The organism is Pseudarthrobacter enclensis (genome assembly GCF_030811655.1).
In the GTDB taxonomy this organism is placed as follows: Bacteria; Actinomycetota; Actinomycetes; order Actinomycetales; family Micrococcaceae; genus Arthrobacter; species Arthrobacter enclensis_A.
The window spans coordinates 1-57,671 of the sequence record NZ_JAUSRE010000022.1; the positions used below are offsets into that span (position 1 = coordinate 1).

51 protein-coding genes and 2 pseudogenes (1 of these 53 running past the window's edge) are annotated in these 57,671 nt (G+C 63.4%); 28 read left to right on the forward strand and 25 right to left on the reverse strand.

Annotated elements, in window-relative coordinates:
• Positions 1 to 1,003: 1,003 nt before the first annotated feature.
• Together J2X98_RS17815 and J2X98_RS17820 are read right to left on the reverse strand one after the other, a co-directional pair.
• Positions 1,004 to 2,329: an ISL3-like element ISPfr2 family transposase gene (locus J2X98_RS17815; protein ID WP_306971366.1), complete on the reverse strand. Its 1,326-nt coding sequence runs from the start codon at positions 2,327 to 2,329 to the stop codon at positions 1,004 to 1,006.
• 107 nt (positions 2,330 to 2,436) lie between these two features.
• Positions 2,437 to 2,748 carry a putative quinol monooxygenase gene (locus J2X98_RS17820; RefSeq protein ID WP_033107114.1) on the reverse strand — a complete coding sequence of 104 codons (312 nt, stop codon included), beginning with the start codon at positions 2,746 to 2,748 and terminating at the stop codon, positions 2,437 to 2,439.
• A gap of 107 nt (positions 2,749 to 2,855) precedes the next feature.
• Here J2X98_RS17820 and J2X98_RS17825 point away from each other — a divergent pair, with 107 nt between their 5' ends.
• The 7 genes from J2X98_RS17825 (at position 2,856) to J2X98_RS17855 (ending at position 10,159) form a co-directional block, all read left to right on the forward strand.
• On the forward strand, positions 2,856 to 3,797 hold the full coding sequence (locus tag J2X98_RS17825; RefSeq protein WP_087136509.1) for a GlxA family transcriptional regulator: 942 nt from the start codon (positions 2,856 to 2,858) through the stop codon (positions 3,795 to 3,797).
• A gap of 1,082 nt (positions 3,798 to 4,879) precedes the next feature.
• On the forward strand, positions 4,880 to 5,311 hold the full coding sequence (locus tag J2X98_RS17830) for a hypothetical protein (protein WP_306971365.1): 432 nt from the start codon (positions 4,880 to 4,882) through the stop codon (positions 5,309 to 5,311).
• A 70-nt stretch (positions 5,312 to 5,381) separates the two neighbouring features.
• A complete protein-coding gene (locus tag J2X98_RS17835) occupies positions 5,382 to 5,732 on the forward strand; it encodes a DUF3846 domain-containing protein (protein WP_306971364.1) in 351 nt (116 codons plus the stop codon).
• Positions 5,733 to 6,335: 603 nt separating this feature from the next.
• On the forward strand, positions 6,336 to 7,358 hold the full coding sequence (locus tag J2X98_RS17840; protein ID WP_306971363.1) for a DUF4192 domain-containing protein: 1,023 nt from the start codon (positions 6,336 to 6,338) through the stop codon (positions 7,356 to 7,358).
• A gap of 179 nt (positions 7,359 to 7,537) precedes the next feature.
• Positions 7,538 to 7,687 carry a hypothetical protein gene (locus J2X98_RS17845; protein ID WP_181039493.1) on the forward strand — a complete coding sequence of 50 codons (150 nt, stop codon included), beginning with the start codon at positions 7,538 to 7,540 and terminating at the stop codon, positions 7,685 to 7,687.
• Positions 7,688 to 8,251: 564 nt separating this feature from the next.
• Complete coding sequence (locus J2X98_RS17850; RefSeq protein ID WP_306971362.1) at positions 8,252 to 9,595, forward strand: ParB/RepB/Spo0J family partition protein; 1,344 nt, start codon at positions 8,252 to 8,254, stop codon at positions 9,593 to 9,595.
• Between the two features lie 306 nt (positions 9,596 to 9,901).
• Positions 9,902 to 10,159, forward strand: a complete 258-nt coding sequence (locus J2X98_RS17855) for a chemotaxis protein (RefSeq protein ID WP_306971361.1) — start codon at positions 9,902 to 9,904, stop codon at positions 10,157 to 10,159.
• A 555-nt stretch (positions 10,160 to 10,714) separates the two neighbouring features.
• Here the strand turns inward: J2X98_RS17855 and J2X98_RS17860 are convergent.
• Positions 10,715 to 11,125 (reverse strand): hypothetical protein, encoded by a 411-nt coding sequence (locus J2X98_RS17860; protein ID WP_306971360.1) that lies wholly within the window; start codon positions 11,123 to 11,125, stop codon positions 10,715 to 10,717.
• A gap of 475 nt (positions 11,126 to 11,600) precedes the next feature.
• Between J2X98_RS17860 and mobF the strand changes: the two genes are divergently transcribed.
• Both mobF and J2X98_RS17870 read left to right on the forward strand, forming a co-directional pair.
• The gene (gene mobF, locus J2X98_RS17865) at positions 11,601 to 16,193 is read left to right on the forward strand and encodes a MobF family relaxase (protein ID WP_306971359.1); all 4,593 of its coding nucleotides are present in this window, start codon (positions 11,601 to 11,603) and stop codon (positions 16,191 to 16,193) included.
• Between the two features lie 64 nt (positions 16,194 to 16,257).
• Positions 16,258 to 16,767, forward strand: coding sequence for a hypothetical protein (locus tag J2X98_RS17870; RefSeq protein ID WP_306971358.1), 510 nt, complete (start codon positions 16,258 to 16,260; stop codon positions 16,765 to 16,767).
• A gap of 22 nt (positions 16,768 to 16,789) precedes the next feature.
• Here J2X98_RS17870 and J2X98_RS17875 read toward each other — a convergent pair whose 3' ends face one another.
• The 10 genes from J2X98_RS17875 to J2X98_RS17920 form a co-directional block, all read right to left on the reverse strand.
• Positions 16,790 to 17,374 (reverse strand): DUF4913 domain-containing protein, encoded by a 585-nt coding sequence (locus J2X98_RS17875; protein WP_306971357.1) that lies wholly within the window; start codon positions 17,372 to 17,374, stop codon positions 16,790 to 16,792.
• Positions 17,371 to 19,077 (reverse strand): type IV secretory system conjugative DNA transfer family protein, encoded by a 1,707-nt coding sequence (locus J2X98_RS17880; RefSeq protein ID WP_306971356.1) that lies wholly within the window; start codon positions 19,075 to 19,077, stop codon positions 17,371 to 17,373. Before J2X98_RS17880 ends, J2X98_RS17875 begins: the two co-directional genes overlap by 4 nt.
• A complete protein-coding gene (locus J2X98_RS17885) occupies positions 19,074 to 20,660 on the reverse strand; it encodes an ATP/GTP-binding protein (RefSeq protein WP_306971355.1) in 1,587 nt (528 codons plus the stop codon). The genes J2X98_RS17880 and J2X98_RS17885 overlap by 4 nt, the downstream gene beginning before the upstream one ends.
• On the reverse strand, positions 20,657 to 22,222 hold the full coding sequence (locus J2X98_RS17890) for a hypothetical protein (RefSeq protein WP_306971354.1): 1,566 nt from the start codon (positions 22,220 to 22,222) through the stop codon (positions 20,657 to 20,659). Before J2X98_RS17890 ends, J2X98_RS17885 begins: the two co-directional genes overlap by 4 nt.
• Positions 22,223 to 22,253: 31 nt before the next feature.
• The gene (locus tag J2X98_RS17895; RefSeq protein ID WP_306971353.1) at positions 22,254 to 24,146 is read right to left on the reverse strand and encodes a hypothetical protein; all 1,893 of its coding nucleotides are present in this window, start codon (positions 24,144 to 24,146) and stop codon (positions 22,254 to 22,256) included.
• Between the two features lie 13 nt (positions 24,147 to 24,159).
• Entirely contained in the window at positions 24,160 to 24,951 is a 792-nt protein-coding gene (locus J2X98_RS17900; RefSeq protein WP_306971352.1) for a hypothetical protein, read from the reverse strand.
• A 59-nt stretch (positions 24,952 to 25,010) separates the two neighbouring features.
• Positions 25,011 to 25,346: a hypothetical protein gene (locus tag J2X98_RS17905; protein WP_306971351.1), complete on the reverse strand. Its 336-nt coding sequence runs from the start codon at positions 25,344 to 25,346 to the stop codon at positions 25,011 to 25,013.
• A 12-nt stretch (positions 25,347 to 25,358) separates the two neighbouring features.
• Positions 25,359 to 26,552: a MinD/ParA family ATP-binding protein gene (locus J2X98_RS17910; protein ID WP_306971350.1), complete on the reverse strand. Its 1,194-nt coding sequence runs from the start codon at positions 26,550 to 26,552 to the stop codon at positions 25,359 to 25,361.
• A 178-nt stretch (positions 26,553 to 26,730) separates the two neighbouring features.
• On the reverse strand, positions 26,731 to 27,264 hold the full coding sequence (locus J2X98_RS17915; RefSeq protein WP_306971349.1) for a hypothetical protein: 534 nt from the start codon (positions 27,262 to 27,264) through the stop codon (positions 26,731 to 26,733).
• A complete protein-coding gene (locus J2X98_RS17920; RefSeq protein WP_306971348.1) occupies positions 27,264 to 28,391 on the reverse strand; it encodes a M23 family metallopeptidase in 1,128 nt (375 codons plus the stop codon). Before J2X98_RS17920 ends, J2X98_RS17915 begins: the two co-directional genes overlap by 1 nt.
• Positions 28,392 to 28,667: 276 nt before the next feature.
• On the opposite strand from J2X98_RS17920, the gene J2X98_RS17925 reads away from it, so the two are divergent.
• From J2X98_RS17925 to istB, 9 genes are all read left to right on the forward strand, one after another.
• A complete protein-coding gene (locus J2X98_RS17925) occupies positions 28,668 to 29,405 on the forward strand; it encodes a hypothetical protein (protein WP_306971347.1) in 738 nt (245 codons plus the stop codon).
• A gap of 197 nt (positions 29,406 to 29,602) precedes the next feature.
• Positions 29,603 to 30,166: a hypothetical protein gene (locus J2X98_RS17930; protein ID WP_306971346.1), complete on the forward strand. Its 564-nt coding sequence runs from the start codon at positions 29,603 to 29,605 to the stop codon at positions 30,164 to 30,166.
• Between the two features lie 422 nt (positions 30,167 to 30,588).
• Complete coding sequence (locus J2X98_RS17935) at positions 30,589 to 30,891, forward strand: hypothetical protein (protein WP_253033878.1); 303 nt, start codon at positions 30,589 to 30,591, stop codon at positions 30,889 to 30,891.
• Positions 30,892 to 31,162: 271 nt separating this feature from the next.
• On the forward strand, positions 31,163 to 32,872 hold the full coding sequence (locus J2X98_RS17940) for a hypothetical protein (RefSeq protein ID WP_306971344.1): 1,710 nt from the start codon (positions 31,163 to 31,165) through the stop codon (positions 32,870 to 32,872).
• A 259-nt stretch (positions 32,873 to 33,131) separates the two neighbouring features.
• Positions 33,132 to 34,046, forward strand: a complete 915-nt coding sequence (locus tag J2X98_RS17945; RefSeq protein ID WP_306971343.1) for a ParA family protein — start codon at positions 33,132 to 33,134, stop codon at positions 34,044 to 34,046.
• On the forward strand, positions 34,043 to 34,417 hold the full coding sequence (locus J2X98_RS17950) for a ParB family protein (protein WP_306971342.1): 375 nt from the start codon (positions 34,043 to 34,045) through the stop codon (positions 34,415 to 34,417). Before J2X98_RS17945 ends, J2X98_RS17950 begins: the two co-directional genes overlap by 4 nt.
• Positions 34,417 to 34,803: a hypothetical protein gene (locus J2X98_RS17955; RefSeq protein WP_307310909.1), complete on the forward strand. Its 387-nt coding sequence runs from the start codon at positions 34,417 to 34,419 to the stop codon at positions 34,801 to 34,803. The genes J2X98_RS17950 and J2X98_RS17955 overlap by 1 nt, the downstream gene beginning before the upstream one ends.
• A gap of 74 nt (positions 34,804 to 34,877) precedes the next feature.
• Positions 34,878 to 36,407: an IS21 family transposase gene (istA, locus tag J2X98_RS17960; protein ID WP_237428196.1), complete on the forward strand. Its 1,530-nt coding sequence runs from the start codon at positions 34,878 to 34,880 to the stop codon at positions 36,405 to 36,407.
• The gene (istB, locus tag J2X98_RS17965) at positions 36,404 to 37,192 is read left to right on the forward strand and encodes an IS21-like element helper ATPase IstB (protein WP_237428195.1); all 789 of its coding nucleotides are present in this window, start codon (positions 36,404 to 36,406) and stop codon (positions 37,190 to 37,192) included. The genes istA and istB overlap by 4 nt, the downstream gene beginning before the upstream one ends.
• Before the next feature lie 361 nt (positions 37,193 to 37,553).
• On the opposite strand, the gene J2X98_RS17970 is transcribed toward istB, so the two are convergent.
• Genes J2X98_RS17970 through J2X98_RS17980 form a run of 3 tightly spaced genes read right to left on the reverse strand, consistent with a single transcriptional unit; the run spans position 37,554 to position 40,503 of the window.
• A complete protein-coding gene (locus J2X98_RS17970) occupies positions 37,554 to 38,465 on the reverse strand; it encodes an AAA family ATPase (protein WP_306971312.1) in 912 nt (303 codons plus the stop codon).
• Positions 38,452 to 39,915 carry a Mu transposase C-terminal domain-containing protein gene (locus J2X98_RS17975; protein WP_306971311.1) on the reverse strand — a complete coding sequence of 488 codons (1,464 nt, stop codon included), beginning with the start codon at positions 39,913 to 39,915 and terminating at the stop codon, positions 38,452 to 38,454. Before J2X98_RS17975 ends, J2X98_RS17970 begins: the two co-directional genes overlap by 14 nt.
• A gap of 15 nt (positions 39,916 to 39,930) precedes the next feature.
• Complete coding sequence (locus J2X98_RS17980) at positions 39,931 to 40,503, reverse strand: recombinase family protein (RefSeq protein ID WP_306971310.1); 573 nt, start codon at positions 40,501 to 40,503, stop codon at positions 39,931 to 39,933.
• Between the two features lie 183 nt (positions 40,504 to 40,686).
• On the opposite strand from J2X98_RS17980, the gene J2X98_RS17985 reads away from it, so the two are divergent.
• The 6 genes from J2X98_RS17985 (at position 40,687) to J2X98_RS18010 (ending at position 44,536) form a co-directional block, all read left to right on the forward strand.
• Positions 40,687 to 41,322, forward strand: a complete 636-nt coding sequence (locus J2X98_RS17985) for a GNAT family N-acetyltransferase (protein ID WP_306971309.1) — start codon at positions 40,687 to 40,689, stop codon at positions 41,320 to 41,322.
• Between the two features lie 176 nt (positions 41,323 to 41,498).
• Positions 41,499 to 42,062, forward strand: coding sequence for a recombinase family protein (locus J2X98_RS17990; protein WP_306971313.1), 564 nt, complete (start codon positions 41,499 to 41,501; stop codon positions 42,060 to 42,062).
• 572 nt (positions 42,063 to 42,634) lie between these two features.
• Positions 42,635 to 43,690, forward strand: a complete 1,056-nt coding sequence (locus J2X98_RS17995; RefSeq protein ID WP_306971308.1) for a DUF4192 domain-containing protein — start codon at positions 42,635 to 42,637, stop codon at positions 43,688 to 43,690.
• Positions 43,691 to 43,910: 220 nt separating this feature from the next.
• Entirely contained in the window at positions 43,911 to 44,102 is a 192-nt protein-coding gene (locus J2X98_RS18000) for a hypothetical protein (RefSeq protein ID WP_306971307.1), read from the forward strand.
• A 3-nt stretch (positions 44,103 to 44,105) separates the two neighbouring features.
• Positions 44,106 to 44,261, forward strand: a complete 156-nt coding sequence (locus J2X98_RS18005; RefSeq protein ID WP_306971306.1) for a hypothetical protein — start codon at positions 44,106 to 44,108, stop codon at positions 44,259 to 44,261.
• On the forward strand, positions 44,258 to 44,536 hold the full coding sequence (locus tag J2X98_RS18010; RefSeq protein WP_306971305.1) for a hypothetical protein: 279 nt from the start codon (positions 44,258 to 44,260) through the stop codon (positions 44,534 to 44,536). Before J2X98_RS18005 ends, J2X98_RS18010 begins: the two co-directional genes overlap by 4 nt.
• 259 nt (positions 44,537 to 44,795) lie before the next feature.
• Here J2X98_RS18010 and J2X98_RS18015 read toward each other — a convergent pair whose 3' ends face one another.
• Together J2X98_RS18015 and J2X98_RS18020 are read right to left on the reverse strand one after the other, a co-directional pair.
• On the reverse strand, positions 44,796 to 45,203 hold the full coding sequence (locus tag J2X98_RS18015) for a recombinase family protein (protein ID WP_306971304.1): 408 nt from the start codon (positions 45,201 to 45,203) through the stop codon (positions 44,796 to 44,798).
• Between the two features lie 241 nt (positions 45,204 to 45,444).
• Positions 45,445 to 46,638, reverse strand: a complete 1,194-nt coding sequence (locus J2X98_RS18020; protein WP_026821179.1) for an alcohol dehydrogenase catalytic domain-containing protein — start codon at positions 46,636 to 46,638, stop codon at positions 45,445 to 45,447.
• A 148-nt stretch (positions 46,639 to 46,786) separates the two neighbouring features.
• On the opposite strand from J2X98_RS18020, the pseudogene J2X98_RS18025 reads away from it, so the two are divergent.
• Positions 46,787 to 47,682, forward strand: a pseudogene (locus tag J2X98_RS18025) (IS5 family transposase).
• Positions 47,683 to 47,815: 133 nt separating this feature from the next.
• Positions 47,816 to 48,106, forward strand: a complete 291-nt coding sequence (locus J2X98_RS18030) for a hypothetical protein (protein ID WP_306971303.1) — start codon at positions 47,816 to 47,818, stop codon at positions 48,104 to 48,106.
• Positions 48,107 to 48,188: 82 nt separating this feature from the next.
• Here the strand turns inward: J2X98_RS18030 and J2X98_RS18035 are convergent, their stop codons facing one another.
• The gene (locus J2X98_RS18035; RefSeq protein WP_306971302.1) at positions 48,189 to 48,608 is read right to left on the reverse strand and encodes a DUF6262 family protein; all 420 of its coding nucleotides are present in this window, start codon (positions 48,606 to 48,608) and stop codon (positions 48,189 to 48,191) included.
• Positions 48,598 to 50,298: a tyrosine-type recombinase/integrase gene (locus J2X98_RS18040; RefSeq protein ID WP_306971301.1), complete on the reverse strand. Its 1,701-nt coding sequence runs from the start codon at positions 50,296 to 50,298 to the stop codon at positions 48,598 to 48,600. The genes J2X98_RS18035 and J2X98_RS18040 overlap by 11 nt, the downstream gene beginning before the upstream one ends.
• Positions 50,299 to 51,202: 904 nt before the next feature.
• On the opposite strand from J2X98_RS18040, the gene J2X98_RS18045 reads away from it, so the two are divergent.
• Positions 51,203 to 52,555 (forward strand): ATP-binding protein, encoded by a 1,353-nt coding sequence (locus tag J2X98_RS18045; RefSeq protein ID WP_306971300.1) that lies wholly within the window; start codon positions 51,203 to 51,205, stop codon positions 52,553 to 52,555.
• Positions 52,556 to 53,114: 559 nt separating this feature from the next.
• On the opposite strand, the pseudogene J2X98_RS18050 reads toward J2X98_RS18045, so the two are convergent.
• The 5 genes and pseudogenes from J2X98_RS18050 to hxlB form a co-directional block, all read right to left on the reverse strand.
• A pseudogene (locus tag J2X98_RS18050) lies at positions 53,115 to 54,197 on the reverse strand (inositol-3-phosphate synthase); the annotation flags it as partial.
• Entirely contained in the window at positions 54,187 to 54,816 is a 630-nt protein-coding gene (locus J2X98_RS18055; RefSeq protein WP_306971299.1) for an MBL fold metallo-hydrolase, read from the reverse strand. The gene J2X98_RS18055 and the pseudogene J2X98_RS18050, both read right to left, overlap by 11 nt.
• Positions 54,817 to 55,902 carry an S-(hydroxymethyl)mycothiol dehydrogenase gene (locus J2X98_RS18060; protein ID WP_188687384.1) on the reverse strand — a complete coding sequence of 362 codons (1,086 nt, stop codon included), beginning with the start codon at positions 55,900 to 55,902 and terminating at the stop codon, positions 54,817 to 54,819.
• Positions 55,903 to 56,052: 150 nt separating this feature from the next.
• Positions 56,053 to 56,688 carry a 3-hexulose-6-phosphate synthase gene (gene hxlA / locus J2X98_RS18065; protein ID WP_306971298.1) on the reverse strand — a complete coding sequence of 212 codons (636 nt, stop codon included), beginning with the start codon at positions 56,686 to 56,688 and terminating at the stop codon, positions 56,053 to 56,055.
• A 55-nt stretch (positions 56,689 to 56,743) separates the two neighbouring features.
• Complete coding sequence (gene hxlB / locus J2X98_RS18070; protein WP_306971297.1) at positions 56,744 to 57,343, reverse strand: 6-phospho-3-hexuloisomerase; 600 nt, start codon at positions 57,341 to 57,343, stop codon at positions 56,744 to 56,746.
• Between the two features lie 205 nt (positions 57,344 to 57,548).
• Between hxlB and J2X98_RS18075 the strand changes: the two genes are divergently transcribed.
• A protein-coding gene (locus J2X98_RS18075) for a helix-turn-helix transcriptional regulator (RefSeq protein ID WP_306971296.1) crosses the window boundary here: on the forward strand, positions 57,549 to 57,671 show its 5' end (the start). Its footprint extends 1,146 nt past the window's final position; 123 of the gene's 1,269 nt are visible here — the first part of the coding sequence; the start codon lies at positions 57,549 to 57,551; the stop codon falls past the right edge of the window.

Sequence of the window (57,671 nt, forward strand, 5' to 3'; positions counted from 1 at the left end):
CTCTTCGGGAAAGGCTTTGGGCATGAGGAACATCCTTCCACCCGCAAGGATCAAATCCTCACAGGCAAAGTGTCAATCAAACCTTCAGCAGTCCCCTTGGCTCCGGCCAGGACCTGAGGCCCCTTCCCCACGAAGACCTAGAATCGGTGGCGAAGTCCTTCGTCAGCGTGCCCGAGGAAGATGACTAAGCAGACTACATCTCCCCAGACTCCCGTTGTGGCTACTTACCGACCGACTGACCTCGCTCGCAAGCTTGGATATATCGACGAGTCCCGACCTGGCAGCTTCGTGCGCGCCTATCTGCGCAAGAAGTACCCGGATCACCCGCCTTACCAGCCCTGGGTCCTTGATGAGGAAGAGGCGGCTGACGTGCTCGCGCACGTTCCGCGAAGAACGTGACGGCCAACAGCAATTTAGCGCGGTGGGACGACCATGCGGTGTCTGACAGATGGGCCAGCGCGACTTCTGCCGGCGGGGCGAGCCCAGCAGGTAGCCCGGCTACGTGGTCCATGGCTCTCTTTTACGACGCTACGCAGGGCAGGGACTAGTTGTCAGTGATGGCGTCCAGTAGCCACTGGTCCCGAGAGGGATCACGGCGCAGCTCGAATGTCCCTTTAACACCCGGTTCGCGATCAGCTCATCCCCGTCGCTGATCCCGGCGCCTGTCATCGTAGTCCTGCGCCCGCCCGGTCCTACTGGTCGGTTCGGTACCGGGGTGTTGTGTCTTCATCTCGTACGCGGCGCAGCAAGCTGCCATACTGCGCACGGCCGCGGGGTCTTTTTGCCAGGGCTTTCCGTTACGGGTGCAGGCGTGAACGCTGTTCGCCCCGGTGCTTTTTGCCGCTTCGTTGAATTCTGCCCAGGCCTCCTGCAGGTCCGCGAGCTGCGCGGGGGTTAGCGGCTCTTCCGGCGCCGGCTCGCTCACCACGCCCGGAGCAGTAACCGCTCCGGGCCCTCTCTGGCGTCTGCCGAACAAGCTCCTTAGACCCACGCCTAAACCGGCTCATCCCAATCGGGGGTGTAGGAGTTGGGGTCTGAAGCCGCCGGTCTCGAGCAGGCTTCGGGCGATGTAGTTGGTCAGGTTGCGGAACCCGAGTGCGGAGCCGCGCAGGTGTTCGAGCCGTCCGTTGAGCGCCTCGGTCGGCCCGTCGCTGGTGCCGGGTCGTTCGAAGTAGGCGAGCACGTCAGCGGCTCGCTTCTTCAGGGTCCGGCCCAGGGTGGTGAGCTCGGTGAGCACCTTGGGGACGCCGGCGCTGAGGTCGGTGATCAGCTTCTCCATGAGCTCGCGGCCACGTTGCCGGTCCTCGTGCCGATAGGCGGCGATCATCCGCTGGTAGACACCCCAGGTCGCCTCGACCTCGACGTGAGCGTCATCAACGAACAGCGCGCGTAGCCTGTCGCTCTGCTTGTCGGTGAGCAGGTCCGAGCCGGTGTGCAGCGTGCGCCGCGACTTGTAGAGCGGATCGTCCCTGAACCCACGGTGCCCGTGGATCGCGAGTTGGACCCGGCGCCGGCACCTGTCGAGGGCGTCACCGGCCAGGCGCACGACGTGGAAGGGATCCATCACCGTGACCGCGTCCGGGATCTCCTCCGCAGCGGCGGTCTTGAACCCGGTGAAGCCGTCCATCGCGACCACCTCGACCGCGTCACGGAAGGCGTCGTCGCGGTCGGCGAGCCAGGTCTTGAACGCCGCCTTCGACCGGCCCTCGACCATGTCCAGCAGCCTTGCTGGGCCGGCGCCATCGCGGACCGGGGTGAGGTCGATGATCACGGTGACGTACTTGTCGCCACGCCTGGTGTGGCGCCAGACGTGCTCATCGACGCCAATCACCTTCACGCCCTCGAACCGCGTGGGGTCGTTGATCAGCAGCCGCTTGCCTTCGGCCAGGACCGCGTTGTTGGCGGTGTCCCACGCGACCCCGAGTCCCTCGGCGACACGGGCGACGGTGAGGTGTGCGACCACGATCCCTTCCAGCGCCCACCGCAGCCCGGTGCGCGAGAGCTTCGCGCGTGGCTCCGCCGCGGCGCTGGTGTCTTGGCGCCACACGTGTCCGCAGTCTGCACAGCGGTAGCGGCGCACTACAACTTCCAGCACGGTCGGTCGCCAGCCCAGCGGCTCGTGGGCCAACCGCCGGATCACGGTGTCACGAGCGGCGCCTTCGCTGCCGCACCGTCGGCACCACTGATCTGGTTCCACCACGCGGCACGCGAGGACCGCACGATCCGGTTCAAGTCGTTGCCCGATCACGCTCAGACCGAGGCCGTCGAGTCGAGCGAAGGCGGTCAGGTCAGGGCGGCCGAAGCCGGGCGGCGGGGTAGCGTCGGGCACGTCGAGGTCTTTCCGATGGATGGCGTAGGAACCTCCATCGTCGGGAGACCTCGACGTCTATCTGCGGACCGACTCGGCGGGGCGCGATCGTCTCGTGCGTTGGCGGACTACGGGAGCTTGGACGCGAGGACGTCGGCCGCCAGGATCTCGGGTGCTGCGCCGAGGAGGTGCTGGTTGGCCATCAGGGCTGCGACGATGGCGCCGTTGGCGTGGGCGTCGCGAGCGGCTTCGTCGGGGAATGCATCGAAGATCCAGAAGGTGTCGGCGTGGGTCCTGACCGCGAACCAGACAATCGTTCCTACTTCTTCGTTGGCGAGTGCGACAGCGCCGGCGAGCAGATCGGCGACCGCGTCGTGCTGTCCATCGGCCGCGACGATCTTGGCGACGAAGGCATACGGAAGTGATGCGGGTGTGGACATGAGGGACTCTCCTTGACGTCGGGGTTCTTCGTGGGACGAGTCCAGCGTATGACGAGCGAGGGCCGGTGGGAAGTGGCGTATACGGCAGTATTGCTATTGTTTACGTCATGCGTATCGGACTGATCGCGATCGACGGCTGCTTCGGTTCGGCTATCGCGTCGATCATCGACATCGTGCGGGTGGCCGACGGAGCCCGCGGCGACGTCGACCCGCGGATCGACCCGATCGAACTCGCCATCCTCGGACCGAAACGGCGAGTGACCACGACGGCATCGATGACCCTGTCGGTGGACCACCCGCTGCCGGAGTCCGGAGAGTTCGACGTGGTCGTCGTCCCTGCGCTTGGAACCCTCACGGCCGCCGCGACCCACGACGCCCTCCAGAGCCGAGATGCTCGTTCGGTCATCGCCTCACTCGGGCGCCTCGACGACGCGACCACCCGGATCGCCGCGGCGTGCACCGGCGTGTTCGCCGTCGCCGAGACAGGACGGATGCATCATCGGCGGGCGACGACCAGCTGGTTCCTGGGGCCGGAGTTCCGGAAGCGCTATCCGACCGTCGCCCTCGATCTCGACACCATGGTCGTGGTCGACGGGAACCTCGTCACCGCCGGCGCCGCCTTCGCCCACATCGACCTCGCGCTCTCACTCGTGCGATCGATCAGCCCCGACCTGGCCCAACATGTCGCCAAGCTCCTCATCATCGACGAGCGCCCGTCGCAGGCGGCCTTCGTCGCCTACGAACATCTCCGGCACGAGGACCCGATCGTCGTCGAGTTCGAACGCTTCGTGCGCGCCCGCCTGGACGAACCGTTCAACGTCGCCTTCGTCGCGCAGTCGCTCGGCACCAGCCGGCGCACCCTCGAACGACGAGTCCGTGCGGCGCTCAACCTCACTCCGCTCGGCTTCGTCCAACGGCTTCGCACCGAACGAGCTCGACACCTCTCAGCAACCACGGACCTCACCTCCGCCGAGATCGCGCTACGGGTCGGCTACGCAAACGCCGAGACTCTGCGCTCCCTCCTGCGCAGGGAGCGACGCCGTTCCTGACCTATCGCCATGCCTGTAGCCGGTGCCCTAGCGCTCGACTGGAACCACCTCTCAGCACGTCGCGTCGACGCTCCTGCGTCGCCCCTGGACTACCCACTCGACACGCCCGCAGCACAGCCCATGTGACGTGCCCCGGCTTCCCGGACGGTCGGGGTTGGGTGGCTGTGATGTCGCTGCGTTCTCGTCGAGAGGGTCAGCAGACCCGATCAGGGTCGACTGGGATGAGCCGCGAAGGCGGTCAGGTCAAGGCGGCCGAAGCCGGCCGGCGGGGTAGCGTCGGGCACGTCGAGGTCTTTCGGATGGATGGCGTAGGAACCTCCATCGTCGGGAGACCTCGACGTCTATCTGCGGACCGACGCGCCCGGCCGACCTACACCCTCATCTGGGAAGAGCCCCTAAACCCCCTACTTGATGGAATGAATGGCCCGCCAGGGCGGGGCGCATTGGGGGAACGGCCTGCCCTGGCGGGACCTTTCCACCGTACCAACACCGGCGAATCGCCTTTGACCAAGACAGAGGGCCCGCATTCCAAGGAATGCGGGCCCTCTGCTGGTAAACATCCTGCTGCTTACGTCTTCGAGCATGACACATCGACTGGCGGACTAGGAGATTTTGGGTCCTCCGTCATCGGCCGACTGGGGGAACGTCCGATAACGGAGGACATTCTCACTTTAAGCCTGCCAGGACTGGCTCGCCCTGGTTGCGGTGCAACCAGTTGAACGGACGTCCGCTGGCGCGGCCGGCTGTTGGGTGCTGCCGGTCCGTCGCAGAGCTCCGGCCCGTCATCACCTGTTGTTTACAAGCGTTTTTTGTTGCTGTCCTGCGGATTCTAGGCGTCCGCTCCACCCCGGCTAGCCCCTCCTTCGTCGGGGCCTGCAGGCCAGGAAATGTCCTTCCGGCGCTCGTTCCTCGCTTATTTCCTCTAGGAATTTCCCGTCCTTTGCCCTGCGGGTAGACAGGGCTCCGTCGGCCACCGAGCAAGCAAGCTTGCCAGCAACCAAAAAACAACTTGGGGGAGAGGGGCAGCTGGCCCGGTTACGTGGTCCCCTCACCACCCCATTCCTCAGCAAAGGAGCAACACCATGAACGCAATCACTATCAAGACGGTGACCACCGAGGACACCGGCGAGAGCATCGAGGGCGTGACCGTGTTGGGCGATTACCACTCGAACACCGGTTACGACTGGATGGAACTGATCGGCGAACACGGCTGGGCTGTGATCCCCAGTTGGGGGTGTGACGGCTGGGACTTGGGCCAGTGGCCCTATGTCATGGTCGCCGGTACCCGCACGGCCGATGCCATCGGCAACCTGTTCGGCATGGCCACCTACTGCGAGGGCGACGTGAAGACGACGTTCTACCGGACTAAAGCGAAGTTCTGGGACGCGGTCAGTGAGCAGGCATTTTTCCACTGGAAAAACGGGCAGGCCCACGGCCCGGACGACCTGCCCGAGGCCGCCGCAGAGCTTCCGAGCCGGTACCGGATCCCCTCCATGTACCAGAACGTGGCCTGACCAGCATCACAGGTGCCCTGCCCGCCCGGGCGGGGCACCACCCCCAACTTACTTACGAAAAAGACCGTTCATGACCAACTGTAAAGCCCTTATCATTCCCGCCGACCAGTCACAGCCCGCCCGCGTGGAGTCCATCAGCGCGGACCTGGAGACCTTGCAGTACCTGGTGAGGGGAAACATCGAAGCAGTGAGCGGCGATGACTGGCACTTCTACCTCAACGAGGAAGGAAAATTCCTCGGCCTTGAACCGAACGTCCGCGCGGGGGCCATGGTCCTCCAGCTCACGGGAGACGTCCAGGACGTCTACTGCGGGGATGTGGTGTTTCTGGGCGAAACCCCGGACGGGGACGAGGCCGACGTCCCCGAGCGCGTCAGGTTCCTTGCGGCCCTGATCATCGGAACCGCCCAGCCCGCCGCCTAGGAAACAGGGGGAGGAGCGGGCCGGGGCAGTTCCCCGGCCCGCCCCAAGCGCGGGCGGGCCACCGCCTCAGCGGTACCCGGCACAGGTGATCATCACCTGGCGGCGTCCCGCCATTTCTGCACCACTGACACACCACCGCGGCGCCGGTGCCGTGCCGCACCGCGGACAGGACCCAGGGGACCCCGGCGGGTGTTCGGGCAGGCTCGCAGGGCTCGCCCTGGTTGCGGTGCAACCAGTTGAACGGACGTCCGCTGGCGCGGCCGGCTGTTGGGTGCTGCCGGTCCGTCGCAGAGCTCCGGCCCGTCATCACCTGTTGTTTACAAGCGTTTTTTGTTGCTGTCCTGCGGATTCTAGGCGTCCGCTCCACCCCGGCTAGCCCCTCCTTCGTCGGGGCCTGCAGGCCAGGAAATGTCCTTCCGGCGCTCGTTCCTCGCTTATTTCCTCTAGGAATTTCCCGTCCTTTGCCCTGCGGGTAGACAGGGCTCCGTCGGCCACCGAGCAAGCAAGCTTGCCAGCAACCAAAAAACAACTTGGGGGAGAGGGGCAGCTGGCCCGGTTACGTGGTCCCCTCACCACCCCATTCCTCAGCAAAGGAGCAACACCATGACTGATTCAGTACGCGCCTCCGGCCCCGCCGACGTTCTTAGCTTCGTCCCGCACGCCCTGGGTTCGGTGCCCCGGGAATCGTTCGTTTTGATCACCCTCCACGGCACCCGGCTGGGCGCTACCTTGCGCATTGATACGCCGCTGGCACCCACCCCGGCCATGTTCGCCCGGACCGTGGCCGATTACCTCGCAGCGGACACCGCCGCTACCTCGGTGCTGCTGGCCGTTTACACGGACGTGACCGGCGCCCCGGAACTGCCCCGCCCGTTCCACGAGCACGTCGAGGCCCTCATTGAGGTTTTCGACGCGGCGGGAACTCCGCTCAAAGACGGTTGGCTGGTGACCTCCACCCACTGGCAGAACCTCCTGTGCGACGGGGTGGACGCCTGCTGCCCCGCGTACCCGCTGGAGGCCATCACTGACAGCGCCCTGAACGCCGAAATGGTCTACCGCGGCAGCACCTACAACCAGGACGCGGGCGCTACTTACGCCCCCTTCACTGGCCCCGCGGACACGGAAGAAACCATCATTGCCAGCATCGCTACCCAGATGATCACCGGAACCGATCACGCCTCCGCCCTGTGGGCCAACGCTCTGAGAACCACCGGCCAGATCCCCGAACAGGACCGGATCGAGCTGCTGGCAACGCTTCAAATCCCGGCCGCCCGCGACCTGCTCCTGTGCAACATCATCGACCCGGAAAGGACCACACCAGAAGGAGCAGGGGACCTGTTGATGGGCAAGATCGCACCGGACTGGACCCGCGTGGACAAAGCCCAGGAACGCGCACGGGAACTGATCAACGCAGCCCCCGGAGGGTACCGCGCGCCGCTGCTGACAATGATCGGCTGGACCGACTACCTCAAAGGCCGGGCATCCTCGGCAGCAAACCACTTCACCCAAGCAACCGCCGACAGCCCCGGTTTCCGGCTCGCGGAACTGCTGACCGGAGTGATGAACCTCGGCACCGTCGCTGACATCGCGATGAACCCCGCCACGGCCTACAAGCCCAAGCGCTAACAAACAACCACCTGAGGGGCCGGGCCAGAACGGTCAGGTCCCTCAGGTGGGGCCCGGCGGCCTCCCCCGCAAGCTCCGCCGGCCGCCGGTCACGCTTGCGCGGGCGCAGCACCACAGGGAAAAACGGAAAACACCCGCCGGGTTAGAGTGGAAACACAACGACCAGGCAGGAATAGACCATGAGCCACGGATTCATCCTCACCGACCAGGACAAAGCCCCCGAAGGCATCACCGCGGCCGAAGAGGCCATCGAGCTCGCCATCCTGGGTAACGACGAAACAAAGACCCCCGCAGACTTCACCTGGGACCACGAGGGCCAGCAGTACTAAGACTCCTGCAGCGATGATGCTGCACCCATAGATTTCCTTTTTGCTGAGGGAAAACAGGAAGGGCAGGCACCCGCAGGGTGCCTGCCCTTCCGCCCGTTAACACGACCCACGGAGGCCAGCGCGACCAAGTACGGGAGTTTGTTTGGTGTTCGGGCAGGCTCGCTGGGCTCGCCCTGGTTGCCGGTGCAACCAGTTGAACGGGCGTCCGCTGGCGCGGCCGGCTGTTGGGTGCTGCCGGTCCGTCGCAGAGCTCCGGCCCGTCATCACCTGTTGTTTACAAGCGTTTTTTGTTGCTGTCCTGCGGATTCTAGGCGTCCGCTCCACCCCGGCTAGCCCCTCCTTCGTCGGGGCCTGCAGGCCAGGAAATGTCCTTCCGGCGCTCGTTCCTCGCTTATTTCCTCTAGGAATTTCCCGTCCTTTGCCCTGCGGGTAGACAGGGCTCCGTCGGCCACCGAGCAAGCAAGCTTGCCAGCAACCAAAAAACAACTTGGGGGAGAGGGGCAGCTGGCACAAGTCCCATAGTCCCCTCGCCCCGTGCCGATGAAATAAGGAGAACCCTTCACGATGACTGCTATCGCAGAAAGCCCGACCACCACTGCCCCGATGCTGGAATGGTTGGACCCGGCCACCCTCACGGTAGACGTGAACGTCCGCAAGGACGCGGCCCTGACACCCTCATTTGTGGCAAGCATCAAAGAACACGGCGTCATGGAACCGGTGATCGCTCACCGCAAGGATGACGGGACCGTACATGTCCTGATGGGACAGCGGCGCACCCGCGCCGCTGTTGAAGCCGTCCGGCCCCTGATCCCGGTCATGGTCATCGACAGCCCGGAGGAAGCCGAACGGATCGTGACGCAGGTGGTGGAGAACATCCAGCGCGCCGAACTGACCGAAGCGGACGAAGCCGACGCTTACCACCAGTTGTCCCTGATCGGTGTGAGCGCGGCGCAGATCGCCAAGAAGACAGGGCGGACCAAGACCACTGTTGAGGGTGCTTTGAAGGCCAAGGCATCCGTAGCCGGGACCGCCGCGCTGGGCAAGGGATGGAGCATTGAAGAAGCGCTCATCATGGCCGAATTTGAAGGAGATGCCGAGCGCACTCTCGAATTGGAATCGGTCATCATGGACGAACCGGACCAGTTGCATCACGTGGCCCAGCAGTTGCGGGACGACCGGGAACGCGCCGCCGCCCTTGCCGCTTTCACGGCCGAACTCGAAGCAACCGGGATCAGAGTCGTTGAAGCCCCCGGTTACAGCGACGAAGACGTGGCCCGTGTGAGTTCTTTGAACCGGGCAGATGGCGGACGGGCCACTGAGGACGACGGCAACGCCGTCTACATCGCCACCGAGGGTACAGGCGAGCACATCACCGTGCCGGTGATTGTTGGCTGGAAGGAACTGGGTTTCACGGACCGCTACAGCTATTCGTCCTCATCGGCCAACAAAGGGCCGATGACCGATGAGCAGAAAGCAGAACGGAAGACCCTGATTGAGAGTAATAAAAAAATGGAATCGGCCACTGTGGTCAGACGGGAATGGGTCACGGCTTTGCTGGCGAAGAAGCAGGCCCCGAAGGGCTGGCAGTACTTTACGGTCCATGCCATCACCCACCACCCCGAAGTGGCCAGCGGTTACGACGGGGAGGTGGCCGCGAGCATGGCAGGGGCCAGGATTGAAGGGGAGAAAACGTGGGCGTGGAACCCGCTCAGGGAGCACGTGGCCAAGACCACGACCCGGCCCGAGTTCTCGTTGGTCGCGCTGATTTGCGCCGGGTACGAAAAGACCATCGCCAAGGATTCATGGCGGTCCCCGCACCAGTCCCACCGCGACTACTTGAACCAGCTGGTCACGTGGGGTTACACCGCATCGGAGACTGAAAGGATCATCATCGACAGCGGCAAATAAGAACCACCGGGAATAGAAAAACCCCGGATCCCAGATAGGACAAGTATCTGGGCTCCGGGGCTCTTCCCTTACAGCCTACTGGGCCGGAACCGTAAAAACCGGCAGGCCCGCACCCTGAAGGAAGCAGGGTGCGGAACCGTTGAAAACGCGGGCGGTCCGCCTCATCAGGTGGCAGCACCCAGCGTGGTCATCGTCGGCGGACCGCCGTCCCAACGCGACCACCGCCGGCCCTGCCCTGGGTACAGCGCAGCAGAGACGGGGCAGGAAAAAGCTGCAGTGGACCGACCTGTAACGTTAGGAGCAGACATGTTCATCATCATCTTCCTCGCAGCGTTTGCAGCGGTTGCCCTCACCGGCTGGATCATCTACGCCTTAACCCACCCGATCCACGCCGGGCAGGGAGTCCTGATCTTCCTGTGCAAGGCAGCCGGCGTTGTCGCACTGCTCAGCGCCCTGGTTCTCTGGATCAGCCAGGGCTTCGCCCAGGCGATTCCGGCCTTCCTGTTTATGGCCGGCTTCTTCTTCGCAGCGAACAAGCTCGAACTGCGGTGGCGCACCTGGTGAGGCGACGATGACGCGCCCGCCGGAGGACCGTTTCTGGTCCAAAGTCATTAAGGGGCCTCGGGCCGGTGACTGCTGGTTGTGGGCCGGGGCCGTATCCGATGACGGGTACGGGCGGTACACCTTGAACTCCGGTGGCCGCACGCAGGCCGTGCGGCCTCACCGCTACGCGTTCCACCTCGTGTACGGGATTGGAATGGACGCCTTTGGGGATCTGATGCACCGGTGCGATGTCCCCATCTGTGTCCGCGCGACCACCGGTGAGGACACCCATCTGCACCCGGGATCGAACAGGGAGAACATGGCTGACCGGCTCGCCAAAGGCCGGGACTCCAATGGATCCATGTTCAGGTGGCGAGGACTTTCCCGTGGTCTTTTCGCTCAACGCTCCCGGACGCTTCGTGATGAGGTGCGTGCTTACGGCTGGGAACGCGCAGAGCGTATCAGGGCGCTCCTTCAGGGAGCTGACCCGGATGCACCAACACTCTTCTAAGTGTCTTAGCCGTTAAGGAACTGTGGTCCCGGGCGAGTCGCCGGGACCACAGTTCCCTTGGCTAGCTACGCGGCCTCAGCCGCGGTTTCCTCTTGTACCTCAGATGCCGCATCGCTTTCTTCTGCTGCTGCCGGGCCGGCGGCAGCAGGTGCCTGGTCCAGAAGCTTTTTCAGTTCGGCTCCGGTGAGGCCCAGCCGGGCAGCGACGGATGCCTTCGGTTCGCCTGCGGCGACCATCGCGGCAACAGTGCCGGCGGCGCCGGTGGTTGCTGCTGCTGCTTCTTCCTCAGCCCTGGCAAGAATTGCCTCCGCCTTGGTCCGTGCATCCGCACGGACCTGTTCGGCCTGCTCCTGCTGTTCAAAGAATTCCGCTGCGAGGTCAATGAGCTTTTCATGCCTGGCGGTCAGCTCCTGAGCTTTCGCCCGTGCTTTCTCGCGGGCCGCTACCTGCGTTGCGGACTTTCGTGGTGCTGCCATGTTTCGGGTCCCTCCCCTTGGACTGATCCATGGAGCAGACCTAACGGCTAGCGCCGCGTCTGGTCCATGTCCGGATGTGGCCGGCCGGGTGCTTCTTTGCTTTTGCTTGAAGCGTCCCTTGACGGAAATCCACTCCTGCACAAACCTACAGGATCGGACCTCGCTGCGCTCGGATTGTGGCCTGGACTGTTTGCCCACACGTGGACAGCTCCGAGAGGAAGCGTGTCTCTATCCTGCCCACCTGTGGACAATTCAATCCGAAGCGGTTCAACACAATCGAACGAACCGTGGATAACGAAAAGCGTGTTACCCACCGCCCATTCTCATGTGCAGAACCGCATCAAAGTCTTGATGGTCAGAAGCAGCAGGATTTGCCTTCTGATCTTTCTCCGCTGTCGAAAGGCATATCCGTCTGAATCCGTCACACCTCTTGCATCATCGATAAGTGAGGTTCCTTTGGCGGTATGCTGGGGTCATGATGACCGTGCACAAGCTCAGTGCCGGCGACGGATACACGTACTACACGCGTGAAGTCGCTACCGGTGATGAGCTGCGCGCTGGGAACCGTTCACTGGGTGATTACTACACCGTGGACGGCAACCCTCCTGGTCAATGGGGCGGCGGCGGAGCCGCCCTCCTGAAGGTCTCAGGAGAGGTCAGCGAGGCGCAGATGAGCGCGCTTTACGGGGAAGGGCTGCACCCCGATGCGGCCGCCATTCTCGCGAAGGACCCCACCGCGAAAGTTGCCCTGGGGCAGCGGTATAAGCGGTTCTCGCAGACCGATAACGAGCTTCAGTCACGCATAGACCGTGGCATCGCTGACTACACGCGCATGAACCATTCCGCTCCTGATGCGGATAACAGGCGATTGATCCGCACCAAGGAAGGTGCCCAATACTTCCGAGAGCTCAACGGGCGAAACCCGGCCGACAAGGAAGAACTAGGCAAGTTCATCACGGCTCAAACCAAGCCAGCAGCGCAGGCTGTGGCAGGTTATGACCTTGTATTTGCGCCGGCTAAATCGGTCTCCGTTTTATGGGCCACTGGCGGAGATGAAGCGCGCCAGCAGATCGAAGCAGCCCACCACGAAGCCATCAAAGAGACGATGGAGTTCCTGGAAGAGGAAGCGACGTTCACCCGCCGTGGACGTAACGGCGTCCGGCAGGAAGACGTTGAAGGCGGACTCGTTTATACCGCGTTCAGGCACTACGACTCCCGCAACGGTGACCCCCAGCTCCACGATCACATCGTGGTGGCGAACAAGGTCATGGGCGCTGACGGGAAGTGGTCCAGCCTGGACGGCAGGCTCCTCTACCAGTACGGGGTTGCCGCGTCCGAGCACTACAACCGCACGGTAATGGAGAAGGTTTGCGCCCGTCTGGGAGTCGGAGTTACCACCCGCAAGGTCACCGGTGACCGGCCCGTCATCGAAATCGCCGGGGTCAACATCGCGGCCATTGAGGCCGGATCCTCACGCAGTGGCGATATCAAGCCTGTCCTGGATAACCTCGTCCAGGAGTTCACCGAGAACCACGGATACTCCCCTAACCAGAAGCAAATGATCGCCCTGGCCCAGCAGGCCACCCTGGCCACACGACCGGCGAAAAAGTCGGCCCGCCGCCTTTCGGAACTGGTCACCCAGTGGCAGCAGGAATTCGCCCAGATCCCCGGCGTTCTCGTCGGACCGGCGGCCATTGAAGCTGCCCGTGCACACCGCTACGACGCCCGGAATGCAGCGGACCGGAGCAATACACCCCTGGTCACCCATGCTGACGAAGTCGATCCGGCCGTTGAAGCCGCCCAGGTCATTCGCACCCTGGAACGGTCCCGCGGCACGTGGGGAGAGCACCACATCGACGCCGAAACGCGGCGTCAACTCGGATCCAGGTTCGCGGAACTGACCATCCCGAAAGAACTCTTTGAACAGGTCAAGGCCCGCGCCATTGACCAGTTCTCCCTCCGCATCACCACCGACGTTCCAGCCGCCGGACCGGAAGCCCTGCGCCTTCGCAACGGTGCCAGCCGATACGGAAAAGTCCACTCCACGCTCTACACCTCCTCCGGTGTCCTGCACAGTGAGGACCGGCTGCTGACTGCCGCGCAGCGGACTGTCATCCCCGCAGCGACTACCGAATTTTTCGACACTGCCGCTGCGTCCCAAGAGAAGACGTTCGATGCCGGGCAGCTGCGCATGGCCAGCGAATTCGCCTGCAGCGACAAGCTGTTGGTCATCGGTGTTGGCCCTGCCGGTGCGGGTAAAACCACTGCGCTGAAACTCTCCGCGGACGCGATCCGAGCGGCCGGTGGAAACGTCGTTGGCCTGGCGCCGACGGCGGCCGCTGCCGCCGTGATGGGCAAGGAGCTGGGAGCCAATGCAACCACCATCGATTCCTTTGTCCTCGGGCACCGCAACCACAGCCCGAACCGCATCCCGCTGAATCCAGGGGACGTCCTGTTCATCGATGAGGCCGGCATGGTCGGCACCGAACTGTTCGCGGCCGCGGTCACCATCGCCGAGCAACATGGCGCTCTCGTCCGCGCCCTGGGCGATGACCAGCAGCTCTCCGCCGTCGCCTCCGGCGGTGCGATGCGCTACCTGAAGAACACCGTTGGCGCCGTGTACCTCGAAGACCTCCACCGGTTCCGCAACGCAGACGGCACCCCAAACACCGCAGAAGCCGCCGCTACGCTGGCGCTGCGTGAACCGCCGGCCGTTGGTGAAGATGACCCTTGGGAGTTCTACCGGCAAAACCGTCGCGTGGTCGGCGGAGACGTCGAAACGATGACTTCACAGGTGTATACCGCCTGGGAAAAAGACACCGCAGCCGGGAAGCACTCGGTCATGATGGCCTTCGACAATGCCACTGTCACGGACTTGAACGCCCGCGCCCAGGCCTACCGCCTCGGTACTGGTGCACTGGCTGACGGGCCGGCAGCTGCGCTGCGTGACGGGCTCGCCGCCCGCGCCGGCGACGTCGTCGTAACCCGGAAGAACGACCGTCGCCTGAGCGTGAACCACGGCAAAGACTTCGTGAAAAACAACGATGTATGGACCGTGCGGGAAGTCCACCCTGACGGTGCCATGACCGTCCGCCACCAGGACCACAACGGCACCATCACCCTGCCGGCAGATTACGTGCGGGACAACGCGATGCTCGGCTACGCAGCAACGATCCACCGCACCCAGGGCATGACGTGCGATACCACCCACGCGATGATCGGCTCAGGCCTCTCCCGCGCCCTCGCCTACGTCGCAGCGTCCCGCGGCCGGGAATCAAACCACCTTTACGGCGTCCTCGCCGACGGCGAAACCCTCACTGATGTGCTGAGGTCCGTGGCAGGAAACCACGACGGGAACCTCACCGCGCACGAACAGATCGACGCCGCACGGGCAGCGGCCCGGTCCCTGCCGGAGATGGTCACCGTCTACAAAGACATTGATGACCAGGCCAACGAACTGCGGATGGCCAACACCGCCCGAAGCATCCTCGGCGAACGAACCGCGGAGCCGTTCATTGCCTCCGACGCCTGGGGAGCTGTCGCGACGCACCTGCGCAACGCGGAATCCGAAGGCTTCAATATCGCCAACCTTCTCACAGACGCCACCGGGACACCGTTCGAAGAATCCCAGGACCCCGGGGCTGTCCTGGCATGGCGGGTCGAGGACAAACTGGACTACTGGCGCACCCGCGCCGAAGCTCCGGCCCGCCGCCCGCTTGAAGCCGTCAGCGATCAGGCACTGGAACGCCTCGCCCGACGCGTCACCGGGGACCTTATGCGCGCCCGCGCAGACTCCGCTACGAACCCCGCCTCCACCCCGGACCACCAGGAACTAAGCCGCAACTGGTTAAAGGAAAACAAGGAAACCCCGTGGCAGTCACGACTCCACGGACACCTCACTGACGATGACCTCGATACCCGGATCCGCCGCGCCAAGGAAACACTGCGGACCGATGAAACGGTCAACGACTCCCCCGCTGCCGCGAAAGCCAACTGGCTCGCCGGTTCCCTGCAAAAGGAGAAGGCCTTGCGTGAGCTGATGCCAGAACCCGTCCGCGCAGATGAAACATACGAACGTGGCGCGACCACCAACTACGCCCGCGACGAAAACGCCCCACGCGTCCGCGCAGCAGAACAGATCCTCCGCCGCATCGAGACCGAACAAAACCTCCGCCGACGCCTCCCCGAACCCGTGGCCACCACACCCGTACCAGACGGCCTTGCCCCTTGGATGGCACCCGCGGACGTCATCACCCACAAGGACACCCCGTCACCGTGGCGGACCGAGCTGCAGGCACGCCGCGAGGCCATGGCACTGGAAGTGAACCGTCTCGGTTCCCAGCTCGCGGCCGAACCGCCGGCCTGGGCCGCAGCCCTTGGCCCCGTTCCGTCCGATACCGCCAAGCAGCAGCAATGGCGGGACCTGGCAGTGGAGGTCAAGACCTTCCGCGACACCTACCGGATCCCCGATGCCGAAACCACCGTGATCCCGGACCAGTACACCCAGCAGGGCACCGGTGCCGACCTGCTGTCCCGCGTCACCGCCATGCACAAATACTCCGCCCAGACCGCCAAGGAGCCCCTGTCCGGCACTGACGCAGTACTCATGGCAGAGGCCGCGAACGTGGAGGCTGCCGTGGCCGAAACACCCACGCCTGCCGAGCAGGTAGTGGACCAGCTGCGCCAGGAACGGTCCCAGGACACCACGCTGACCCCGGAACAGGAACGAGCTGAACGCATCGCCGCGATGGCACGCCGCATCAGGGGAACCAGCAAAACCTCCACGCCAGAACAAACCCCGGAAGCAGTCACTGAAGCCATGAAGGACATAGCCGAACGCCGGCACGCTGAGAAGGACACCCAGCCCTCAGCGCCGGCAGAATCTCTGCGCGACCGGCTGGCCCGGGTCCGCCAGGAAACTGAGTCGGCGTTGACCCAGACGCCAAACGCCGCCGAGAAGATCCGCCAAGCCCAGCAAGCTCAGGAAGCCGAGGACGCCAAGCGGCGGGCACAACAAAACGGACCCGCAACCGGACCAGAGACAGGACGCCGGGGACCCCGGCTATAAATGCGACGCGCATAGAAAAGCACGAAACCAGCGGTTCCGTGCTTTTCTAAATCAAGGGGGAATCATGAGTGGAATCAAACCCGGTACAGCCGGGCAGGGAGAGCCGTCCGTATCGAAGGGCGGCACTGAGGGCATAAGCCCTGCGACGGCTCGAAGCAGTGGGCGTGCGTGGCTCGCGGCGGTCCTCCTAGTGGCCGTCGCAGCCGTGGGGGCATGGTCCCTTGGCACTGCCATCTTAGGGAGCGATTCTGGCGGTACGGTCATCACCATTCTCGGCGCGAGCGTTACTTTGGCCGGTTTGGTGTGGCCGGATGTGAGCAAGAGTCAAAGCACCGGATACGGCAGCCAAAAGGGGGATATCGCCGTTATGAAGAAGGCTCTCTCCGTGACCGGCATAGTGCTGACCTTCGCTGGTGTTGTTGTGGGAAGCGACAACCCCCGCTTCCCAGCGCTCCTCATGATCGGCGCTGGCATCCTCCTCGGGTTCTTGCTGGTCCTGGCGCTTGTGACCCTTAACGCCTTCCGGGAAAGACGCATGCGGCCCCAAAAGAAATCAGAAGAACTCGGTGGATAAAGTAGGGCATTCGGCCTTGGCCTCAGGCAGTGGCAGGTTCCTTCCCTCCGAGTTCGGCAAGAAATTCCGTGAATTTGTCGTCGGTTGAGTCCCGGAATGAGGGCCGGGGATCCACATGTTCGGTGTGGCAGTTGCTTAGTCCCCAAGGTTTGGATGCGATGCGTTCGAGCATGGGCCAGAAGATGTCCCTGTGCCAGCTGGCAGGGTCGGTTACGGGGTCTTTGTGGCCGTAGTTGGCTGCACGCCAGCTGAGCCAGGCGGCGGTGAGTTCTTCCACGACCGGGGCATGCCGGTACCAGCAGCCGTAGATGCGGGAGCTGTCGGACACGCCGTATCGGTCGTTGATCCAGTCCACCCACTCGCGTAGTGCCTCCATGAGGGCGACGGATTTCTCCCCATCAAGTTCTTTCCAGTTCCAAGGAGCTGGTGTCTTTTTCGGCGGTGATGCCAGGAGGTCTTCGACCGCCTGGCCCATCGCTTCAACGGATCCTTGGAGGACGGTCAGCCGTTCCTCGTGCTCGACCAGAACCTCTTCAATGCCCTCGGCCGCCAGCATCTCGCCGCCCTCGGGGGCGGAAGGAAGCGGTTCGTGGGTTTCGTCTGTCATCGGATTGCTCCTTGTCTGTCGCGGCGTTGTTGCGCGGTCGCCTTGTCTTCTTTGATCTGGGCTGCGTCCGCGCGTTCCCACCAGGGCATGAGTTTGACCCTGGCCGGGGCGACGTTGCTGTAGTGCATAAAAGCTTCTCCTACAGGGAGCTGCTGAATCTCGTTGCCGCGAATCACGGGGCGTTCTTCCTCGCTGATGGTCCGGGAAGATCCGCCGCGCCCCTGGGAGGTGGTAGAGATGCGTTCTTTGCGGGTGGTTCCCGCGGCCCGGGCAATCTTGTCCAGTTCATCGAGTTCTTCCAGGCCGGGCAGGAACAGCCTGATCGATGACGTTCCACGGATTGCCGTGGCTGCTTCAGCTCCCCACCTCTGCCGGTTCTGGGCAAAGGACTGGCTGAACCCGATGATCCGGATCCCGCGGCCGCCGGAATCCGAGAGGGCCCCAGCCATGTCCGGGATGGCAGCGACGTTCGGAGCTTCGTCCAAAACCATCGTCAATACCGGCCAGAGCCGGCCCCCGGGCATGCCCTGGGAAATGCGCTGGGCTTTGCGGAACATGAAGTCGGCAAACATCGCCACGAGCGGGGCGACCGGAGAACGTTCCCCGTCCGTGAGCAGATAGATCGTGTTCGGCTTTTCCAGGAACTTCTCCATATCGAACCCCTCTCCTTTGGGCGGGGTCAGAGTGTCCAAGGCTTTAGGGGACGTCAGCGGCTCCAAGAGGCCGGCGAGGGTTTCCTGGATGGAATCCACAGTTTCCCCGGCCCGGGAGGTCGTGAGAGTACGGAGCCTGGCTGTGAACGCGGCCGGGGCCTTGTGCTGGGTCAGTATTTCCAGCGGCTCGCTGTCGGTGAAGTCATTTGCCCACTTCACGACGTCATCGATGCTCTTATCCCCCAGCGCGGCCGCGTGGAGGAACCTGCCCAGGATCGCAGCGGCCTTCGAATTGAAGAAGTCCCCGTTCTTCACATCTCCCATCGGCTGCGCGCCGGCCCAAGCTTTACCTCGGGCCAGCGCTTCGTCGGGATCTTCGCAGCCGTCCACGACGTTCCACCTGACCTTGTTCGACCATCCGGATATGTCTTGAAGGTCGAACACGGAAACATCGCCCCGACGTTCGCGGGCGATGGCGGTGAGCATGAGCAAGTCATTTTTGGTGGACGTGGCAATCACGGCACCCGGTGCGTCCAAGGTGATCCCTACGGCCAGGAACAGGGTCTTACCGGAGCGCTGCGGCGCGAACACCCACATCGAGTCTTCGTGCTGCACGTAGAGGGTCTGGCCGTCGAGCTTGCACAGGGCGACGATCATGTCTTCTTCAGTGGCATCCGCCGGCAGCTCCAGGGATTGCTTGGCTTTGGCCACTGCTGCGTTCTTGCCCATGCGCTTTTCGAGGTCCTTGTACCGGGGCAGCCCGTCGTCGCGGTGCTTGTTCCCGCCAAAGATGGCCATTAGCATGCCCGTCCCGACGAGGGCCAGGACAGCAAGAACGATCAGGATCCAGGTGGCCGCACCGGGCCAGAGAAATTCGCCGGCCTTGATCTTGGCCCATAGGGCGGAGAAGTCCGTCCAGGGCATCCCGGTAGGAGTGATCAGTTCTCCCAGGAACGCTGAGACCCAGCCCAGAACAACCAGCCCGGTGACGAGGGCGGCCAGAGCGATTTTCATGACTGAATCCGTGGACATGGGATTGGCCGTGCTCATGCTGCTTCCTCCTGCGCGTCGGCTTCGACCTGGTTGATTGTGGCCGTGGATTTCATGGCCTTATCGGTGTCGGTTAGTTCGATTTCCAGGGCGCTGCGGACGTGGATGGCAATAAAGGGGTCCTTACCGCCGATCCGCATCATGCAGGTCCCTTTGGTTAGGCCGGCGATATCGGCCGCGGACCCGGCGGGCAGGTTGAACATCCGTTCGCATGCCCAGGCATCATCGGATTTTTGCTGCTTGTAGAGCAGGACCGTTCCGCATTCTTTGAGCATGGCGATGGCCGGTGAGTCTTCGGGAATATCGGAGATGTGGTGGAACGCGAACATGCACGAGAGAGACAGTGCGCGGGAGAGCTTGGTGTTGCGGCGGGTGACCTTGGCAACCGAGCCCTGGACGGTGTGCCAGGCTTCCTCGATGACCAGGACGGTGGGGACCGCCTCACTCTGCCGGTAGAGAGTGTTCGCCAGCCAGGTGTTGATGATCGTCATCACGATCGCTAGGGCCGGCCCGTCCTCCGGGAGCAGGGACACGTCAAAGACGGTCAGCCCGGCGTTCAGGGAAATTTCCTCGCTCGTCGGTCCGTCGATCAGGCCGGCTAGGTCGTCTTCAATCATGCGTTCAAGCTCAAACGCGGGATCCTGTCCCCAGTGTCGGATTTCTTCCACGCTCAGGTTCGAGGCCGTTGCCGCGTCCGCGTCGGGTGCGTACAGAGCGGAAAGGACGTGGCGGATATGGGCGATTTCATTGTTCGCTGCCGCCGTGCGGAGAGCCTGTTTGTGGGCCATGCGGACTGCTTTGCCTTCCTTGGGCAGCAGCGGCCGGCCAAGGGCTTCTTCAACAACAGCACGGACCAGCATTGACTGGCCCGCCGGAGTGGAGAGCGCGGTGTCGTCGTGGCTGTCTTCATTCAGCCGGGCAGCGATTCGCGGGTCCAGGATGTTGATCCTGGCCCCGCCGCCGCCGACCATGAACTTCACCGGTGTGATGCCCAGGCGCTGGGCAAGCGAGGTGTATTCCCCGCCGTTCTGGTCCAGCTGGTACTTCTTATCGATCACGACAACCCGACGGCCAAGGAGCAGCTGCCGCAGCACCGCCCAGGTTTTGATCCCGGAGGACTTGCCTTGGCCAAGATCCCCGATGAAGCAGACGTTCGGGGATTCGAGCTCGTTGCCGTAAGACGTGAACGGGTCATGGACGACCATCCAGCCCGATCCGGCATCGATCCCGAACGCCAGGCCCCGGTGCGAGGTGGGAGGCGAGGCGATGGCCATGTGTGAAAATTCCATCTGCCGGGTCGAGGACAGCACTCCCGGGGCCGCCGGATCGTAGTAGCCCAGACGCGAGGCACGCGGACTCTTCCGGTCACAATGCCACTGCACGGCTGCCTTGCTCTGGGCATCGTTCGTGCGCTTTTTCTTTCCTGCCCGGCGTTTGGCTGCCAGGGCATCCCCGGTCGCCAGTGCGGCGCCGTGTTCGGCGCTGAGGCGCTGCTGCTTAGCGCGGGAGCGCTGGGTGCGGCGTGATGTGGTGGTCAGGGCCCAGGGCATCCGCAGGCCTTTGATGAGTTTGGGGGTGTTCATCGGATTCCTCTCGTGAACGGCATGGTGGTGATCAGGGCCAGATCGTTGCGGTGATCCATCCAGTCAATGAATTCGATCCCGGCATCCGCGGCCGCAGCCTCGATCAGGTCAGCGGTGGCCAGCAGCTCGTCCTCTGATTCGACGGAGTAGGAGATGTAGAGCGCGTACGCGGCACCGTGGTGCCCGGAACCGGGTTTGAGGTCCAGGAGCCTTTGGCTGGATGCGCCCATAAGGACTTCTTCTGATCCGTCGGTGACGACACCGGACTTGGCGACTTCCTTGCCCTTGGCGCGGTCCATGGCCGCGTCCGTGCGGGCTTTCCCTCGTGCGGTGCGGGCATCGGAAAGTTCCATCACCATGGAGACGGTGTGGACCACGGCCGGCTGGATTCCGGAGACCAGGGATTGTAGAGCGGAAACGGGGATCGCTTCAGGGCTGAAAGCTGAGGCCGGGACGTACCCGGTGCGGGTGTGCCAGTGGCCGTTGATGACCACGGAAGAATCCGAGGACTCACCGTCCAAGTGCTGCCAGCAGTCTGCCAGGTCCGCGTTCTCATCATCGTCAATGTCGAAATCCGGATCCTGAAGGTGCCGCAGGAGCGCCGCCATCTGTTCAGGTCCAAGGGTGCGATAATCCTGGATGCCGCCCATCATCTGCGCCTGGGCCAGAGCGGTACGGATTTCCTGATGAATCGCCAGCCCCATTCCGGTGTCCCCGCCACCAAGCTTGGAAGCCTTCAGGGACAAAGCAGCGGACCGAGGAACGCGGAAGGTCTCGTAGGTGCGGTGCTGTTCTGAGCGGGACTGCAAAGTTTGCACCAGATCCCCGTAGGAGGTGATCAGCAGCCGGTTAATGCCCTGGGCCTGTTTGTCCTTGATCCACAGCAGGTGGTCAGTGGAATCCATGGGTACGGCGCGGGAAAGAGTCTGGACGTGGGAAATGAGGGACTGCCGGCGGGCCATGCGGGCCAGGAACTGACCGCGGGCCACATAAGCGGAGTCTTCCCGGTTTTCCTCCCGGATCCCGGAGGAAGAACCCATGACTTCCACGGTCACCGTGTAGTACGGGGTTTTGATCCGGCCGCCGTGACGAAAAACCGTCATCGGCCCGGTAGGGGTCTGCACGGTGAACGGGCGGACCGTCCCCACCATGAGCGGGGCATTGTTCCGGTGTGTCACCGGAACCTCAATCATGCCCTTTTCATCGGCCCGGGCACGGTCGGCTTTGCCGGCCTTGACCATGCGGGTCTGATCCCGGAACTTCACCGGAACAAACGTCGCGGTCTTGTTTTTCCGGCGGGAACGCTGGTGGTGCCGCTCCACGAGCAGAGCACCGAGGGACCGGTACCCGGTGATCTTGCTCGGAGTGGTCAGCACGACACCGAGGCCGATGATCGCAGCGCCCAGGATCAGGCCAAGCACGATCACGTCCGAGAGAGCAATGATCGCCACCATCCCTGAAGCCAGGGCGATACTGAGCCCAATCCACTCAGGACCGGTACGGTTCCCGCCCCACAAACCACGGCGGGAAACCTCACCACCGACAACAACCATGCGTCCCATCAGACCTACTCCCCTGCTTTCGTTCTGCTCATTACCGGCCGCTGATGTGATCGGTATCAGGCACCATCGAGTTCACGCTCTGACGGCCGCGCAGTGCGGCCTGCCGTGATGCTTCACGCCCGGCCAACAGGAACGCTGTCGCCCCGCCTGCGGCGATCTTGGCGGATCCCCGAGTGGCCGCCATAGTGCCCCGCCCTGCAGCCGCCGCTCCGCTGCGGGCAGCAGCAGCAGTTTTTCCGGCCGGAGTACCGGCCCGGTCATCTCGCTGCGCTTGGGCAATGGTGCGGGTATCAGGTGCAGCCGGTGCATCTTGGCCCGCGGCTCCCATCCCAGCCGTCCCCTGTCTGGTGCCGCCGGCACTACGACGGCCACCACCTGTAGCCGCGCCGGCCCCAGCTGCACCACCGGTCAGACCCCCGTCAGGACCGGCAGAGAAGCCAGGTCCGCCTGATGTCTGGGCTGCCGCCCCGCTGACGGCGGCACCGGTGCGCCCACCGCCGGACGAGCCGGACTGTGCCTGCATGGTGCGGCGCTGACGGATCATCGCACCGATCCCGGCGCCGGCGCCAGCTACCATCGCCGCCCCGGCAATCGAGGGCCGGTTAGCACCCAATGAGGTGGCCGAGGACGGCAGTATTGGGACGAATTTGAACAGCAGCGCGGGTGAGAACGCCAGGACCACCATCGCGGCGGCCGCGATGAACACCGAGGAGGCGTTCACCAAGGCATCCCCGGTACCTTCGCCCTGGAACGCGGGGCGGTTCGAGATGAAGCTGAACAGCGCACCCATGATCAACAGAATCAGCGGTCTGGACAAGGCAATACCGAGCCACAGCGACCCGGCCTTGGCGACCCGGCCCCGGTGTTCGGGATGGATCATGAAGCCGATCATCAACGCAATGCCTACGCCCAGCAGCGACAGGGCGAGCGGCTGCAGGGCGAACAGCCCCAGGAGCGCCCAGGCCCCGATGAACAGCAACCCGAACAGCAGCACGGCTGCCAGCGGTCCGAAAACGCCGCTGGACTCGTAGGAGGCGAAACGGGAAATGCTTGTGGCGAAGTCCCCGATCTGGTTTGAGGTCCAGGGGCTGATCGATTCAGTAACCTGAACCAATGCGTTGTTGCCCACGTACCCCAGAACCGGGCCGAACAATGCCAGCAGAACCGCGAGTGGGGCGTACCAGATCACCGATTCACGCATGGCGTCAGGGTCGATTTTTTCATCCGAGTAGTCCCGGAAGAGTTTGAAGAACATCAGTGCCAGCAGCACGATCCCGATACCGGAAAAGACTGACCAGGTGTTTCGGAAGCCGTCATCGACCTGAAACTCTGAAACTTTCAAAAGGTTCACTAAAACCTCGTTTGTGGCCGTCACGCCGGCTTCCTTAGTCGAGTTCGCAAACTTCTCAAACCCGTCCTTGGCATTGGCGATAAACGCCACTGTGTCCACCGCGCCCAGCACAAACTGCCCGCCAGGCTGTGTAGAAACAGCTGTACGCAACACAGCACCAGCAAGCGGGGCGAATTCGTTCCATGTGCTCGACACCGCACATATGCCCAGTGCAGCTGGCGGTGCCCCTTCCCGCGCCAACGATGAGCAAAACTCGCGCTGTCCTTCTGCAGGACGGTAGTCCAAGGACTTCTCGGGGGTGTCCAGGAAGCTGTTGAAAGCACGGGTTGCCATTCCCGTGCAGTCCTGGCCGATCATCGTTGCACCGAGAAATTGAGGCCCACAGACGTTCTTGGCGAGTTCGCCGTTGAGACGGTCACGAATACCGTCGCGCTGGTCTGCCGGCAAGCCCGCCAGCCGCTTCAATTGATCGGCATTCAACTTTTCTGAGGCGTTGATGTCATCCGCTGCTTGAGCGGATCCGGCTGTGAGAACACCGAAGCCCAAGAAGACCGCGAGGAATGCGGCAATCAAGCGAATCCTGCTGCTAGCGCGTAGCGTTTGCATATTCCACCCAGCCTTCTTTACTCAGGTTTTCGAAGTAACGGCTGACCAACCCGTTATCGAGAGTGGGCATCTCTCCGGTTGAAGCGCCGACGAGACCGCCCGCAGGGCCTTGGTCAGGGAACTTGGCGGCAAGTTCTGTGTCATCAATACGCACCAGGACGTCAGAGATTTTCCAATCACCGTCCCAAACGAGTTCCAGGGAATCGGTACCGAAGTAGCCGCCGGGTTCTGCTTCACCGCCGCGGAGACCGCCATAAACCACTTGAACCAACGCGCGGTTCTCGGCTTCGCAGGAAACGAGCCGGTAGAGACCCCCGGCTTTGACATCAACGCGGTCGAGCCAGCCGCCATCGAAGCTCTTGAAGTTTCCGGACGCGGCCGCCGTCGTGTAGGTGTCGCCAAGCAGAACTGCATCCTTGATCCATGCTTCGTCCGAGGCCAACGCCTTCATGGTGGCCTTTTGGGCTTCCCAGGTTTTAGTGTTCACATCGTGCAGTACCGGCGTGTAGTTGGCTGCTGCCTGGGCGGCGGAGTCGCAGGTGCCGTTGTAGCCCATGGGCGTTTTGCCGTCGGCGGCCGTTGTGGTTCCGCCCTCTCCGATGCTGATTTTGGAGACTGGAAATCCGAGCTTGCCAGCGACCATGCCTGTCCCAGTGGTGGGTTCGGGCTGTGAAGCCTGTTCCGTGGGGCGGAGATTTATCAGGACGACGGCGACTGCCACGATCACCACGACAGCGGCAATCGCGATCAGCACTTTCCATTTTGTTCTCATGGTCTGGTTCCGTTCTTCAGTAGGAGAAAGCCGCCAGCGACGAAGTCTGCCACTACTGTTTAGGCTCCTGCTGCTGCCGTCAGTGCCAAGATGCCGCCGATGATGACGCTGGCACCGGCGACCGCGGCGAAGGCGACACCGCTGCGCTTGGCACCGTCCGCCCCATCTGCAATGTCGTCCGAGTGGCCGCGCTGCCGTGCGATTCCCCACTTGCCAAGATTCATCAGGAAAGCGGCGGTGACCAGAATCAGCACCAGGGCCCAGAGCCCGCCGAGGATCAGCTGGACCGCGCCTTGGAACTGAACTCCGAAGACGTTGATGTTGGGGGTCACCCCGTCCAGGGGGTTATCTGCGGCCGCGGGGAGGGTGACGTTGGTCAGAATGCTCTTGAACATGGTGTGGGTTTCCTATCGGTTGGTGGTGTTGATACTTGCGTGGGCGTTGCGGTTGTCTACCTCGAGCAGGCCTGCGGCGATTTCTGCGGTGACGCGTTCGAAGGCGCGGCGGGCGGGATCGCCCACGAGCTGCCAGTCGATGATTGAGCCGTTGTCCAGGGCCGCGTCATAGGGGATATCGATGATGGACCGCACCGTGGATTCGAGCTGGGCGCGGAGGCTCGCTTGATCGGTCGCCGAGACTTTGGCGCCCCCGCCCTGGGTGATGACGACGACGGCATTGGCGACAAGGTTCTTGTAGTGCGGGTTGCCCTGGCGCTCGGACATGGATTCGAGCTGTTCGATCATTCGCAGGGCCGAGACGACGGCGTTGCGCTGGAGCCGGACAGGGATTACGAGCTGGTCTGTGACGTCGATGGAGGCCAGCCAGTTTTCGGAGCGGGTGTTGTTTCCGGTGTCCAGGACGATGGTGTCGTAGAACCGGCTGACCACCGTGTGGATGCGGTTGAATTCGTCCGCGCCGATGGACTTCATCCGATCCGGGTCTTCGTCCGATGCCAGGACGGAGAACTGGTTCTTGCCTTGGTGGCGGGTGTAGTAGGAAAAATCACCTTTACGCGCCTCGATGGTTTCGAACTTTTCCAGCACGTTCAGCAGGTCCCACACGGTGCGGGTGGAGCCGTTGGCGTTGGTCCGAACACCGAGGGTGCCCATCATTTCGTTGTTGTCCCAGACGATGGCGTGCTGGCCGGAGTGGATCCCGAAGGTTGAGCCGATTCCGACGCTGCACATGGTCTTGCCGACTCCGCCCAGGGGCTGGGCGACCATGATGCGCATGGGCCTGGAGTAGACCCGTTGGATCGCGGAAAGGTCTGTGCGGCGGGCCAGCTCGGCTGCGCCGACCTTGGGCTTGATCAGCCCGAACGTCACGGTCCGCAGGAAGGCCTGCCAGCCGGTGGCCGGTGGTAGTTCATCGTTCATGTTGTCTTTTTGCAGCACTGATGCGCTGCGCCGGCCGCTGACCAAGGGGGCCGCCTGAGCTTCCACGGCCGCCTGCTGGGCCGGTGCCGGCCCAGCGACAGAAACGGCTGGGGCCGCGGTTTCCTTGGCGGGTTCTGCGGCATTGTCTTCTACTGACGGTTCGGGGTTCAGCAGGCTGATGGGGGCGCGTGACTTCCGCTCGGCGCCTGACCAGTTGGTACTCATCGGGTCTTCCTTTCGTTTGCGGGGTTCTGACTTTTGAAAATCTGTGGTGCCGGTTCCTGGAACAGGATTGGGGCACTGTCTGTGACTGTTCCCTGCGGGCTGCGCCGTTGGGGGCCGGTGAGCGGGTCGGTGAACAGCGGTGCTGTGCCGAAGTCGTCAGCGCCGGCGGTGGGCGTGCTCATTGGGGAGTCACCGGGCTGATGGAGGTGACGAGCCAGGGATCGTCCTGGCCGATGCGGTGGAGCATCATCGTCCACGGCCCGGCGTTGGTGTCGAAGGATGCTGTAACCGTCATGGGGTTTTGCGCTTCCCGGCTGATCGCGGGACCGTCCGTGACGGTGGAGAACGGAACGCGGGCCGGATCGATGTAGCGGGCGTCTTCCTTGTACTCGGTCGCGAGCATCGGTTCCAGATCCTTGAACCACGTCGTCTCCTCCACTGCAGGCCGGCCGAACAGTGCCATGGCCTTCGCGGCGGTCTCTTTGACCTTCGCTTCGGCGGCGGCATCCCAGGTGACGTTAGGGCCGTGGTAGTGCTCGGAGGCCTCGTCATGCTCGTGGCCGTCGCCGGCTGAGTTCGCCTCAGCCTCGGCCGTGCTGGTCGGGGCCGGCGCGGCCGCGGTGGTGGTTGTGTGTGCGGTCGGGCTCCCGGCGCAGGCCGTCAGCAGGACTGCGGTGGCCAGCAGGGGCAGGGCGAGTGCGGTTCTGCGCATCACAGGATGCCTTTCTCTTTGAGGATCGGTGTGGGGTCGATGGTGGCGTTGACCGGGATCATCGGATTAGGCAGGGCCCCGGCGTAAAACTCCATATGCAGGTGCCGACCGAAGACGTTGCCGGTCGCACCTTCAGTCCCGAGGGGGGTTCCCGCGGCAACGGTGTCGCCTTCTTTGACCTTTAGAGAGCCGGCCTCCATGTGGTACATCCCGATGGTCAGCTTCCCGTCCAGGGTTTGGCCTGTGACGCCGGTTCCGAACTGGCCTTCAAGGTTTCTGATCTTCACGATCTTCAGATCCGTGATCGCCACAATCGCCCCGGCTTGGCCAGGAGTGGAGAAGTCGATTCCGTAGTGGAAGTTGGCCAGCACTCCCCCGGCCGTACCGGGAGGAGCCGGCCGCGGGCCGTACCCGCTGGTCATGACAGCCTTCTGCAGGGGCTTGACCCACTTCCCGGCGATGTCACCGACAACCTGATTTCCCTCACCGGGGCATACCCCGGACGGGTCCACCAGGGAAGCCGATTCCCCGCCGAGTGCCTTGACGATCTGCGTGGCCTGTTCCCGGAACCGGGTGTAGTGGTGTGGATCCGCGTTCCGCTGCGTGCGGTGGATAGCAATGGTCGGTTCAAGGGTTTCCCACCCCTGAACGTTCTGGAGAGCCTTGAAGAAGTTTGTAGCGCTGGTGTGGGGGTCCATGCGGTCCTCGTAGGAACCCCACGAACCGTTTGCCCGCTGCTGGAACAGCCCGCGTGAGTCCGGGCCAGCACCGTCACCGAAATCGATGACCCGCAGCGTGGACTCACCAATGGCAGCCTGAACACCGATCAGCTGTGCGGCCACGGGCAGCTTCAGATCCGCTGCAGCCTTCATGATCGCGGCCGCGTTCTTCATCTGCTCACCATCGAACCCGGCCACTGTGCTGCCGGGGACCGCTGATGCTGCGGATACATCTGACGTGCCAGGTGCCACACAGGCAGAAGCGGCCTGAGCCGGTGTTCCGCCATCGTCAAGAACCACAACAACGAAGCCCAGGGCGAGGGCGGTAGCGGCGGCAACAGGAACAACGACTTTTCGAAACGCCTTACCTGCAACGGCTGTTGCTGCCCCAGCAGCAGCGACACCCATTAGGAAGACCGCCTGATTCTGTCGGTGCGAAACCAGCAGCCGATAAACAGGTCAGTCCCGCCCCTGCACCGCATAGTGACGCGCATGTCGCCCCTCCCCTGGGCTATTCCGGGGCCTGTCCCCGGACGGAAAAACCATCCCGGCTAAACTCAGCCGTAAGGCTAGGATGGATTTGAAACCAACGGTTAAGTATTTGCGAATGCTTAACTATTGGGATCATTCTAGCAGAATCAATCGTGCGCGTCTTGTCGTGTTTGCCCCATCCAAGGAGTGTTTGTGCCTGTCTCAGCCTCAGAGTTCAAGAGCTGGCTGGACGCTCAGTCCATCAGCACTTCCCCTGCCGCTCTGAGCGCTCTGACGGGGCTGCACCGAGGCACTTTGGGCAACCAACTGCGTCGTGGAAACGTTGCAGAATCGACGGTCGTTGCCGTGGCGCGCGCGTCCGGAGCGAATGTGCTGGAGTCCCTTGCCGCCTTTGACCCGTACAGGGACATGTACACCAGACGGATTGAGCCCACGCCGGCAGAAGTGCTAAGCCAGGTCCACCACGCAGACCTGATGGCCGAGCTACAGTTCCGCACCTCGAAGAAGTACTACCCGCGGGATCTGCGGAAACATATTCCGCTCATAGACTTCCCGCACGAGGGATCCAATCGGGCATGGATTGACGCCATCGACTCCGGCGACATCAGGCACCGCATGGCAGAGGAGACTGGCATGGCCCTGACATACATCTTCACGCAGCTCACCGAAAACAAGCTGACCCCACCGCTTGCGGTAGCAGCCTCCAGAGCAGCAGGCACTTCCTTCGCATCAGGTCTGGTGGTTGTCGGCCTCGTGCTTCCGGCCGAGGCAGGCTGGCAACCACGCGCCAGGGAGGACGAGCTGCTTGAAATCACGGACGATGCACTTGTCGAGCTAATCTCCGGCCGCATAAACCTGCTGCAGCGGCGCGTCAAACAACGTAAGGAAGCCCAGGAGTATGCGGAAAAGATGACGGAGCTTCTGGGATGAATCCACTAGGTGTCGTCCCGGTGACGCTCATGCTCATCCTTTTGGGCAGTCTTACGTTCAAGCGCATAAATACACCCGCATCCGGGTTTGAGCACGCCTTGCGGGGAAAGGCGAGCAGAATCGCTTTGTCGGGCATCTTTCTCACCACCGCTTATCTGCTGCTGATACCGCCCGTGTACTACGCGCTGGATTCGATAATGCCGATAACCAACGCTACCGACCTCATCTCCAAGTACTGCGCACTGGTAGCCGTCGCCTTTCTGGGCGGGCACCTTAGTGTCGCCTACGGATCCCCCTTTGCCCGTCGGTGGACAGTGGGTGCTCCCGGAACCGTTGTGTTGGGCCTCGTCTCCGTTGGCCTGCTGTGGACTGTCGTGGCCACAGACGCCCCGTATTCATCCCCCCAGATGCTGGACTTCGCCACACAGCCCAGCGTTCGCATCAACACCTGGCTGGTGCTGTTCTACGTGGCCTACGTTGTCCTTCCCCTGGTGCGGCCGGCGTACCTTGACTCCAAGAAGAACCCTCTCCGGACAGGCCGGGCGGCTTCAGGCATGATCGCCGGTGGTTTCGCCCTCTCCCTCTTGCGCGCCGGTGCGTACCCTGTCGAGTGGTTTGGTAGCGGGAATGTGGTCTACCTGTACATGCTCATCTCCTACGCCTCCACTGCCCTCGTGGTTGTGGGGCTCGCGCTTTTTGCTTACGCACGCAGGAACAGAAAAGTGAAGACCGAGCTGGGATCCGCCCTCTCACTCGATTAGGAAGGCCGGGAGACATGACTACCCCCCAACGAGCGCAGGAAGCAGTAAAAAGCGTCTTATCGGAAGTACCGCGGGAGCACGAGGCTGCCTATCGCGTCATCTACGAGGCAGTGAAGGTGTGCCTGGCAGCTGGCATGGAGCGGCGGGCGGCTGCCGCCTACTTGGGAGTCTCGCGGTGGCGTATCGACCGCCAGGGACGCTACTTTCGGTCTTTGAGAGCGACCAGGACCTTGTTCCGGGATGCCATGGCTGCCAATCCTGCAACTGATCCTGCCGGCGAGTCCGTGGAAGCCATAGTCCGAAGAGCGTGGAAGAACTAACCCTAAGGGTCCCAAATCCCAAAATTCCGGGTTTTATGACATATTGGAATCATGCCATCCGGAATCTGTCACGAGCTTGCTGGGCCAGTCACACCCCATGCGATGACTCTTTCAAAAAGAGCGACACGCCGCGGCGACGTGCAGGGTTTCGTTTATCAAAACCGCTTAGATAGCACTATGGCAATTCAGAAGCTTGCTCAGGGTGGCCGCCCGTCCAAGGGGCCCCGGCACACGTTCGTGGTCAAGCCCGATCTTGCGCGGGCCGAAAAGCTGCGGGCCATTATGGAAATTCTTGGCACGAACGCAGTTGATTACCTGACACCGCTGGTTGCCAGGCATATAGATTCCATTGACCTTGAAGAACTGCGCAATCAGGAGACATTGCCTATACCGAAGGCCAGTTAATAACTGAAGGCCCGCACATGGCGGGCCTTCGTTAAGTATTTAGTTCAGATCTCGTTCTTGGCGGGATGTCGATCTGAACTTTTGTCCAACACCCACCCAGTGGGTGGATTTTGTCGTTCCCCCGAAGGAGTAACTGCTGTCTATGGTACCGGAAGTCAATTCCGCGTCAACGCACGCACATAAGGGTGTCGCGGGCCAACCTAGCCCTCAGCAGGCGTGGATCCTTGCACCCCTGATCGCCGGGCAAGCGTCCTACCGCCTAGGCCGATGGATGGGCACCAGGTTCCAATACCCCCGGCCGGCAACTCCGCCCACCATTACGACGTCTCTGCCCGAGCACCCCGCAGCAGTCATGATCCACGGTACGGACGGTTCCGTAGCCACTCTCTGCATCGACCTGGATACATCCAAGGCACTGAAGAGCGTCGTGGACTCAGACGCAGCCCGGCTCAGGAAGCTCCTGGGTGAAGCGAACATCAGCTACGTGGAGGACTTCTCCCCCAGCGGCGGCAGGCACATCTACATTCCCCTTCAACAACGCCTCACCGCCGCCAAAGCCCGCGAGCTTGTCGAAGCCCTCGGCCTTCTCGCCGCAAGCCTGGACCCGAGCCCCCACCAGAACATCACCGACGGCTGCATCCGCGTCCCGGGCTCAAGGCACAAGGCTGGCGGCCACCAAACCCTCATTACTCCCCTATCCCAGGCCTACGCCACCCTCCGCGTCCGCAACTCAGCGCGTGCCATTGCAGCATTGCGCGCCGCACTGGCCCCGGAGCTGGCCCGCAACAAGGCCATCCAAAAACGCCAATCCAAAGCAGCAACAGTACGGACCACTGCTGGACAGCTGCCCGTCGCTGGCCGCAGCGAAAGCCCACTGCGCCGTATTGCACGCACTGGCATTTACGACACGGCCAAGTACGCCAGCGCCTCAGAGGCCCGCATGGGTGTGTTGAACCACTTCGCTGCGTGCGGTTGGACCCTGGAAGACGTACGGAACGAACTCACCGGCCAGTTCCCGGGCCTGGCAGCCCTCTACGGCACGCAAGCCAAACAAGCGCGGCTCCTTTCCAGCGAATGGGCCAACGCCCAGGCGTTCACCAACGCCGGCAGCACCCAAAAACGTAAGTCCCGTGAAACTGGGAAAATCAATGCCCTTATTAACAACACAAGCCCTACTCAACCCACAGGGGGGGCACTCAACCGCAGCTCCGCGTCAATCCACCAACTCGTGAACGACTTGGAAAATGTCCTGTACGCCGTCCTGGACCGCCGCTTGGCAGCGAGGGGCCGCGAAGGACTCAGCCTCCGCCTCTTGATCCGCGGCCTGCTGGGCTACATGAGGGCGAAAGAAACGGATCTTCTCGATGTCGGCTGTCGTACGCTTGCGGTCGCGCTGGGAAAGCACCATGTCACCATTGCTCGCCTACTTCCCGCTCTGGCCCAGGCCTCCGATGGAATTCTGACCAAAGTCGCGGATGCTCGCTACAAGACAGCAGACGTCTACCTCATTCAGTTGCCTAGGCACCTTCAGCAACTAGCGAGGGAGCTGACGTGGCGCAAAGGACGCATCCATGCCGTTCGGCCCGTGTTCCGAAGCCTGGGAGACGTGGCTGCCCTTGTCTACGAATCCATCGAACGAGCTAGGCACTCCCCCACCACCGCGGAGATTGTCCGCTTCACGAGCATCAGCCGCAACGCCGTATCGACCGCGCTGACTGAGATGGAGGCCCTGGGCATGATTTACCGCGACCACGGTCACTGGAAGAGAACGACAGTTAATCTCACCAATCTGGCGGCAAGGCTGGGCGTGTTGGAGGACTACCAGGCCCACATAAGCCGTAACCGGTTCGAACGTGCCCGCTGGCACGCATACTTGGACCGTTTCCGGATGGTTGAGGTTGATGAAGGTGCACTGTACGACCAGGAACGGGAGGAGTATTGGCTGCCTCCTGGGGATGCTGCGATCTGGAACGTCGCATAGATGACGAACCGGGCTGCAGCGATGCCCGGGTGCCGGCACGCATTTTTCCGGGCATTACCTACAGGGCTTCCTCATGCTGGTCGTTCGCTTGCGAATGAAGCGTATACAGCAAAGCAAGCGGAACTTGCTTCAAAAGTGAAACTTGCAACATAAGTTTTACTTTTTTGACTTGTGAAAAAAGTAAAGACACGCAAGCCAGCTTCACAAGTGAAACAAGTAACGCTGTTTACGCTGGGATCACTTGTGAAAGGAAGGTTCGATGAAACACGATCTGGACCGCGGCGCACTCAGCAGGGTCATCGCGGTAATCAACGGCAAAGGCGGAGTCTTCAAGACCAGTCTTGTAGCCAATGTAGGTGGACTCCTCGCGGAGGCTGGCTCACGCGTGCTCCTCGTGGATCTCGATCCCCAGGGCAACCTCGCGGAGGACCTGGGCTATTCCGAGCAAGGAGATGGCGGCAGGAGCTTGGCCGCCGCCCTCTGCTTCGGCGCCGAGCCGACCTTGCTGACGAGTATCAGACCCAACTTGGATGTCATCGCCGGCGGCCCTGAACTCGATGATGCGGCAGCATTTCTCGGGGCGAAAGCCCAGAAGGACCGCGATGCAGCCCACTTGGCCCTGGCAAAGATGCTTGCAGCCGTAGCGGGGGAGTACGATCTCGTCCTTCTTGATTGCCCGCCCGGCAACGAGCCTTTGCAGGCGGCGGCCGTCGCAGCTGCACGGTATGCGCTGGTGCCGCTGAAGACGGATATGTCCAGCCGTAAAGGTGTTGCCGCGGTGGCAGCACGCATGGACAGCGTGGTGGGGCTCAACCCCTCACTGGATCTCCTGGGTGTTGTCCTGGTGGGAACCGGAACCAACTCAAAACAGGTCCACAAGGTCACCCGCGATCACCTCATCGCCGACTTTGGCACCGACGAAGTGCTGTTCCCAATGACCATCCGTCACGCAGAAGCCACCGCCCAAGCCTGCAGGGAACGTGGGCTACTGGCGCACGAACTCGAACGGGAACTCAGCAAGGCTCCCAAATGGTGGGAGGTTCTCCGTGGAGAAGCCAAAGCCACCCATGCAGGACCAAAATCTGCATCCAGCGTGGCTGAAGACCTGCATGCCGTCGCCATGGAAGTAACGCGGCGCGTAGCCGCCACGGAATCACAGGAGGTCAGCGCATGAGTGCCGCCCAAAGCTCCAGCCGTCCAGTACTCGGCCTACCGCCTCGCCCGACAACAGCACACCCCACAGCCGATGCACCGCTAGCCCGGATGCTGCCGGGCCGCCGGCAAGAGTCGGCCGCGAAGAAGGAAGAGGTCAAGGACGTCGAGACGGCGCCCATGACCGTAAGCATCCCCACCGCTATTCGCAATCGTGCCAAAGCGGCCTACAAGGCGACCAGCTACGTCGAGGGGGATAACACCTGGGCCCATTTCGTTGCGAAAGCCATCGAAGCGGAAACCCTGCGGCGGGAAGCTGAACACAACCAAGGCGAGATGTACCCAGCGTGGGGAGAGAAGCTTCCCGGTGGCCGTAGGTTGAAGGACAGCTAATGCTTGAGCTACGAGAAGCCGCACAGTTCGATCGTGGTGCGCTTGGCTGGGGCGAATGGAAGGACGCTGCGCTTCGTGACTCCAAAGAGGAATTCAGTTTCTTTGAAGAGGGCGAAGAGGTAGCTCGGATCAGAATTTATCCTCAGTACCGTCTCCGCGCACCTTACGAAGAACTACCCCCAGGGGTTTACGTCTGCGTTGATCTTGTGGTGGTCCGCAGTGATAAGCGCGGCAAGCGTCGGGGCCCAGAAGCAGTGGCACTTGTTAGCGGCCATGAAAAACTGCCCATAGGCGGCCACGAAAGTGCCCGCTGGCGGCCAGCAGAACTGCCCGCCGGTGGCCATGAGATCTGCCCACTTCCTTACTTGTTCCTGCCGCGTCTTTAAGCGGTGGGGGCCTCTCCCTGCGGTTTGATGACGGTGTCTAAGCGCACCAAAAGCGAACCAGGAAGAGGCCCTGTATGAAGTCTGACGGAGAAATCATGGAAATTCTTGCTGCCTACGATCTGACCGGATCGTTGCGCGCCACCGCGGAGCTCACGGGCTGCTCGCACCACACCGTTGCTAAACACGTCACCGCCCGTGACGCGGGCCGGCCGATCGGGGAACCCGCGGCCCGCGGCCGGGTCACCGACGCGTTCCTGCCCAAGATCGAGGAATGGATCGAAGCCTCCAAGGGCCGGATCCGGGCCGACAAGGCCCACGAAAAGCTCCTCGCTCTGGGCTACACCGGTTCGGAACGGTCTACCCGCCGGGCGATCGCGCAGGTCAAAGCCGCGTGGCGGCTGGGCCACACCCGCGTCCACCGGCCGTGGATCACAGAACCGGGGATGTGGTTGCAGTACGACTTCGGCGACGGGCCCCGGATCGGCGGGGTGAAGACCATCCTTTTCGTGGCCTGGCTGGCGTTCTCACGCTTCCGCATCGTGATCCCGCTCAGGGACAGGACCGCGCCGAGCGTGTTCGCGGCCCTGGACCGGTGCTTCCGGATCCTCGGAGGGGCGCCGACCTATGTCCTCACGGACAACGAGAAGACCGTCACCACCGCCCACGTCGCCGGGGTCCCGGTGCGCAACCAGCAGACCCTGGACTTCGCCCGGCACTACGGGGTGACCGTGCTGACCTGCCAACCGGCGGACCCGGCCACCAAAGGCGGAGTCGAAGCGTCCGTGAAACTCGCCAAGGCCGACCTCGTGCCCAAAGACACCAACCTCCGCGATGACTACCGCACCTTCGCCGAGCTCGAGGCCGCCTGCACGGCGTTCATGGACGAGGTCAATCACCGTGAGCACCGGACGACGCGGCGGAAACCCGCGGCCATGCTCGCCGAGGAAGCCCCGCGGCTGCACCGGATCCCGGACACCGCCCACACGGTCGCGTTCGGCCTGGCCCGCGGCGTTCCGGAGAACACCCCAATGGTCACCTTCGAAAACGCCCAGTACTCCGTCCCGGCCCACCTGCTCGGAGCCCGGGTGTTCGTCCGCACCCACGGCACCGGGCCCGGCGAGCAGGTCATCATCGTCCACCACGGCACGACCGGGCCCGTCGAAGTCGCCCGCCACGAACGGGCACGGCCCGGCAGCCCCGCCATCAACGACGAACACTTCCCCGGAACCCGGGCGAAGCTCCCCGGCGACTACGAGGTGAGGGCCCGCAGCGCGGACGAGGCCGCGTTCCTGGCCATCGGCGAAGGCGCCAGAACCTGGCTCGTCGAGGCCGCCGCGGCCGGGACCGCAAGGATGAACGTGAAAATGGCCGAAGCCGTTACGCTGGCCAAAATCGCCGGCACTGATCAGGTCGACCGGGCCCTGGGCGACGCCGCCCTGCACGGCCGGTTCGCGCACCCGGACCTCGCCTCGATCTTGAACGCCAACATCCGCCGCACTACCACCCACGCCGCCAACGAAGCCACCTCCCTCACCCAAGGAACAGGGGCGTGGGCCGCGATCGGCAACCCCGCAACCATCACCACGCCGGAGGAGGCCCGATGAGCCCCGTCACCACGACCAATACCGTGGCTCCGCCGCTACCGGCGGACCTGGAGGCCCTGATGCGGTCCCTGAAAATGCCCCACGCCCGGGCGCTGGCCCCGGACCTGATCGCGACCGCCCGCGCCCAGCGGTGGGAACCGGCCGAGGTCATCAAGGCCCTCTTCACGGAGGAAGCCGCCGGCCGGGCCCGGTCCATGCTCGCTTCCCGCCGCAAAGCAGCCGGGTTCCCGACCGGGAAGACCTTCGAGGCGTGGGACCCTGCAGCGTCCTCCATCCCGGGCCCGACCCAGCAGGCACTGCGGACCCTGGAATGGATCACCCGCAGGGAAAACTTGGTCGTCTGCGGGCCCTCGGGGACGGGGAAGACGTTCTTCCTCGAAGCCCTCGGCCAGCAGGCCGTCGAAGCCGGAATGCGGGTCGCTTGGTTCAGGCTCGAGGACCTCGGCGTCCTCATCCGCGCCCACCGAACCGATGACAGCGTCACCCGGGCCGTTGCCCGGATCCTGCGCGCCGAGCTCGTGGTCATCGATGATATTGGTCTGTTGCCCGTGGCCACGGACGCCGCCGAAGGCCTCTACCGGGTCGTGGACGCAGCCTACGAAAAACGCTCCGTCGCGATCAGCTCCAACCTCCACCCCGCCGGGTTCGATGAGCTCATGCCCAAAACCCTCGCCACCGCCACCGTTGACCGACTGCTGCACCACGCCCACGTCTGCCAGACCAGCGGCGATTCCGTCCGTCTTACCCAGGCCCTCGCCGGAAAAGGAGTGACCCGCTTGAACTGACCAACCCAACGATGGCCGACCCCGCCGAAACGAATCAGTGGGCAGATCTGTTGGCCATAACCGGGCAGTTTTACTGGCCACCAGCGGGCACATCAACTGGCCGCCCATGGGCAGAACGTAATGGCCATTGACAGGCACTGATGGTTAATCGGTACGCGGGTCAAACAATGATTGCCTTTTCCGCCGCGGATAGCTTGTGGGAAGACGTTGGCTGGGTTCGAGCCGTTCGAACCGACGGTGATGACCTTGCTTGGCCCCTGTTCTTTCATCAGGTCTAAAACGACCGTTTCTGACCGGTGTTCGGCAAGCCTCCGAAAAAGTCTGTGAATCGCAAAGCTATTTGGCATTGAATCTGCACCGCTTAATGGCCGATGAGAAGAGTCTCCCTTGCTGCGTCCACGACCTCGGGTGTAAGTGTTTCAACGTTGTTGAGCGTTTGGATCCGGCGCACTTGGGTGAGGAGTCTGTCGATGAGACGGAAGTTTCCAGCGGTGATTCGCACGATGGTTGCGACGGCGGTTGAGTGGGCAAGGCTTTTTTCGGGATTGTCTGAGCTGGCCGGAATGCGTTGGGTGAGGACGGCGGTGACTTCATCTGGACTGAGTGGTCGGTATTCGTGGGCGAATCCTATGCGGCTGTATAGCTGGGGGTAGCGAGCGAGACGCTTCTCGATGCCCGGCATGCCTATTAGGATCAGGCCCATGGTGTGGCGGTCGTAGTAGTCCCTCACTTGTTCCAGTCCGGTTGCCTTGAGCCGGTCGGCCTCATCGATGATTAGCAGCTCCGTTCGGCCGCTGGAGCGGGACTCGGTATGAACGTAAGGATCAACGACTCCATGTTCGGCGTAGTCGACCGCGTAGGAGATTTGCTGGCATGCGCTCGGCAGACCCAGGTCGATTTGCCGTACGGTTGCGGCGACGGTGGGAGTGAAAAACGCTGTCCGTGCTTCGAGAACTCTGTCTGGGACAGGTTCAGGCTTCTCAGTAAGGGCGGCCTGCCAGTCCTCCCATTCGTTCACGGCTGCGTAGTGTCGAGCGGAGAGCGTTTTGCCGACCCCTGGGGGTCCCCAGCACAGCCCGATATAGCGATGGGCGCGAACAGTGTTGGCGAATTCCATGAATCGCCGGTGCTCTCGGGTGACGAGGAATGAGGGCTGGTCCGGGGGCGGTGGTGGGGCGCTGCTGTTGACCTCACCGAGCGCACCAAGGAGAAACCTGCGGCCGTCGTCTTTTCCGGCGAGGAGGCTCGGCTTGCCGAAGTTAATCGGCTTCATACACACGCAGCCCGTGTCGCCGCAGAGGTTCGGCCGCAGGTGTTTCCTCGCTTGGGGCAGGAGTTGTGTTTGGCTCTGGCGGGACGTAGCGGGTATCGCGAGGCAGGGCATCGGCAAGGCTTCGCCTGTCGCGCAGTTGCTGTTTGAGGTCGCGTCTTCTGTCTGTTCTGGCGCCGCGTAGCTGTTCGAGGGAGATCGCTTCGGCTGCCAGCTCCGGTGCGATTGCACGGCAGAGGAAGGCTTCGTTGAAGTAGACGCGTATCTCTCCAATATCCCGTGGGTCGTAGCGGACCGTCACCTGTTCGCCAACATATGCCGCCAGCACGGGAGAAACATAGCGGGTGGAAGCGAACTGGATCCCGTCGCGCTGCACCTTCCGGCCCGTGGCCACGGTCAACAGCAGCAGGTCCAGGTCTTCAGGATGAGCAGGCATTCGGGGAATGAATGCCGAGGCGGCCCACCGCTGCACCGGGGATTCACTGGTGGAAGAGTGCGGGCGCTGGTTGTACTCGGTCAGGATGAATGTCTCCAGGATGGTATCGAGTTGCTGCAGTGTCAGCTCGGGTGGACTGATTGGTCGGCCGCGCGTGCCGTGCGGGATGTACCCGGGAAGGTGCGGCAGGAGCTCGGTTGTGACCGTCCCATAGAACCGCTCGATCTTCCCGCGTCCTTGGGGTACTCCTATCTGGGAATGGATGAGTTGAATGTGGGTGTCGAGGCAGACGCGATCGAGACGGGCGGAGGTGAAGTCGGCGCCGTGATCGCTGTAGAGCAGGTCCGGTAGCCCCATGACAGGCCAGGACCGGTTCTCCTTGCGCCGGACGGCTTGGTGAAGCGCCAGCGCGGTTTGCTCGGCGCTGGGTGCCCCGAGGAATACTGTGTAGCCGGCAACGGCGCGGGAGTAGTCATCGAGCATGATCGTGAGCCAAGGCCGCGCACCGCGGCCTTTGGGATCGAGGATTTCGATGTCGAGGAGGGTGTGGTCGGCTTGCCATTGTTCGTTGGGGCGGCTGGCGTTGCGCCGGTAGACCAGCTCGAAGGTGTCCCTATAAGCGGTGTTGCCTTTCTGTGCGAGCGTTCTGAGGCCCGGATCGATGCCAGCCACGAGTGCCCGGACTGTCGAATAGCTCGGGGCTGGGATACCGCGGGCGGAGGCAATGTCGGTGATCCTGCGGTGGATAAATGCAGCTGTTGGTGCGGGGCGGCGCAAAGCAAGTCCTTCGACTGCGGCCATGAGCTCCTGCGGAATCCCACGCTTGCCCCGGTCGGACCGGGGCTGACGCTCCAGGCTCGTGACTTTGCCACCACTCCGGTACTTGGACAGCCAGTTGCGGATGGTGCGGATCGGGATACCTGACTCGGCAGCCAGGCGGGTGAGCGGGATGCCTTCGTCCAGATGCCGGCGCAGCAGGATGGCGCGGTCTTCGGCTGTGAACTTAGCCCGCAGCACCGCACGTTCCCTTACTTACCGCGCTGGCCCGGCGGACGGCGCCTGCAGGTGACGGTAGATCGTGGGCCGGGAAACCCCGAAGGTGTCCGCGATTTCCTGCACTGTGTGTTCCTTCGAGTCGTACATCGCCCGTGCCTGCGAGATCTTGGTCGCGGTCATCTTGAATTTGGGTCCGCCTTTGCGTCCGCGTGCGCGGGCGGCGGCGAGGCCATCATGGGTTCGTTCGACGATCAAGTCGTGCTCGAACTCGGCGATGGCGGCGAGCATGTGGAAGAAGAGGCGTCCGCCGGGTGTCGTCGTGTCGATTCCTTGCGACAGTGCACGCAGGCCGATCCCGCGCTGCTGCAGTTCCTCTGCAACCTGTTTGAGGTTACGCACCGAGCGACCCAGCCGGTCCAGCTTTGTGACGACCAAGGTATCGCCGTCCCGGACGTACTCAAGCACCTGGTCAAGCGCCGGCCGGCGGGCGAGGACACCAGAGGCGTGTTCAACGAAGATTTTCTCGCATCCGGCAGCTTCGAGAACGTCCGTTTGTCCTTCGGGGTTCTGGTCCCTGGTTGATACACGCGCGTACCCGATTAAAGCCACGCCTAAATGTAACGCAAACGCCGCCTCCGATACATAGATAGCGGACAAGGGTCATGAGACGGAACACGCCGGGATTGGCAGCATCGTTCTGTCAGTTTCAGAAGTCGGCTGCACGAATGTCAGAAGTCGTCTGCACAAGCGTTCCTCGCCCTAAGGGCATCCCCAGCTGACATGATGAGAAGCATGGCTGCTTCCCGTCCCGATCCTCAGGCGCGCCTTGAAGGCACCGTCGTCGTTCTTCGCGAGCTGATCGAGAAAGACCTCCCGGCTCTATTCACAGCTATCGGAAGACCCGAGATATTCGCTGGCGGCTGGGGTGGAGGTATGGGGGCTTATCGCGAGGACTTCGCGCAGTGGTCGGAGTTTCTGAGGCAATGGCTGCCCTGGCAACAAGGCAACGTGTACGCCGTGTGTCTGCGTTCATTGGACGACAGGGTTATTGGAACCACCACGCTCGGCGATTTCGACTTGAAAAATGAGTCTGCGCACATCGGCTGGACGGCTTATTCCCCAGACGTTTGGGGCAGCGGGGTGAACGCTGACGCCAAGCGGCTCCTGCTAAATACGGCCTTTACCCATGGATTTGAGCGGATCCGGTTGCAGGCCGACGTACTAAACGTTCGGTCGCGGGCGGCGATTGAGCGGATCGGCGCCCAAGAAGAAGGCGTGCTCAGACATGTCCAACGGCGTGCGGATGGCAGTTGGCGTGACACAGTCATTTATTCTGTTCTGCGCGAGGAATGGCCCCATGTACGCAGTGTTATCGATGAGCGTTTGGCGGGCCGGCCGGCGGACCCCAGCTATACCCCTTCTCCGTAAGCCGATCCTCTACTGAGCACTGCCCCCGTTGCGATTCAGCTGAGGCTATGCGACAAATAGCGCCGTGAAAAGGCCGCCATTTACCGCGAAAGCCACACCAGAACGGTGTGTCGTGTTCCATGAGCCGTGTCCGAGAGCTATGTCCTGTCACGCACCTTGGCGGTACAGTTCCCGGCATGCCGGCTGTTGGTTATGCACGCGTGTCCACCCGGGAGCAGAATCTCGACGGTCAGACCGACGCGCTCGAGGCCGCCGGGTGCGAGAAGGTCTTCATCGAACACGCCGCCGGAGTCCTGGCGAAACGGCCGGCTCTCGAGGATGCACTCGACTACCTGCGCGCCGGCGACACCCTCGTCGTCACCAAACTCGACCGGCTCGGCCGGTCGGTGCGGAACCTCAAGGAAGTCGTCGACGGACTTGAAAAGCGGGGCATCGGCTTGAAAGCCCTCTCCCAGGGCATCGACACGACCACGCCTGGTGGCCGATTGTTCTTCCACATGCTCGCCGCGATCGCGGAGTTCGAACACGACCTCATCGTCGAACGCACAAAGGACGGCCTGGCAGCGGCCAGAGCCCGAGGCCGCAAGGGCGGCGGTCGGTTCAAGATGACACCGACCAAAGCCCGTCAGGCACGAGCCATGTACGACGAAAAGACGTACACCGTGCAGCAGATCGCCGAAACGTGCGGGGTGTCCCGCGGCACTATATACCGCCATCTCGGCGAGAACGTCAGGGCATAGAGGCGGACGACCGGCGCAGCGTCCAGGACAAAGGACCCGTCCCCACCGATGTGGTCGCAAAGCGATGGTCATACCTTCGTCTGAACGTCGAGGACGAGATCCCCTTGGCAGCGATTGCCAGCGACAGCGACATCTCGCGGCGCACAGCGCTGGACGCTGTGTAATGGTCCTCGCTTCGCTCGGGCTGTAAAGCACTTTTCTTATTTTGGCTGCTGTCCCAAGGGATTCTACGTGTCCGCTCGGGCCCGTCAAGCCCCTCCTTCGTCAGGGCCTGCGGCACACGAAATTCCCTGCGGCGCTCCTTCGTCGCTGACTTCCTCCGGGAATTTCCCGCCCCTTGCCCTGCGGGTAGACAGGCCTCCGTCGGCCACAGCTCCGCAAGCTTCGCCAGCAGCCAAAACAACGGGGGTGAGGGGACGCTGGCCGGTCACCTAAGCCGCCCCACCATCGGCAGACAACTTGGTCCGCACCCGATTCCAGCCGCTTGACAGACATAGAAGCGTCGGGGGAGGGGCCAACTGCCGGCCTCACCACAGGCCCCGAACCCACACCGCAACCATGAGGAGCACACCGTGAACGACCACATCACCGTCAGCACTGCTGCCGATATGCTCGCCTACTTCCCGCACTCCCTCGGCTTCGAGCCGCGCGAATCGTTTGGCTTCATCTCCCTGCAGGGCGCCAAGGTTAACGCTTCACTGCGGATGGACATTCCGGACGAGTCAGTCAACCCGACCGACTACGCGCAGACGGTCACCCACTATCTGCTCTCGGACGAGGGCGCGACCGGATTCCTGATGTTGGTTTACACCAACGAACCTGCCGCGGACCCGGCCCCCGGAGCCAAGCCATACAGCGACTACGCAAAGGCAATCAGCACCGAGGCCGAAAAAGCAGGCCTGAGCCTGCGGGGCGGCTGGCTGATCACCGATGCAGGGTGGACCACGTACTTCTGCGAGGACCCGGCGTGCTGCCGGATGCAGCCGCTGAGCAGCATCCGGGACAGCGCCGTGAACGCGGAACTGGTCTACCGCGGTTCGGTGAAGCGGGCCGACCGGGCAACCGTTCCGGCCTTTACCGGCAGCGAGAGCACCCACGCGGACATCTGGGAAACGGCCGCCCGGTATCCGATGATTGATGGACTGGACTTCGATCACCCGGACATGCGCGAGGCCCGCCGGGCATGGCACGAGGCACTGGGCACCACACCGGAGGAACCCGAAGCCGTGGAACTGCTGGCAGCCTTGCAGTGCAAGCCCATCCGGGACCGCATCTTCGCCGACGCTATCTGCCCCACCGAGGACCCGACGACCTACATGCAGGTGATGATCGGACGGTTCGAGGGACGGCCGGACTGGTCCCGTGTGGAGGCCACCGAGGACTTGCTGATGCACCTGCTGACCTTTGCACCGAGCGATACGCGGACCCCCGTGTTCTGCTTCCTTGGCTGGCTCCGCTGGTACAAGGGACAGTCCTCCCTTGCCGCCGCATACATCGCCCAAGGACTGGAGGAGGACCCCACCCACCGGCTGGCACTGCTGCTGATGCAGCTGCTGAAGTTGGGAACAGTTCCCGAAGCGGCCAAAAAGCCCAGCACCTCCTACCCGGCGTCATTCAACCGCCGCTAGAAAGTACCGGGGGAGCGGGGCCGGAATCCTTACCAAGGGATTCCGGCCCCGCTGCCGTGCGCCCAGAATCGCCTGGGTGCGCGGGCGGCGGCCTCCGCCGCACGCTCCCCCCGGCCGCCGCCATGACACGCTGCGCGTCCACCCCACCCAGCCCAGTGCACAAACGCGCCGGCCGGTACAGTGGGCCCATCAGGACCGACCCGATCCCAGGACACCACCCATGCAAAGCCCTGACCTCACCCATATCTCCGCCATCACCTACCGACCCGCCGCCGATACCGCGCCGGCAGGCTCAGACACTGCCGCCGAAGCGCACCTGGCCCATGCCGCAGCCGCGTACCCTCCGGCAGCAGCCGGCCCCGCGGACCTCACCTGGGCGTCTGAGACAACCCGCGACGTCCTGGACAGCTAGGTCGTGGACCTGCTGGCCGCCGAGAACGTCCCGCAGCTGGCGACCACGATCCCCACCCGCGAGAGCTTCAAGCACACCCACGGCACCTACCCCACCCGCACCGCGCTCGGCCCCTGGATCCAGGTCGCCGAGGAGATCCAGGAGATAAGCCGCCCGTGAGCACCAAGCCCACCCCCGGCGCCGCCCGCGGCCGTCGCACACCCGCCCCGGCCACTCCGACCGACGGCCCGGACATGACCCTGGCCTACGCCGCCCACGCACAGGCCGCCACCGAGCCCATCAAGGCCACCTCCATCCGCCTGCCCGAACGCCTGCACAAGCACCTGCGCCGGCACAGCGTCGAGGCCGGGGTACCCATGTCCCAGCTGATCATCCAGGCCATCAAGCCCAGCACCCCGAACAGTGACCGCACTACCGCAGTAACGCAAGCGTGAATGCGGTACTGCGGTAGTTGCACTGCTACCCCGGTCTGAGCAAGGGTGGGGGCTACCGGGTGGCCGCGCGCGGCCCGGGCGGAAGTGAAATGCCCGCGCCCCCTATATCGATCAAGACAAGGGCGGGGGCGCCCACACTAGAACGGGAGAACAGGCGGCTCACTCACTGTCGCGGCCCTTAAAGAAGGACATCGCGACGGGTCTCACCCTACGGGGAAGAACCGACCCGAACCGCGGACATCCACAGGGCGCGGGCCGTTCAGGGCTGGCCGGCCTTGGTGGTGTCAAGTGCCTTGTAGATCGTGGGCCGAGAGACTCCGAACGAGTGTGTCACAGCAGCCACGGGCTGCCCTCCGGCCACCGCGGCCCGGACCGCGGCGGTCTTCTCCTCATCCAACTTCGGCTTCGGCCCCGGACGCCGTCCGGCCGCACGGGCCCGGGCCACGCCCTCGAAGGTGCGCTCACGCAGCAGATCCCGTTCCCACTCGGCCAGCATCAACAGCATGTTCAGCATCAGCCGTCCCGAGGCCGTGGAGGTGTCCAGGTCCACGTCCAACGCCTGCAAGCCGATCCCCCGATCAGCCAGGGCCTGCACGGTGCGCAACGCATCCGGCAGGGACCGGCCAACCGGTCCAGACGCATGACGACGAGGGTGTCCTCCCCACACGCAGGATGGCCGGTCGCACTGATCCTCTACGGTCGAGACGGCGGGGATGTCACACCGTCATCGGCAACGGCATGCACATCTCGGCCCGGTGCATCCTGGGCATCGCGCTATTGTTGGGCATCGTGACGACGCCGCCAGAGCGGACCGGGCACCCATGCGGCACCGCGCACCCCACTTTGGCGGAGTGCGCGGTGCGGTGGAGAACCACCCAGACTGAGCCTGACGAAACAGGCGGCGTCGCTCAGCGGGCGATCATCCCGTGGGGGTCGATGACGAACTTCTCCACGGAGCCCTGGTCGAACTCCGCGTAGGCCTGGGGTGCCTCGTCCAGGCTGATCACGCGCGGGTTGACCATCTCCGTCAGGTACGGCATCCGGTCCCACAGGATCGACATCATCAGCTGGCGGTTGTAGCGCATGATGGGCGCCTGGCCGCCGATGATGTGGGGGGACTTGATCCAGGCCTTGCCGAAGTCCACCGGGAAGGTGCCCTCCTGCTCGGCCTTCGTCTCCGCGATCGGGTCCGGCCCGTAGATGCCGATGATGCCCGTGGCTCCGCCCGGACGGGTGATGTCCAGGACCTGGTTCACGGCGGCGATCGGCTGCATCTCATCGGCCGCGGAGCCCAGGCCGTGGGCCTCGGAGCCGACGTAGTCCACCGCGCAGTCCACCATCGGCTCGCCGAGGATGTCGTTCACGGCGTCCTGCAGGTTCTCCGTGGCGGAGAGGTCGATAGTTTCGCAGCCGTGCTTGCGTACCAGCTCCAGCCGCGAGGCGTCCTGGTCGCCCACGATGATGCACGAGGCGCCCAGCAGCCGAGCGGCAGCCGCGGCGCACCGGCCCACGGGGCCGGCACCGGCGATGTAGACGGTGGAGCCGGGCTTGGCGCCGGCCGCCATGAGACCGTGGAACGCCGTGGGGAGGATGTCCGAGAGCACGGCCAGATCCAGGATCTTCTCCATAGCCTGCTCCTGGTCCGGGAAGCGCAGCAGCTGGAAGTCGGCGTACGGCACGAACAGGTACTCGGCCTGTCCGCCCTGGAAATCGCCCAGATTGAAGCCGTAGGCGGCGCACGCCTGCTCCGGGTTGGCGGTCTCACACACCTCGGTGCGGCCGGCGCGGCAGTTGCGGCAGCGGCCGCAGGCCACGTTGAACGGCACGGAGACGAGGTCACCCTCCTTCAGGAACTGGACGTCGCTGCCGACCTCCAGCACCTGGCCGGTCATCTCGTGACCCAGCACCATGCCCTCGGGCACGGGGAAGGACCCGCGGTAGATGTGCAGGTCGCTGCCGCAGATGTTGGTGGCGACGATCTTGAGGATGACGCCGTGCGGGGCGGCGGAGCCGTCGGGCATCTCCAGCTTGGGGAAGTCCAGCTCGTCGACGCGCACGTCCTTGATGCCGTGGAATGCCACGGCGCGGTTCTTGGTGGTCATGGAAACTGTTCCCTTTCTGTCTCCAGCGCGGCCCCTGACGGAGCGGGAGGAGGGGCGAACCCGAGGGGGAGTCCCGGTCCCGGGCTATACGGAAACACTAGGGCGTGTCTGACAAAAAATCCAGGGGCCCACTGGCACCTTGGAAGGCATGTCCCGGTTCCACATCCTCTCTGATGCTCAGTGGGAGCTGATCGCCCCGATGCTGCCTACTCGCACGGGCCGGCAGGGCAGGCCGTTCTCGGATGCGCGGATGATGGTTGAGGCCATCATCTGCCGGTACCGGTGCGGGATCGCCTGGCGCGATCTGCCCAAGGTCTTTGGTCCGTGGCAGACCGTGTGGACCTGGCATCGACGCATGGCCGAAGAAGGCACCTGGGACACGGTGCTGGCAACACTGACCGCCGCCGCGGACGCGGAAGGCCTGATCGACTGGTCGGTGGCGGTGGACTCCACGATCGCCCGGGCACATCAGCACGCCACGAACACCACCCGCCACACAGGGGAATGGATCGAACTACAAGAATCCGCGTGAAGAGCCGGCCGATCACGGCATCGGACGTTCTCGCGGCGGGCTGAGCACGAAGATCCATCAGCTCGTCGACGGTGCAGGGCTGCCACTGGTCAGCCTGATCACCCCTGGCCAAGCAGGAGACTCGCCCATGCTGCTGCCGCTGCTGGAACAGCTGCGTGTGACCCGGCCGGCAGGTCGGCCCCACACCCGCCCGGACGCGGTCCTGGGCGACAAGGCGTACTCATCACGGGCGATCCGCACCCATCTGCGCACTCGTAGCATCAAGACCGTGATCCCCGAGCCGGCGGACCAACAGGGCCACCGGAAACGCCGGGGCTCCCACGATGGGCGGCCCGTGGGCCTCGACGCGGCCGCCTACAAAGGGCCGCAACGTCATCGAGCGCCAGTACGCCCAACTCAAGCAGTGGCGCGGGCTGGCAACCCGGTACGACAAGTACTCCACCGTCTACCGGGCTGCCGTGGTGCTGAACGCGGTGATCGCGTGGTCCAAACGATTGTCAGACACGCCCTAGGTGTTGTGGGTTATGACATTGGTGACACGCTACTGAAGGCTGGTGGGGAGCCCAAAGGGGGAGCTTGAGGCCATTCACCTTTGGATGAGTACCCTCGCCTTCGGTACTCGGTCGACGCCGGTAGGGTCGATGCATGCCCTTTGACCTGCCGCGCCGATCTCACGTGTTCGTGGATGAGTCCAAAGCAGGCAGCTATTACCTTGCAGCCGCCGTGGTCCCGCCCTCCGGCGTGACGGCCGCGCGGTCGGCCATCAAAGGACTCCGGCACAAGGGCAGCTCGGCGGTGCACTTCAAAAGTGAGCGGGACGCCACACGGCGTTCCTTCCTCAAGGGCGCTGCGTCGACCGGAGTGAAGACCGTGGTCTACATCGTTGACGGACAGCCCGTTCGTTATCTTCAGTCCGGGCGCCGAGCCTGCGTCTGACGTGGGCTTTTGTGTTGTGGACGGTGTCTTCGACGCAGCTGCCTGACGCGTTCGCTCTGGTTATTCGGCGTCGGATTGTTGTTCATCCGTAATGTTCCGGAGCTGCAGTGCTGCCTTGTCCCTGCTGGTTTGCCCGCTGGTCGCCGAGTGCATGGGCGAGCCGACGACGGAGCTTGTCATTTTCCTCGGTGAGCCTGCGGACGCGTTCGTTGGCTGCCTGTAACCGGGCCAGCAGGGATGCGTCGGAGGCCCGCTGGCTGGCGGGGATCGCTGGCACGGGCGCACGCCGGGTAGCTGCACGAAGCCTTTCGATTTCCGCGCGGAGATCGGGCTGGGTATAGAGAAAGGCCCGGGAAACGCCAGCGTGGCGGGCGACGGCGTCGAACGAAACAGCGGCGCCGCTCTTGTCGAGTTCTCTGAGCGTCCGGATCGTTTTGGACCGGGCGAGCTCATGACGCCCGCGGGCCGTGGCGGCGAGGTGCCTGGCGTTCTCAGCTGGCATCGGCTGTCCTCTCGGAGCGGACGGCATCGTCCTCGAGCGTGCCGATGATGGTGCCGAGGTTCTCGGCGACCTGCCGGTTCATCTCCGCCAGCCGGGTCTGGCCGCGGGCTTCGGCGGCACTGATGATCTGCAGGACCTGGGTGCGGTGTTCGCGGTGCTGGGGCAAGAACTCGCCGGTGGTGATGAACATCGGACAAGTCAGGCAGGCGTTTGCGTGCGGGCATGTCTTTTGGACGGGGAGGCCGCAGAATCCGTTAGGCAGGGCCTGGGTGACCCGGCCGAGTCGCTGCTTGGCCCAGGCTGCCTCGGCCAGTGTGCTCTCCGGGTCCAGGACGACGGTGGTGCCGCTGATGTCGATCTTCCGCGCGGTCTCCCAATGGCGGCGGATGGTGGTGTCGTGCAGGCGGGCGTAGTGGGCAGTCATCTGCGGTGAGTCGTGGTCGAGGATGCGGCGGACGACTTCCTGAGGGACGTCCTTGTTGATGAGGCGGGTTCCCAGCGTGTGGCGCCATTGGTGCGGGGTCAGCTGGACTGGCCGGCCGTGTTCGTCGCGGATCTCGCAGCGCTCCAGCCACCGGTAGAGGGCGCCCCGGTAGGTGCTGCTACTCATCGGCTGGAGCCCGTCCGGGTTCTTCAGCAGTCTCGGGAAGAGCCTTGGCGACCGCCCGACGCTGGTCTGCCGTGCGGTGATCAGGGCGTGGAGTTCCTCGTCGATCGGGACCAGTGCCTCGCGTTTCATCTTGTGGTTGAAATAGCGCAGATACGGTGCCCGGTCCGCGTCGAGGACGATGCAATCGCGTTCCAGTTTCAGACCGTCATTCACACGCAGTCCGCAGCGGATCAGGATCAGCGTCGCCAGCCGGTGCGCGTCGTCTTCGAAACGGTGAAGATTATCCGGATGCTCGATCTGGGCCATGACATGTTCGGCCAAAGCCCGTGGGGGACGTTCGGACCGTTTGGGATAGTCGGTGCTGAACAGCATCGCCGTGGCGGGCAGTGTGGCGTCCCATGCATGCGTGCGGATGGCCGTGAGGAAGGCGTTGAGTTGGCCGATCTGGTCGCCGTGGCGTTGCCGGCCGGCCATCTCGGTCTGCAGGTCGGCCAGGTAGTGTTCGATCACCGTCCGGTCAACGCCCCCCAGCGACGCGACACCCGTCCGATGGCAGAAGCGGGCGAAACGGATCAGGGAGCGCAGCCCGCGGCGGACAGTTTCCAGCACCAGCCCGGTGGACAGCTGCCAGCGCACCCACCGTTTGACCAGGTCCCGTAGCCACGGCTGCGGAATCGGGTCGAAGCTCAAGGTGGGGTTGCCTTCGAAGCCGAGCCGGCGCAACTGCCACACGTCCCGGCCGTATTCGCCTTCCCAGCCTCCGGCCTGGGCAAGGTCCTCGATCCGCCGGCGCGCGTAGAGCAGCAGCGCACGGGGATTGGAGTCCTTCGGTGCAGGCCGGCCGATGCTGGTCCTCCAGTGGTCTTCGGTGCATTCCAGCAATGATGAGCCCGCCGTCTCCCGGAGAAACCTCACGACCTGCATCACCACCGCCGGAGGCGTTTTGGTGCTGCGGTCAGCCCGCCTGCACTGCAGCGCATACTGGAGCTCGAGTTTGAGCTGCGGCGCCAGCCCGTTTAGCCTGACAACCTGGTCTGCGAGCACTACGGCCGGGTTGAACCTGCCGAGGAACTCTTCCAACTCGGGCCGCCCGTTGGCCCGCCACGTGGAATTATGGGCATGGCAAAGCGGTCCTGCCGCCTGGGGCCACAACACACAGTGTGTGACGCGGCAGACGGCCCCGGCTTCCGGCTGTTTGACCGCCGGTGCGGTTCCAAGCCAGGTGTCCAATTCGGGTCGGCCGCTTCGATCCCACCGCTGAGCATGCAGGGTGCACATCCCGGACCGTGCGGAACCATAACCGCACCCGTCGACCCGGCAAACCATGTTCGGCTGTTGCCGCTTCCACCGTGGGTCGGTCGCGGCGATGAAGGTTTCCAGCTCCGGCCGCCCGGCGTTCTGCCACCGCAGGTGATGACCGGAGCAAAGTCCATAACCCGCCCGTCCCGCACGTCCGCAGCCGCCGACACGGCAAAGACTGGAACCGAAAATCGGATCGTCGGCAGCGAAAATCAGGGTGTCGGAGCGGAACTGGGGTGGCTTGTGAATTCGTCAAATATCCAACGTTAGGCGTTAATGCATCCGAAGATGTACGTGAAAATCCACAGATTGACAACCTGTGCCCCACGGTAGGACAGTCGAAGTTTTCCATGGTGGGATGCTGACAAAAGGTAATCATGACTGAGTTCACGACGACGTTACAAGCGTTTGAGATAGCACGGGTGCGAGCGAGTATTGCTCAGCACGAGGAGACGCGGCTATTGCATATGGCTATCTATGATGCCCGCGAGGCTGGTATGTCAGTGCGAGAGGCTTCGACGGCACTTCGGGTGCCGAAGAGCACGGTCGCGGACGCCGAGGATAAGATGAGGCGAAGACCACTCCATCGCTGATTGCTGGCGTACCGGTGGTCTCGCCAGTCGCCCTTAGCCGAAGGATGCACCGTGACAACAGCTAGCTCGATCGACGGTCGCCTTTTCAGTACTTGGGATCAATCGATGCCCCCTTCGTCCCGGGCTCCTTCGTCACCACGGGGCACTCATCCGGCCTGCGCCACATCGGACTCATCGACCACGTCACCCTCACCGACACCGGCGCGCTCTCCGGCGAAGGTCGTGTGCTGGGGTCAATCGACGCAGACGGCAACCTAACCACATCACGTGCGAGCCCATTCTTCGAGACTGCGCTTCTGAAGGCGACGGCTGACGAGATCGAGTCGGTATACCAGGCGGCCGGTGCGACGCTTGGCGTGGGCACACTCGTGGAAACGCCCGAGATCGAGGCAAAACTCATTCCTAGCAGATTCAACCGACACACATTCTGGTGTGGGCAGAGTGGCTCAGGCAAGACCTATGCGCTCGGCGTCGTACTGGAACAGCTCTTGATCCACACGGCATTGCCGATGGTCATCTTCGACCCCAATGCCGACTTCGTACGTCTCCGCGACTTGCGCTCAGACAGCCAGACCGACGCGCATCGCGCTCTCCGGGGCCGCGACATCCGGGTCCTAAGACCCGGTGGACAGGGTCCGGAAGCCCTCCGAGCACGCTTTCGAGATTTTTCCATGCAATCAAGAGCAGCGGTCCTCCGTCTCGACCCCATAGTCGACAGGGACGAGTACAACGTGCTCACACGGGTCACCGGCGACAAAGACATAGACCGTGAGGGGATCCTGCCAGCGCTGCGTGCCAACGATGATCCTGCAGCGGATCTGCTCATCAAGCGGGTCGAGAATCTTCGGATGGCCGATTGGACCGTGTGGGCCCATGGTGGTGCAGACGTGAACACCGTCCTGGATGAGCGACCCGACGCGACTGTGCTCGACATCGGAGGCTTCGCCTATCACCCCGGCGAGAAGCTAGTCATCGCCCTCGCCGTTCTCGATGACCTGTGGGCGAAGCGCGAAGCCCGCAGGCCGATCCTCATCGTCATCGACGAGGCACACAACCTGTGTTCACCTGATAACGACAGCCCCCTGCATCGGGCCGTGCGCGAGCGGATCATCCAGATCGCCGCCGAAGGCCGCAAGTTCGGGTTGTGGTTGCTGCTGTCGACCCAGAGGCCCTCCAAGATCCATCCGAGCATTCTCTCCCAATGCGACAACCTGGCGCTGATGCGAATGAGCTCGCCCGTGGACCTTACGGAACTTGCAACCGTCTTCGGGTTCGTTCCCCCGTCAATGCTCGCCCGTTCGCCCCGATTTCAACAGGGTGAAGCCCTCTTCGCCGGCGGCTTCGTGCCGGCGCCGACTCTGCTCAAGGTTCAAGACCGTCTCACCCACGAGGGCGGCTCAGACGTGGGCGTGCCCCCTGCGTTGATGTCCCCACCCACCGACTGACCTGGGGACAGCCGACGTGTGACGGGCACCGCCGACGCTGAAACTAGTCGGGGTAGCCCCGTCACCAAGGCCCGAACCGGGACGGTGTGCCGCAAACTCATCCAGGTTCCGGCGCGCATCGCCACAAGGGCCAGGAAAATCCGGCTCCGCATGCCGGTGGCTTGGCCTTGGCAACCCGAATGGGAACGGGTCTTCACAGCCATCCACGCCCCACCCCACGTGGCATGGGAACCGTTCATCGCGCCTTCACCGGCGAAGCTGGGAAACCACCGTGGAACATCCACTGGCAGCGAGGCCGGCCAGCCGTGCCCAAAACGAAACCGCCCCCGACCGCAGAAATCAAACGACGGTCAGAGGCGGATCGGTGGATTCAGGTTAAGAACTCACCACGGGTGACTGGTTCCAGCGTCGAAGCGCGGGCACCAATTTTGGCTTCCTCGCCTCGGCGCCTATAAGAAATATTCGTCACTTTTCAGGCTGGAATGAGGTACCCCGCCGTGCATTGGAGACCTTTGGAAGCCTCTGAACCGGATCTGGGTTCCGGTTGAGTTGCTAAGTCTCGCTCGATGTCGCCGCGGATGAAGGCCTCGACCTTTTCCTTGGCGATGTCGTCGTTGTACTGCTCCGGCGGGGACTTCATGAAGTAGGAGGATGCCGAGAGGATCGGTCCGCCGATGCCACGGTCGAGGGCGATCTTGGCGGCGCGCACGGCGTCGATGATGACACCGGCGGAGTTCGGGGAGTCCCACACCTCGAGCTTGTACTCCAGGGACACCGGGGCATCGCCGAAGTTTCGGCCTTCAAGGCGCACGAAGGCCCACTTGCGGTCATCGAGCCAGGCAACGTAGTCGCTCGGGCCGATGTGCACGTCGTCGGCTTCCAACTTGGCGGAGGTGTTGGAGGTGACTGCCTGGGTCTTGGAGATCTTCTTGGATTCCAAGCGGTCGCGCTCAAGCATGTTCTTGAAGTCCATGTTGCCGCCGACGTTCAGCTGGTAGGTGCGGTCCAGGACCACCCCGCGGTCTTCGAACAGCTTGGCCATCACGCGGTGGGTGATGGTGGCGCCGATCTGGGACTTGATGTCGTCGCCCACGATCGGGACACCGGCAGCGGTGAACTTGTCGGCCCACTCCTTGGTTCCGGCGATGAACACCGGCAGCGCGTTGACGAAGCCGACACCGGCGTCGATGCATGCCTGGGCGTAGAACTTGGCAGCCGCGTCCGATCCGACGGGCAGGTAGCAAACCAGCACGTCGACCTTGGCGTCCTTCAGGGCTGCAACCATGTCCACCGGAGCGGCGGAGGATTCGGTGATGGTCTCGCGGTAGTACTTGCCCAGGCCGTCAAGGGTGTGGCCGCGCTGCACGGTGACGCCCGTGGCCGGCACGTCGGCGATCTTGATGGTGTTGTTCTCGGAAGCGAGGATGGCGTCGGCCAGGTCCAGCCCGACCTTCTTCTCGTCAACGTCGAATGCGGCGACAAACTGCACGTCGTTGACGTGGTACTTGCCGAACTGCACGTGCATCAGACCGGGAACGGTGGCCTGCGGGTCCGCGTCACGGTAGTACTCGACACCCTGAACCAATGACGTGGCGCAGTTGCCCACGCCAACGATTGCAACCCGAATCGGATTATTTGCCATTCTTGATCCATTTCTCTAGGGTGGGTGCCTCGGCACCGATCGTGGTTCCGTCCCCGTGCCCGGTGTTGACCACCGTGTGCCCCGGCAGTGTGAGCAGGCGTTCGCGGATCGAGTCGATGATCGTCTCGAAACTCGAATGGCTGCGCCCGGTGGCCCCGGGGCCCCCGTTGAACAGGGTGTCCCCGGAGAACAGGGTGTCCAGATCCGGGACGTGGAAGCAGGTCGAGCCGGGGGAGTGCCCCGGGGTGTGCAGGGCCACCAGGGTGGTCCCGGCAACCTCGAACGTGTCCCCGTCCTTGATCTCGTGGTCCGCGGTGGTGCCGGGGAAAACATCTTCCCAGAGCATCTGGTCCGCCGGGTTCAGGAACACCGGGGCGGCCACCGCCTCGGCGAACTCGCGGGCGTAGCGGATGTGGTCGTCGTGCCCGTGGGTCAACAGCACGGCCTTGACCGCGCGGTCCCCGACCGCTTCCCTGATTTTTTCCGGGTCGTGGGCCGGGTCGATCACGAAAACCTCCGAGTCGTCCCCGATGATCCACACGTTGTTATCGACCTCCCAGGTCCCCCCGTCCAGGGAGAAAGTGCCGGAGGTGATGATGTTTTGGATCTGCGCGCCCATTTAGAGTTCCACCACCGAGCGCAGGACCTTGCCCTCGCCCATCTTGGTGAACGCCGCCTCCACATCGCCCAGGGAGATGCGTTCGGTGACGAACGCATCCAAATCCAGGCGCCCGAGCTTGTATTGCTCGACCAGCATCGGGAAGTCACGGCTCGGCAGGCAGTCGCCGTACCAGGAGGACTTCAACGATCCGCCGTGGCCAAAGACATCGAGCAACGGAAGCTCGAGCTTCATCTCCGGGTTCGGGACACCGACCAACACCACGCGGCCGGCGAGGTCGCGGGCGTAGAACGCCTGCTTGTAGGTTTCGGGACGGCCCACCGCGTCGATGACCACATCGGCGCCGAAGCCCCCGGTGTGGGACTTGATTCCCTCGACGGCGTCGGAGGTCTTGGAGTTCACGGTGTGTGTGGCACCGAGGTTCTTGGCCATCGCCAGCTTCTCGTCGTCGATGTCCACGGCCACGATGGTCGTGGCCCCGGCCAGCTTGGCTCCGGCGATCGCTGCAATGCCCACGCCGCCGCACCCAATGACTGCCACGGATTCCCCGCGCTTGACCTCGCCGGTGTTCATCGCCGCACCGATCCCGGCCATCAAACCGCACCCCAGCAGGCCCACGGCCGCGGCGTCGACATCCTCATCGACCTTGGTGCACTGCCCGGCAGCGACCAGGGTCTTTTCGGCGAACGCGCCAATGCCCAGGGCCGGGGAGAGTTCGGTGCCGTCCTCCAGGGTCATTTTCTGGGTGGCGTTGGCGGTGTTGAAGCAGTACTGCGGCTGGCCCTTGGCGCAGGAACGGCACTGCCCGCACACCGCACGCCAGTTCAGGATCACCCGGTCCCCGACGACGACGTTGGTGACGCCCTCGCCCAGGGCCGAGACCACACCGGTGGCCTCGTGGCCCAAAAGGTAGGGGAACTCGTCCCCGATGCCGCCGTGCTTGTAGTGCAGGTCGGTGTGGCAGACACCGCAGGTGAGGATGTCGACCACTGCCTCCCCGGGTCCGGGGTCCGGGATCACGATGGTGACGGTTTCAACCGGGGCGTCCTTGGCTCGGACGATGACTGCTTGGACTTTCTGGGACATGACACTCCATTCATGTGTGGCCTGCGGAAGCATGGCCACGGTTTTTATTGATATTGAGACTGTATTTGACGCCGGGGTGGCGCAACTAGTGTTGGAACTCGCTCCGAAGCTGGAGTACCCGTCCTTCTTGGAAGGTGCGGGAAGCCATCGTCAAGAGTTGGATGAGGAGATTGCTGCGCGGAGCTTCTTGGCTTCCAATGCGGGATCCGCGGCGCTGTGGACGGACCTGCCGATAACGGCAACATCTGCACCTGCACGCTGGACGGATTCGATGGTGTCCAGGCTTACACCGCCGGCAACGGAGAACGGGACACGGGCCTCTTCCCCGGCCGTCAGCAGACCGCCCAGGTCGTGACCGGGCTGGGCCTGCTCGTCGAGGCCGGCGTGGAACTCCACGAATTTCGCCCCCAGTGCCCGGGCTTCCTTGGCGCGGGTGACCTTGTCCGCCACACCGATGAGGTCAACGACGATGCCCTTGTTGTGGGCCCTGGCCGCCTTGACACCACCGGCAATGGTGGAATCGTCCGCGCTTCCGAGGATGGATACCAAGTCGGCACCGGCCCTGAAGGCGATGTCGGCCTCGAGTTCTCCGGCGTCCATGGTCTTCATGTCGGCAAAGACGATCTTGTCCGGGTGGGCCGCCTTGATGGCGGTAACAGCGGACAGCCCTGCGGCCTTGATCAAAGGAGTTCCGAGCTCGATGATGTCCACGTATTCGGCAACTTGACCGGCCAGCAATAGGGCATCTTCGACCGTAAGGAGGTCCATGGCTACTTGGAGCTTCATGATGTTAGATCTTTCTGTAGGGATCTGCGGTATGTCCTAAAAACGAAGACGTTGGTTATTCGAGGTTGGCGTGCCTGACCCAGAGTTTTTCGGCAGGCTCATCGGTGCTGTCCCACAATGACTGGAAAATCGCTTCGGTGAGGAGGAAAAGCACCTGTTCGAAGAGGGAACCCGAGTACTGGCGGGAGAGGCCGGAGCCGTGGTCTGTTTTCTGGGCGGCGGGAATGATCACCAGCGAGTCGGCGAGTTTGGCGAGCGGCGACTCCGGGGTGGCGGTGAAGGCGGCAATGCGCGCTCCAACCCGCTGCGCCGTTTCCGCCGACCTGAGCACTCCCTGCGTCGTTCCGGAGCCGGAGGCCACCAAGAGCAGGTCACCCGGACCGATGGCCGGGGTGGTGGTGGCTCCGGCAACATGGACGGTCATGCCCAGGTGCATCAGCCGCATGGCGGCCATGCGCAGTACCAGGCCACTTCGGCCCGCACCGGCAACGAATACCCGGCGTCCCTGGCCCAAAAGGTCTGCTAGGTCGGCCATCTCTTGGCCATCGACTGCGGCCGTCGTGTCGGAGATCTCGTCCCGTACGAGGGACAGATTGCGGTCGATCCCACCCCCGCTGGTGTGCACGGTATGTGTCGCGCTCGGTGTTGGGTTCACGATATCTTCCCTCCGATTCGATCTGTGGCCGGTGGCGGCCGCATGGATGTTTCCTGCTTGATATCCATCCTCTCGGAAAAAAGGGGTAGGGGTAACGCTGTTTTATGACAGTTGTAACTACACTTTAGGATGGGTGGATGCGTTGGTCCCAAGGACTTCGTCCCAGAAGCGGAACGACCGCCCCCACTCCCCGAAGGGATCCACCATGCACCATCCAGATCTACCGTGGCCGCTCTTGCAGAACGTGGCAGCACTGGCCGAGTCTCCGCTGTCCGAGATAGCGAAACGGCTACGCGAGGCTGTGCTTCCCTATTACAGAAGCAGTGCG

Bases quoted from the DNA above. Each gene is read 5' to 3' on its own strand.
- J2X98_RS17820 (WP_033107114.1), bottom strand. From the start codon at position 2,748: ATGTCCACACCCGCATCACTTCCGTATGCCTTCGTCGCCAAGATCGTC.
- J2X98_RS17825 (WP_087136509.1), top strand. From the start codon at position 2,856: ATGCGTATCGGACTGATCGCGATCGACGGCTGCTTCGGTTCGGCTATC.
- J2X98_RS17830 (WP_306971365.1), top strand. From the start codon at position 4,880: ATGAACGCAATCACTATCAAGACGGTGACCACCGAGGACACCGGCGAG.
- J2X98_RS17835 (WP_306971364.1), top strand. From the start codon at position 5,382: ATGACCAACTGTAAAGCCCTTATCATTCCCGCCGACCAGTCACAGCCC.
- J2X98_RS17840 (WP_306971363.1), top strand. From the start codon at position 6,336: ATGACTGATTCAGTACGCGCCTCCGGCCCCGCCGACGTTCTTAGCTTC.
- J2X98_RS17845 (WP_181039493.1), top strand. From the start codon at position 7,538: ATGAGCCACGGATTCATCCTCACCGACCAGGACAAAGCCCCCGAAGGC.
- J2X98_RS17850 (WP_306971362.1), top strand. From the start codon at position 8,252: ATGACTGCTATCGCAGAAAGCCCGACCACCACTGCCCCGATGCTGGAA.
- J2X98_RS17855 (WP_306971361.1), top strand. From the start codon at position 9,902: ATGTTCATCATCATCTTCCTCGCAGCGTTTGCAGCGGTTGCCCTCACC.
- J2X98_RS17860 (WP_306971360.1), bottom strand. From the start codon at position 11,125: ATGGCAGCACCACGAAAGTCCGCAACGCAGGTAGCGGCCCGCGAGAAA.
- mobF (WP_306971359.1), top strand. From the start codon at position 11,601: ATGATGACCGTGCACAAGCTCAGTGCCGGCGACGGATACACGTACTAC.
- J2X98_RS17870 (WP_306971358.1), top strand. From the start codon at position 16,258: ATGAGTGGAATCAAACCCGGTACAGCCGGGCAGGGAGAGCCGTCCGTA.
- J2X98_RS17875 (WP_306971357.1), bottom strand. From the start codon at position 17,374: ATGACAGACGAAACCCACGAACCGCTTCCTTCCGCCCCCGAGGGCGGC.
- J2X98_RS17880 (WP_306971356.1), bottom strand. From the start codon at position 19,077: ATGAGCACGGCCAATCCCATGTCCACGGATTCAGTCATGAAAATCGCT.
- J2X98_RS17885 (WP_306971355.1), bottom strand. From the start codon at position 20,660: ATGAACACCCCCAAACTCATCAAAGGCCTGCGGATGCCCTGGGCCCTG.
- J2X98_RS17890 (WP_306971354.1), bottom strand. From the start codon at position 22,222: ATGGGACGCATGGTTGTTGTCGGTGGTGAGGTTTCCCGCCGTGGTTTG.
- J2X98_RS17900 (WP_306971352.1), bottom strand. From the start codon at position 24,951: ATGAGAACAAAATGGAAAGTGCTGATCGCGATTGCCGCTGTCGTGGTG.
- J2X98_RS17905 (WP_306971351.1), bottom strand. From the start codon at position 25,346: ATGTTCAAGAGCATTCTGACCAACGTCACCCTCCCCGCGGCCGCAGAT.
- J2X98_RS17910 (WP_306971350.1), bottom strand. From the start codon at position 26,552: ATGAGTACCAACTGGTCAGGCGCCGAGCGGAAGTCACGCGCCCCCATC.
- J2X98_RS17915 (WP_306971349.1), bottom strand. From the start codon at position 27,264: ATGCGCAGAACCGCACTCGCCCTGCCCCTGCTGGCCACCGCAGTCCTG.
- J2X98_RS17920 (WP_306971348.1), bottom strand. From the start codon at position 28,391: ATGGGTGTCGCTGCTGCTGGGGCAGCAACAGCCGTTGCAGGTAAGGCG.
- J2X98_RS17930 (WP_306971346.1), top strand. From the start codon at position 29,603: ATGCCGATAACCAACGCTACCGACCTCATCTCCAAGTACTGCGCACTG.
- J2X98_RS17935 (WP_253033878.1), top strand. From the start codon at position 30,589: ATGACTCTTTCAAAAAGAGCGACACGCCGCGGCGACGTGCAGGGTTTC.
- J2X98_RS17940 (WP_306971344.1), top strand. From the start codon at position 31,163: ATGGGCACCAGGTTCCAATACCCCCGGCCGGCAACTCCGCCCACCATT.
- J2X98_RS17945 (WP_306971343.1), top strand. From the start codon at position 33,132: ATGAAACACGATCTGGACCGCGGCGCACTCAGCAGGGTCATCGCGGTA.
- J2X98_RS17950 (WP_306971342.1), top strand. From the start codon at position 34,043: ATGAGTGCCGCCCAAAGCTCCAGCCGTCCAGTACTCGGCCTACCGCCT.
- J2X98_RS17955 (WP_307310909.1), top strand. From the start codon at position 34,417: ATGCTTGAGCTACGAGAAGCCGCACAGTTCGATCGTGGTGCGCTTGGC.
- istA (WP_237428196.1), top strand. From the start codon at position 34,878: ATGAAGTCTGACGGAGAAATCATGGAAATTCTTGCTGCCTACGATCTG.
- istB (WP_237428195.1), top strand. From the start codon at position 36,404: ATGAGCCCCGTCACCACGACCAATACCGTGGCTCCGCCGCTACCGGCG.
- J2X98_RS17970 (WP_306971312.1), bottom strand. From the start codon at position 38,465: ATGAAGCCGATTAACTTCGGCAAGCCGAGCCTCCTCGCCGGAAAAGAC.
- J2X98_RS17985 (WP_306971309.1), top strand. From the start codon at position 40,687: ATGGCTGCTTCCCGTCCCGATCCTCAGGCGCGCCTTGAAGGCACCGTC.
- J2X98_RS17990 (WP_306971313.1), top strand. From the start codon at position 41,499: ATGCCGGCTGTTGGTTATGCACGCGTGTCCACCCGGGAGCAGAATCTC.
- J2X98_RS18000 (WP_306971307.1), top strand. From the start codon at position 43,911: ATGCAAAGCCCTGACCTCACCCATATCTCCGCCATCACCTACCGACCC.
- J2X98_RS18020 (WP_026821179.1), bottom strand. From the start codon at position 46,638: ATGACCACCAAGAACCGCGCCGTGGCATTCCACGGCATCAAGGACGTG.
- J2X98_RS18030 (WP_306971303.1), top strand. From the start codon at position 47,816: ATGCCCTTTGACCTGCCGCGCCGATCTCACGTGTTCGTGGATGAGTCC.
- J2X98_RS18035 (WP_306971302.1), bottom strand. From the start codon at position 48,608: ATGCCAGCTGAGAACGCCAGGCACCTCGCCGCCACGGCCCGCGGGCGT.
- J2X98_RS18055 (WP_306971299.1), bottom strand. From the start codon at position 54,816: ATGGGCGCGCAGATCCAAAACATCATCACCTCCGGCACTTTCTCCCTG.
- J2X98_RS18060 (WP_188687384.1), bottom strand. From the start codon at position 55,902: ATGTCCCAGAAAGTCCAAGCAGTCATCGTCCGAGCCAAGGACGCCCCG.
- hxlA (WP_306971298.1), bottom strand. From the start codon at position 56,688: ATGAAGCTCCAAGTAGCCATGGACCTCCTTACGGTCGAAGATGCCCTA.